Raw genomic sequence first — 57,671 nt, forward strand, 5'->3', positions numbered from 1 at the left:
GTGCGTCTTCACGTCCCACAGCCGCACCGTATGGTCCCGGTCGCTCGCATCGCCATCGGCGGTGGCCAGGGTCCGGCCGTCGGGGCTGAACGCCACCGCCGTGATGTCGCTGGTGTGGCCGGTGAGGGGGGCGCCTGTCTGACGACCGGTTCGCACGTCCCACAGCCGCACCTTCTTGTCGTCCCCGGCGGTGGCCAGGGTCCGGCCGTCGGGGCTGAAGGCCACCGCCTCGACGGTCCCGGCGCGGCCCGTGAGGGGCGCGCCGACCTGGCTGTGGGCGGCCACGTTCCACAGCCGCACTGTTCCCCTGTGGTCGGCGCTGGCGAGGGTCCGGCCGTCGGGGCTGAACGCCACCGCGTAGACCTTTCCCGTGTGGCCGGTGAGGGGGGCGCCGATCGGACGGTGGGTTCGCGCGTCCCACAGCCGCACCTTCTTGTCGTCCCCGGCGGTGGCCAGGGTCCGGCCGTCGGGGCTGAAGGCCACCGCTCTGGCAAAGCCGGTGTGGGCGCTGAGAGCACCCCGCGCCGGATTGATGAGCGCGGTGAGCATGCTGTGGCGGGCGTCGCCCGTGGGAGAGAAATGCCAGGCGGTCGCGGCGAGTGCCTGGGCCTGGGCGGAGTCGAAGTCGCCGAGGCTCTCGCTTCGTGCGGCGAGCTGGCGGGACACGGCCTGGCGGCCGCCGATCTCAGCGATGGCCTGCTGTTCGCGGGCGTTCATGGCGGCGATGACGGCGGCCCCGGCTCCCACCAGGGACGCGATCACGAGAGTGACCAAGGTGACGAAGGTCGTCCGGCGTCGCAGCGCCAGGCGCTGAGCCGCCTGATCGCCGGCGCGCAAGAATTCACGGGCCGTCTCTCCCATGACCGGACGGTCGGCTGGACTCTCCCCCCAGCGCACGCGCGCGGGGCCGATGGCGTCCAGACGGGTGCTGCTGTACAGGTAGCCGGGCTGCCGGTTGTGGCGCTTCCAGCGGGCGGCGTCTTCCGCCACCTGCTGCATCGTCAACAGGTCCGCGCGGTCGGCGTCGATCCAGGCGCGCAGCCGGGGCCAGGCGCGGATCAACGCCTCGTGGGTGATCTGGACGGTGTCCTGGTCCTGGGTGAGCAGACGGCTCTGGGTGAAGGCGTCCAGCACCGCGACGACCGCATCGGTGTTCGAACCCTCACCGAGGAGCTCTGAGCGGGCCACCGGACGCCGGGTGTCCTCGACGCCGTCGCCGATGGTGACCAACCGGAGGAAACAGGTCCGAGCCGTCTGTTGCACCGCCGAATCCAAGCCGGAGAAGATGCGGTCCGCCGTGGTCGCCACCGCGCGATGGATGCCGCCGGTGACGCGGTAGCCGTCGACGGTCAGCGTGTGGCCGTGCCGCTGCCGCCAGATGGATCGCAAGGCGTGGGCCAACAGCGGAAGACGCCCGGCCTCGTATCCCCCGCCGCCGGTCGCGGTCCCCAGGTCGCTCAACAGAAGCTCGACCAGACCCGGCTCGACCTGCAGGCCCACGTCCTCGGCCGGGAAGAGGATCGCCTGCCGTAGTTCCGTGTGCGACATCGGCCCGACGAACACCTGGCCGTCCTGCAGCGCGGACCGCAGTCGCGGATGACCGGCGCATGGTGTGTAGAAGTCCGAGCGCAGGCCGTAGACGACCAGCGCGGCCGGTCGTTCTCCGTTGGGCCCTGTGTCGGCCAGGCGGGAAACCAACTCGACGAAGCGGTGCCGCTCATCCTCGTCCGAACATTGGGTGAACAGCTCTTCGAACTGATCGACGATCACGACCACGCGGGAGTCGGCCATGTCCTGATCGCCGACCGCGGTGCGTAGTGCCTCGTTCACCATCACCGCGCATCGGTCCGGGCCGGCCGCCACCGCCTCGGCCGCCCGCTCCGGCCCGATGCCGGCGATCGCCGCCAGGCGTGCGGTGAAGACCGCCACAGGGTGAGCGGTCGGGGTGAACAGTAATTGCGGCCAATGCCGCGATCCCGGAAGAGCGCCGTCCTTCAACGCAGGCGCCAAGCCGGCCCTCAGCAGCGACGACTTACCCGCCCCCGAGGGAGCCACCACCATCAGGGGACCGCCTTGTCGCAGGCGGTCGTCCAGGCGAGCGGTCAGCTCCGCGAGCAGTTGGTCCCGGCCGAAGAACCAGCGGGTCTGCTCAGGACCGAACGCGGCCAATCCCGGATACGGGCATTGGTCCACCACCTGGCCCGCCTCGGTGCGCCGCCGTCGGCGAACACCGTCCTGATAGTAGAAATGCTGGTCACGGCCTGCTTGATAGATTCGGCCCCCACCAGAGACCTCGGCCTGAAGCCGAGTTCGCTCCCCATCAGGCGGTTGCTCGGCGTGTCGGTTCAACTCTCGTTGATGTGCTGATCACGGCCCGCCTGGAAGACCCGTCCGTGTCCGGACGCCGTGGCCGTCATCTTGAGATCGTGGATGTGGGTTTGCTCCGCCTTGGGGAGCAGAGGGGCGAGTTCCTCGTCCAGGATCCGTCGTAGTTCATCACCGAGCATCGGGTCGGCGGCGAGCAGCCGCCGCAGCCGCCGCTGCCAGTCGCCGACCAGCTCCTGCTCGGCCTGCCGGTCGCCGGCCTCCCGTGCGGTCAGCAGCTCGGTGCGCGCCTCCGCCAGCTCGGCCTCGATCGCCGGCACCCGCTCGGGATGCACCCGCCGCCACAAGGACACCACCGCCGACCGCGCCTGCTCCCATCCGTCGGTGGCCATCGCCGTCACCAACGCCGTCCCGGCGGCCAGCACCAAGGGATCCACACATGCCTCCCAGACTCCCCGTCACCGACACCGATCCGCGTACCGACAAAGCCCTGCGAACAACGTCTCACTCCCCAGGCGACACCTCAAGCACCAATATCCGGCACCGGGGACGGCGCGGTTCCCGGCCCTGCCCCGTTATCGGTGGTGAGCCGATCGACGGGGGCGGCCCGCGTGGACGGCCCGACTCGGACGGTCAGGCGGCGCGGCGGAGGAGGTGGTCGCCTGGTGGGGGCGGGGCCGGTTGCAGTGACTCGATGATCGGGAGCGCCCGCTCGGCGTACAGGGGGTCGACCGGCAGCACGTGCCGCGCCCACCAGCGGGCCGCCTCGTGGTCCGGTGACGGTTCGACGAAGCCCGCCGCGTAGTCATCGTACGGCGGGTCGTACAGGTAACCGGTCGGCACGCCGTGGCGCGCGAGCGCGGCGACGGCCCCGTCGCGGTCGGCCACGAGCAGCGGGACGCGGAACAGCGGCTGGTCGACGTGGTCGCGCACCGCCGCGGCCACCGTCGGCAGCTGGGCCAGCCGGGCGACGCCCGCCAGCCGCGCCGCGCGCTCTTTGGGCAGGCGCGCGATCCTGTGGCTCTGGTACCACCGGGCGACGGCGCCGCGGGAGCTGCGGTAGTCGTGCAGGTCGGCGCGGACCCACGGATCGAGCGCCGGCAGTCCCGGCCCCTGCGCCAGCGCCGCGTCCAGCTCCGCCCGCCGCAGCGCGATGCGGTAGCCCTCGCGGGGCTCATGGAACCCGAGCGTGCGGGCCAGCCGCATGGCGGGGCGCGCCATGTCCATCCGGAGGGCGAGGTGGCGCGCGGCGGAGGTGGCCACGCCCAGCAGGTCCTTGCGCAGGGCGCCCGGCTGGAGCAGCAGGTCGCGCTCGCGCTCCAGCGCTCGGCGGTCGGCCGGGCTGTCCACCGCGAGGACGCCCCCCGACCCGGCGCCGGCGTGCTTGGACAGGCTGAAGACCCCCGCGACGCCGAACGTGCCGAGCGGCCGGCCGTCCACCGACGTCTCCGCCGCGTGGGCGACGTCCTCGATGACCAGCACGCCGTTCATGCCGAGCACGTCGTCGGGCAGGCCGTACAGGTTGGTGGTGAGCACGGCGTCGACGGCGCCCAGCAGCACCCGGGCCAGCTCGATGTTGCCGTCGAAAATCGATATCGGCGCGATGACCGGGATGAGGCCGGCGGCGAGCACGAGGAACAGGATCTCGTCGGCCGAGATCGGGGACATCAGCAGCCGCTGTCCCGGCGTGCACCAGTGCCGCAGGGCCAGGTACAGGCCGAGCCGGTTGGACGGAAGGTACACGGTCTCGCGCCCCGTGCGGGCCGCGAGATGTCTTTCGGGACTCACTTGCTCCCTCTTTCCGCCGCCGGTTGCCGCCGCGGCCGGGACGGCCAGAGCAGCAAGGTAGCGCATGGGAACGCGGTGACCAGCGGTTTACACGAGGCTGTTACGCCGCCGGAGGAGCCAGTTATGAGGCGATAGTGGTGCGGATCCTGCCATAAGTCTTCAGCGCCAGGTCCGCGGTCTCCCGGAGCACCGAGTTGGCGAGGACCGTTCCACGGGCCTTCCGGACGGGCACGCGGACGAGCCAGTGCACTCCGGCCCCCGCGGTCGGCCGGGCGAGACGGCCCTCGGTGACCCACAGCTCGCCGGTCTTCAGCTTCTCCTTGTACTCCTTCTCGCCCCGGCCCATGTCGATGAGGCGGATGCCCGCCTCGGCGGCCCGTTCCGCCATCGCCAGATGGTGGATGAGGCCGGGGGAGTACTTGGAGTACGCCGGGTCGTAGGCGGGGAACCAGCCGGCGAGCGTCGTCTTGGTGCGCAGCCCGAAGTGCCCGGCGACCGGGCGGCCGTCGATGTAGATCATGTCGAGCTGCCCGCCGAAGTGCTCGGTGTCGATCTGGAGCAGGCTCTCCACCAGGCGCACGATCCACGGCCGCGCGAACCGGTCGGTGCGGCCGGTGCGGCGGTACTGGTCGGTCTTCCAGTCGAGCAGCGTGCGCAGCACGCCCGCGTCGGTGACGCCGTAGTCGTGGCGCAGCTCGCCGAAGTCGCGCTGGAGCTTGCGCGTCTTGTACGCGGTGGACTTGTAGGTCTTGCCGGACACCTGCTTGAGCGTCTCGACGTAGGCCGCGTACCCGTCGGTGAGGTCGATGACCGGAGAGGGGTGGCGGGTGTGCTTGACCGGCACCAGCGGCTGGCCGGCCAGCAGGTGGTCGAACTCGAACACCGCCAGCCCGCAGGCCTTCATCAGCTCGTGCGGGTCGAACTCGATGTCCTTGGCGTGGACCATGCCCTGCGCGTCGGTCAGCCCGGCGGCCACCGGCATGCCTATGCCGAACTGGTGGCGCTCGAAGGGGAAGAAGCCCACGATGTCGGCGCCGTCGCTCAGGACGGCCACGCGCGCCTGCTCGCGCACGCGGCCGGTCTCGACGGTGAACTCCGGCGAGAGGAACGGGCTGTCGAGCGCGGGGTCGCTCGTCTGCAGTGCCCGCCAGCGGGCCGTCTCGGAGGGGCCGAGTTCCCTTGGGTGGACGACGGTTATGCGCATGGGCTCCTACTGGGTCATCCCTGTGGCGTTGGGACGGCGCCTACGCCTTCTTCCCAGCTTGGTGCCTGCCGTGTAATAGGGCGATAAAGATCGTATCACGGTGTGATTTGATAGCGCTTCCGCTCAGCGCTCTGCCCATTCGCCTGGATCCTGTCGGCGCCGTTCTCGACGCCCTGGCGCGGGCGCGGCACCTCCAGCCGTACGCCGTCCTCGCCGACGATGCGGTGCACGTCGATCGCCCCAGGGTCCCCTTCCGAGACGCCCGGCACCTGCGAGGCGCCGAAGTGGCCGCCCTTGGCCCACACCCGCATGCTGCCCTGCGACGCCAGCGCCAGGGGATAGGGGAGCGGCGGGCCCGCCGGCCACGACCGGGGCACCCCCCAGGAGTCGAGCCACCCGAGGATCTCGTCCAGCCCGTCCATCTTGCTCTCGGTGAAGGGCTCCTCCACCGAGCCGAGCACGCGGATCTGCGCGCACACCCGGCCCTGCCGGTTGAGGTCCCCCGGAAGGCCGCACGCCGCGCGGGTCGGCGACAGGGACTGGATGATCTGCCCGGTGACGGGATTCCACACCAGGTGGGCGGGGCGGGAGATCTGGACGAGCCGCTGGGCCACCGACTTGGCCGACACCCGTTGGGGGTCGGTCCGCCAAATGAACCAGACCACCCGGGGCGCTCCTCCGGCCATCGGCCCGGAGTCCTCGAGAGCGGGAATTCGACTGGCGACGGGCAGCCATGCCTGGGCCACTGTGCCCCCTCAAATCCTCGGTCGCGCCTTTTATACCCCTTTCATTAAGCGGTTGACACCTTACGATCATTGATTCTTGGACAATGCCGCTGATCGCACTTTCGGCGTTATCAGGGTTATAGGCGAGTCTGATGGTAAGCGGGCGACCGGTGAGCGCGAAGCCGGCAGATGGCGCGCCGGAGCCCGGGCAGTGGGACCATTCAAGGGTTCTGCAAGCGTGAGCGGATACGGTGACGGAGTGTTGGAGAGCAGTGGCCGGCATGCACGGCGTCGTTACGTCCCTCGTGGCCCCATCGCCATCGGGGCCGGGATCCTCGCCCTGGCGATGGTGGTCGCGCTCCTGGCCTTGGCCGCCCAGCGGGGAGGCGGGCGCTCCGACGGTGTCGCGGCCACCATCATCGCCACGCCCGAGCCGCCGCCCACCCTTGAGGCGCCGCCCGTCGTCGACAGCTGGCCGCGCTGGGGCGTCACCCACACCCAGTACAGCGCCGACAACGAGAACGCGTCGGTGCGCGCCAAGGCGGACGACCTGTTCGCCCGCGTCCCCATGCTGCAGAACCAGCACATCATGGGCTGGGGCGCGGGCAACCCCGAGCCCGTCCCCGGCAAGTACGACTTCCGCGATCTGGACCGCCGCGTCAAGCTGATGGCCGCCACGAAGGCCCAGCCCGTGCTGACGCTGTGCTGCGCCCCCGACTGGATGAAGGGCGGATCCGAGGGCCGCACCAACTGGGGCAAGATCGAGGTCGCCCCGGTGCGCGACCACTTCGGCGACTACGCCGCGCTCGCCGCCACCGTCGCCAAGCGCTACCCCACCGTGACCCACTACATGGTGTGGAACGAGTTCAAGGGCTTCTGGGACGACGCGCACAACGACTGGGACGTCGAGGCGTACACCGACCTGTACAACCGGGTCTACGACGCGCTGAAGGCCGTCAACCCCAAGATCCAGGTGGGCGGTCCGTACATCCCCATCGACAGCCACGTCGCCAGCGCCAACGCCTCCGCCCTGCGCGGCCCCTGGGGCGCCGTCGACCGCAGGAACCTCGAAAGCGTCGACTACTGGCTCAAGCACAAGAAGGGCGCCGACTTCATCGTCGTCGACGGCTCCTCGGCCACCAACGACCGCGGGCTCGTCCCCGACGAGTTCACCGCGCTCAAGAAGTTCTCCGCCGTCACCGCATGGCTGCGGCAGCGCGGCGGCGACCTGCCCGTCTGGTGGGCCGAGTGGTACATCGCCCCCGACAGCATCGACTGGGACGAGCAGCACCGCTCGGCGGTGCAGGCCGTGGCCATGATGGAGTTCGCCAGGAGCGGCGCCGCCAGCGCCCTGTACTGGAACCCGCAGCGCAGGGCCGGCGACGACTGCCCCGGATGCCTGTGGACGCCCGGCGTGGGCGACGAGATGCCCATGGCCGGCCTGATCAGCGGCTTCACCCGCTGGTTCCCCGCGGGCGCCGAGCTGGCCGACCTCACCGTCTCCGATCCCCGCGTCCAGGTCCTCGCCGTCGACGGCCAGATGCTCATGGTGAACACCTCGGCGAACGCCCTGTCCGTCACCGTCGAGGGCAAGGCGTTCGAGCTCACCCCCTACGACGTCAAGTGGAGCGACCGCGGCCAGTGACGTCCCGCCCCCGTGGCCATCACCCCCGCCACCCCGCGGCAAGCGCATCAAGTGCATCGCTGACGCCACCGCCGCCCCGCCGTCCCGCCTGATCCTCCTTCGTGCAGCCGCCCAGACGGCACAATGGCCTGCATGACCTCAGATGACCTTGTCTACTCGCTGGGCGACCAAGAGAGCACCGTCCTTGAATTCAAGGAGTCGGCCAACGACAGGGACAAGATCGGGCACGCCGTTTGCGCTCTCGCCAACGACCTGTGCGGACGGGGCGGTGGCGACCTCGTCATCGGCGTGAACAAGCATGGGCAGCCGCTTCCCGACGTGAAGACGGCTGACTCGGATCTGCTGAAGGTGACTGAGCACCGAGACAGCGGGAAGATTCTGGACCGTCCCTCCCTGACGGTGGAGAAGGTTGTTTTCAAGGGCAAGACCGTGACCGGGTCCATGTCGAAGCGTCGGCGAGTCCACCGGTCCGGTACGACGGAGTCGTGTGGGTTCGTCCGGGTCCAACAACACGCAAAGCCAACCGGGATGACGAACGTGTGTTCGTGGCCTGCGCAATCTCGGGCCCGCGTTGCGGACATGGCGGCACATCTGGCAGGAGACGGTCCTGCCGCAGGTGCCGATCGCCATCCCGGTCCCAGCCGGAGCGATGAAGCCGCTCGGATATGTGATCATGCAGCCCACGATGCGCCTGGACCGGCCGGTCAAGGCGTATCAGCGGTGGCTCGACCGGATCCCGAAGGTTTTCGCCGAGTCGGTGCTCGCCGAGTCGTCCAGTGCTGAGGACCGGTCATACGAGATCGCGACGATGCGCAACTACCAGAGCCTCATGCCGTTGGCCCACGACGCCCGCAAACCGATGTTCGACCTCAAGGCCGCGGACGGGGCGCTGGGCAGCACCCAAAGTTACGTGCAGAAATGCCGAGTGGAGTTCCGTGACCTCGCCGAGAGCGTGTGGGACCGGCTGGCCGCCCTACAGCGGAACCGGGCTTCGGCCGGCCAGGACGAGCGCCTCTGACGGAAAGAGGTGAGGTTGAACGGCGCCGATCTGGTTGTGTTCTGAGTTGGACGGCGCCGGTCTGGTCGTGCTCTGAGGGGTGTCCGGTAGATCGGGGCAGTCCAGGTCAGCTCGCGGTGAGGGTGAGGAAGCGTTCGACGATGACGGCCAGGGCGGCGGCGGTCATCAGCAGGCCGAGGACCACCAGCTTGCGCCGGCCGCGCGAGGCGCGTTCTGTGCCCCGCAGCCTCGCCAACTCGGCCGCGAACAGCGTGGAGACCGCCAGCGCCAGCGCCACGAGCCCGAACGGCGTCCAGGGGGTCGAACGGTCGCCCACCATGGTCACCGGAGCCGGCGGCGGGATCTCCGAGCCCTTCGGGTAGGTGCGCAGCGTGTAGATGGCGGCGTCCTGGTTGGAGTAGACGCGCCTGAGCTTCGCCGAGGCGTCCAGCGCCGCGCGGAAGCGCTCGCCCCACCCGGCGGGGAAGCCGTGGTTCAGCTCCAGGTACGCCGCCTGGCCGCGGGTGGCGATCAGGAAGGTGTTCGGGGCCTTGCCGCGCAGCGCCGTCAGCACCCCGGCGAGGTCGGCCGGATCCTTGGTGACGAGGGCCTGGTCGTACTCGACCCGGTCGATGTCGCGCTCGCGCCACGGGATCGTGGGGGTGACCTCCTCGCCGAGGACCGGCACAAGGTAGAGCACCCGCGCGCTCGGCCGGTCGTGGGCGTACACGTAGTGCATGGCCGCGGCCTCGCCGGTCGTCACCCGCTCGAACTTCTCGTTGCCGTAGCGCGCCACCAGGAAGGCGCCGGCGAGCGCCAGGGCGGTCACCGCGGCGAGCACCGCGGAGACGCGCCGCGTCGTCCCCGGCGCGAACCGCATGGTGCGGCGGCGGATCGGCACGGTCTCGCCCTCGCGGGCGTCCGTCGTGTGCGCGGGCAGGTTCGGGAAGAACGCGTACGCGCCGAGGATGCACGCCGCGGGCAGCGCGAACATGTAGACGCGCAGGCCGATCTCGCCGCCGTAGCTCTGCAGGCCGAGCGCCAGCGTCGGGACGCACAGCAGCACCGCGGCGGCCCGGTCGCCGACGCCGCGGCGCAGCCTGCGCAGCAGGCCGATGGCCGCGCACAGCAGGATCACCCCGCAGATCGCCAGCCGCACCTTCAGCACGATGGCGTGCTCCGCGTCGGTGCCGACCAGGCGGTCGCCGGTGTTCTCCTGCAGGTTGGCGAAGATCTTGCCGATGCCGCCGAACAGCTCGTCGATGCGGCCGCTCCAGAACGGCGTCGCCTGGTAGTTGATCCAGGCGATGACGATCAGCCCGAAGAAGACCGGCAGCGCGAGCGACAGAGCGCTGCGGCGCAGCAGGATGAGCCCCGTCAGCGCCCCCATCATCATGAACGGCGTGATCTGGTGGGTCGCCGTGGTGGCGAAGAACAGCCCGACCAGCAGCGTGAGCAGCACCACCCGGTCGGTCACCGTCGTCGGCCTCGCGGGTAGCTCCCCGGGGGTGAGCCGGTCGAGCCGGGCCAGCGCGCGCCGCAGGAACCCCTTGGCGGGCAGCGGCGCCGTCCTCGGCTCCGCGCGGCCGAACCAGCGCATCAGGACGGCGATGAACACCAGGTACAGCGCGAAGGTGAAGCCCTGCGGCGAGAAATAGTCCTGCCCGATCCACTGGACCAGGATGAACAGCAGCGCCGCGAACCAGCGGGCCCGGGTGGTCGCCACGATCTGGCGCAGGATCAGCACGAACGGCAGCAGGTACAGCAGGTTGGACACCAGCGGCGTCCATTGCAGGACCGTCGCGGGGTCGTCGACGCCCGCGGCGCGCAGCACGAACCCGAACAGCGCGAAGAAACCCGGCCAGGCGAAACGGGCGTCCAGGCCCGGCAGCGTCTCGCCCGCGCGGCCGATGTACTCGGCGAAGCCCGCGTGCACCCAGGCCGTGGGGAAGCGCGGCTCGGTCTCGACCAGCGCCGCCGCGCCGTGCAGGGTGAAGGTCACCGCGGCGAGCTGGAACAGCAGCACGCCCTTGCGGTCGGTGTTCTGCGTCAGCGTCACGAAGAACGACACGATGATGAGCGCGATCGCGGCGAACGCCGTGATCGGCAGGACCGAGATCAGCCCGAGCCCGTTGAGGTCGTCGAGGTTGACGCCGCGCATCGCCCCGTGCGGCACCCGGAGCGCCAGCACGTACATGGCCAGGCCTTCGAGCGTCAGCAGCGGCGGCAGCCACGACGCCGCGCTCGCCGCCATGCGCGACATCCGCGACTTCTGCGACGCCGCCGGCCCGCCGTCGGCCCGACCGTCCGCCCGACTCTCTGCCGGACCGTCTGTCCGACCCTCTGCCAGACCGTCCGGCCGACCGTCCGCCGTGCCGTCCATCTCGCCGTCCGCCCCGGCCCTGGTGGCCGTGCTCCTGGCGGGCGCGGCCTCGGCGGGCGACGCGGGGGTGACGGCGCGTGCCTTGGCGAGCCTGCCGGGCATGGGTTGCGGGACGGAGGGCGTTGTTTCCAGGTCGGCCTCGGGGCCGCGGCCAGGTTCGGGTACGGCGGCCGCGTCCGGCTCCCCGGGGTCCGTCGCCGGAGCGGAAGGCGCCTTCGCTGGAGCGGAGGAAGCCTTCGCCGGCTTCTCAGGGGCTTTCGACGGGGCATCGGCCGCCTTGGGCGGGCTGCCGAACCGCAGCGGCTCGTCCGGCGCCCGGGGCGGCTGCACGGCTGGGGCGACGGCCTGCGGGTGCGACGCGGGCAGCGGCAACGAGATCACCTGAGTGATGTCCTCGTCGTCCGGATCGTCGTCCGCCAGGACCACCATGCCGTCCAGATCCCCGGTGTCTCCGGGGTCCGGGGCGTCCACGGTGTCCAGGACCGCAGGGTCCTCGGGGTCGGGGGCGTCCACGGTGTCCAGGACCGCAGGGTCCTCGGGGTCCGGGGCGTCCACGGTGTCCAGGTCTTGGGGAGCCCCGGCGCCTGCGGTTTCCACGGTGTCCGAGTGTTCGGGGTCTCCGGCGGTCTCGGTGTCCGTCGACTCTGCGGCGTGCACCGGTTCTGCGGTTTCCGTGGTGTCCTCGGGCTTCAGGGGGTCGGGAGCCGCCGTGGTGCGGGCGGAAGCGAGCGTGCTGGGGATCTTCAGCACCTGGGTCACATCGGCGTCGTCCGTGCCGTCCGTGGCGTCGGGTCCGGCCGAGGCCGTCTCCTCGCCGGGGGCGTCGGTGTCGGTGTCGGGGGCCGGGGGGGTGTCTTGGTCGTCGAGGACGGCGTCGTCCTTCGTGGGGGCGATCTTCGTCGCCGTCTCCTCTGTCACCTCATTGCCCGCCCGTTGCCTCACGTAGACCATGATGCGGCCTCGGACGCCTCCCGCGCGCTCGACGATTGCGGCGTTTCTGGGTGATTGAGTATTTTGCGCAGCCCGGGGAGGATCAGCAGAGCGACCAGGAACTCACTGAACAGCAGCCCGTATCCGACCGCGGTGATGCCCGCCACCGGCAGCAGGACGACCGATGACGACAGCACCAGGACCGCGAGGCCGATCTGGACGACGGCGAGCGTGCGGGCGTCGCTGCGGGCGCGCAGACCGCTCAGATAGATCTCGATCAGCACGCGCGGCAGCACCGCGACGGCCATCAGGCGCAGCAGCGGCGCCCCGTGCTCGGCGAATCCGGGACCGAACACCGACAGCATGAGCGGAGCGGCCACGATGGTCACGGCGGACGCCGGAATGATGATCATGTACGCGCGGCGCATCGCCTGACGGCAGTTGGCGGCGAGCTTCGAACGGTCGCTCGACCCCTCGACGGTGAGCGAGGTGGCCATGTTGATGGCCAGCAGCTCGATCATCGCCCCCAGGGTCTGCGGGATGGCGAAATAGCCGAACATCTCACCGCTCACCCGCGACGCCACGTACACCGGCAGGAAGTACACGATGGCGAGGATCGAGAACGCTCCGGGATAGTCCCCGGCCAGGAAGCGGCCGATCTCGCGCAGCCGCGGCGGGCGGGAGCCCGCGGGCGCCAGCTTGGCGTGGCGCGGCACCAGCACGCCGAAGATGAACAGGTTGATGGGGATGAGCGCGAGCGCGGTCGGGATCACCCAGGAGACGTAGATGCCGTCGTCGGGCAGGGCCCCGGCCACCGCCACCAGCAGGCCCATCTTGACCAGGCCGAAGCAGAAGCTGTTCACCGGCACCCAGACGGCCTTGCGCATGCCGGCGAGCGCCACGTCCTGCAACGTGAACACCGACCAGATGGCCACCGACGCCAGGAAGAACACACCGGGGCCGATGCCCGCCAGGGAGGCGTAGTTCTCCCCCCAGAACGGCAGCGTCAGCAGGAACGCCGCCGCCGCCACGACGGCCGTCAGTGTGGCGATGAGATAGCCGCGGCCGATCAGCCCGCCGGTGCGCCTGCCCGCCACGGGGATGAACCGGGCCAGCGCGCCGGTCAGCCCGAGCGCCGTGAGCCCGGCGAACAGCCGCATCGCGGTGATCAGGGCCTGGCTGCGCCCGAAGTCCTCGGCGGAGTACAGCCGGGCGGCGAGCAGCCAGTAGCCCATGCCGAGCACCGCGGTGACGCCGGTGTTCGCCATCAGGGCGTAGCCGTTGAGGAACAGCGGATTGCGCAGGTCGTGGAGTAGACGCCGCCACAGTACGGTCAATCTCCCGGCGGCCTCATCGGCGTCCGGCGCTTCCGGCCTGCCGCCGGTCACTGTCGTCTTCATGGTCGCGTCACCCCCCTCATCGACGCGCGGCCTGTTCTCCGCGGTTACTTCACTCACGCCCGACCACGTGCCGCAGGCCGTACCTGGTGCGGCGCACCACGGCGTAGCCCTTGGTCAGCGCGTGTTCCTTCAGATAGATGATCGGCACGCCGCGCCCCTCGACGGCCCGCCGGAAGCGGTTCATGGTCGTGGAGCGGCCCACGGTCAGCCGGGGCAGCGCCATGACGTCGTCGGCGTCGGAGGCCAGCTCGTTGGCCACCGCGCACGCCGCCCAGTAACCGGCCTTGCGCACCTCTTTGCGCACCCGCGCGCTTGAGTAGCCGTACGGATAGGCCATGGTGGCGACGGGCCGGCCGACCTTGTCCTCCAGCAGGGCCTTGTTGCGGCGCAGTTCCTGGCGCAACGCGGCCTCCGGTAACTGGTCGAGCTGCGGGTGGCTGTGGCTGTGCCCGGCGATCTCGATGCCGCACGACGCGGCCTCGCGGGCCTGGCTCCAGGTCAGCATCTTGTCCAGGGGCCGGCCGGCGGCGTCGTCGCCGGCGTCGCTCACCCACCCGCTGGTCAGGAACACCGTGGCGGGGAAGCCGAGCTCGTCGAGCACCGGCAGGGCCTCGCTGTGGAAGTCGGCGTAGCCGTCGTCGAAGGTGACGACCACCGGCCGCTCGGGCACCGGAGCGCCGCCCGTGCCGTACAAGGTGGCCACCAGGTCGCCCAGCGTGAGCGGTGTGAACCCTCGGTCCTTCAGATAGGTCATCTGGGACTCGAACACCGACGGGCGGACCGCGAGCGGGCGGGTTGCCCCGTTCGGACGGTCGGTCACCGAGTGGTACATCAGGATCGGCACGCGCATGGTGGTCACCGTTCGTGGTCGATGGTTCGTCCGGCCCGGATCGCGCGTACGCGCAGGCGTGCGGAGCCCACGGCGTACCCCCACGTGGTCCAGGCCAGGCCCGCGACGATGGCGCCCGCCCTGGCCAGGCCGGCCGGGTCGCCCCGCAGGGCGTCGGCCACACCGCGCAGGACGCCGAGCGGCAGCGTCTTCATGGCGTGGGCGCGCTCGCTCGACAGGCCGTCGCCGGCGCCCACGCTCTGGGCGACCAGCGCCTTGGACAGCCCTTCGGCGTAGCACCGGGACCGGAAGTAGCGGAATGTGGCCCGCGAGGCGGGCACGCGGTGGCCGATGACCGCCCGCGGCTCGAACATCATGATCGAGCCCGGCTTGCGCTGGGAGAGCCGGATGCAGAACTCGGTCTCCTCGCAGCCCAGCGGGCGGCTCTTGCGGCCCTGGACGCTGCGGCCGATGCCGGAGTGGAAGCCTCCGACCTCGGCCACGAGCTCTCTGCGGAAGGCGGCGTTGCCGCCCATCACGTTGCGGATCTGCTTGCGTTCGGCGGGCAGGCCGCGGTAGGTGCACCCGATGGTCCAGTCGAACTCCTCGGGGAACCAGCGCGGCCGGTCACCGTTGTCCCACAGCGGCTTGGTGAGCCCGCCGACCCCCACGACGTTCGCCGGCCCGGAGGCCTGCGCGGACTGCCCGGACTGCGCGGGCTGCGCGGACATGGCGTCTTCGAAGGCCGCGAGCCATTCGGCGTCCGCGACCGCGTCGTCGTCCAGGAACGCCACGACGTCACCGGTGGCGGTGGCCACCCCGGTGTTCTTGCCGCCGGACAGACCCCGCGCGTGGCTGTTCTCCACGACGATGGCGTCGGCGTACTCCCGCTTGAGCCGAAGGTGCAGCTCGGGGTTGTAGTCGACGACGAGGATCAGTTCGTGCGGCTGGCGTCGCTGGCTGCGCACCGACTGCACGGCGGCCCTGATGTCGTCCCACCGATCTTCGGTGTAGACGCAGATGACGACGGAGATGTCCATGTCGGTTATGCCGCGCCCTGGTCGGCGGCGGGCTGTGCTGCCGCCGCGGGCGGGACCTCGATGGGAGGACGCCGCCACTCGCGGATGATGGTCTTGAGCACGCGCCAGCCGTCCCGGACGACGCGCAGGTTGCTCTCGCCGTGGATGCGGTTGCGCTCGTGGCTCGGCACCTCGTGCACCCGCAGGCCCGCCTTGGCCGCCCGGATGTTGAGCAGGGTCTCGACCTCGAAGCCCTCGCAGTCGAGGTCCAGGACGTCCAGGTGGCGCGCCCAGAAGGCGTTGTAGCCGTAGCACAGGTCGGTGTACTGCGTGCCGTAGATGCGGTTGACCAGGCCGCGCAGGACGCTGTTGCCGAGCCGGCGGCTGAGCGTGAGGTCGTCGCTGCCGCCCCCGCTGGCGTACCGGGAGCCCTTGACGAAGTCGGCGCCGGTGACCAGCGCCCCGACGAAGTGGATGATCTCGCGGCCGTCGGTGGAGCCGTCGGCGTCGATCATGACGATGATGTCGCCGCTGGCCTCGGCGAAACCGGCGCTCAGGGCGTCGCCCTTGCCCTTGCCGCGCTGCTGGACGACGCGGAGGTTCGGCCGCAGGCGGCGGGCCACGGCCACGGTGTCGTCGGTCGAGTTGCCGTCCACGAGGATGACCTCGTGGATCCAGTGGGGCAGCGTGGCGAAAACGTGCGGAAGGTTCTCCGCCTCGTTCATGGCCGGTACGACCACGCTGACGGTCGGCGATATGGCGAGGTGCGGGGTGAGGGGGGTGAAACGGTCCACTGTCGGCAGTGGCCTCAGATTGTGGAGCTGAGGTTTCCCGTTGTGCTTGGTGATCTCGGGACTCATTTTGAGGGATGTCCTTCCGGGCGGTCTGACATCGGCGGCGACTGCCAATAGGACCGGCGCGACTGGACGGAGAGGGGTTTCTCCGTCCCGGTCAGATGCAGTAGAGGGTGTGCGGTGCTGTACGGGGGAGGCTTCAGCGAGGCTTCAGCGCGCCCCCGAGGGTTCCTTCTCGACGGACTCCGGCTGGAGGGATGTGCGCACCCGCCCGAAGCCCTTCAGCAGCCTGTCGGCCATCCGATAGAGCGAGGGGCGGTCGACCACGATGTTGCGGGCCTTGTTCACCGGCGTCCGGCCGATCCAGTGGACGGCGGCCGCCGCCGACGGACGGGAGACCCGGCCTTCGGAGACGTGGATGACGTCGTTCTTCAGCCAGCCCTTGTACTCACGGCCCCCCTTGCCCATGTCGACCTGGCCCAGGCCGTGGGAAGCGGCCTGCTCGGCCATGCGCAAGTGGTGCATGATGCCGGGGGAGTAGCGGGCGAACTCGGGGTCGTAGGCGGGGAACCAGCCGACCAGCGTGTTGTGGGTGCGCAGGCCGAAATGGCCGGCCACCGGGGTGTCCCCGGCGTACAGCATGGTGAGCACCCCGCCGAACGACGGAGTGTCGCCGGCGTGCATCTCGTCGAGCAGCTGGACGATCCACGGCTGGGCGAACCGGTCGACCCGGCCGGTCCGGCGGTACTGGTCGGACTTCCAGCCGGTCAGCGTGCGCATCGACTCGGGATCGGTGGCGCACCATTCGAGGCGGATGTCGCCGTGCTCGCGTGCGAGCTTGCGTTCCTTGTAGCGGACCGTCTTGTAGTTCTTCGGGGAGTTGACCCGCACGTGCTCGATGTAGGCCTCGTAGCCGCCGGTGAGATTCATCATCGGCACGGGGCGCACCGCGGACTCGTGGGGAGCCCAGGTGGGCTGCCCGGCGACCATGTGGTCGAAGTCGAAGACCGACAGCCCCGTCGCGCGCAGGATCTCGCGGGCGGAGATGTCGAGGTCGGGCACGGAGATCAGGCCATGGCAGGTGGTCAGCCAGCTTCCGAGGGGCTTGCCGATGCCGAAGGCGTGCCTTTCGAACGGCAGGAACCCGGCGACCTTGCCGCCGTCCTCGATGACGGCGACCCGGACGTAGGAGCGCAGCCGGCCGAGGGCCAGCGCGAACTCCACGGAGAGGAAAGGATTGTCCAGTGAGGGCGTGGCGCGCTGGAGCTCGCGCCAGCGGGTGATCTCGGCTTCCCCCAGCTCTCCAGACCGAACGACCGTGACTTTCACCTTGACCCGGCCCCCTGTTCGGTGCGCACGCTGCCGTTCCCCCGGTACAGAGACCGAAGCACCCACATGAATCCACCGAGCACCGCGACGGTGGCCACACCCGCGCGGGGGGACCACGCGTCGAACATGAGCATGGCCTCGGCTAGTAAGACGTTTACAACGAGACTCGCGGCGGCACCCACCGTTAGCGCCGCGAGAGGGTCACGATCACGCAACAGTCCAACGACCGAGGCGCCGGGAACCACGAGAAGGAAGAGGGGCACCAGGACCACGCGCGCCGGCGTGCGAATGTCGGCGAGGGCGATGACCGCCCCCGCGGCGCACGCCACCGCCAGCACCCATGTGAGCACTGTCCTGTTCCTACGCATTCTCTCCTGGCTCCGCTGGTCAAGGCCGACTAAAGGCCTGGTTGATCGCTCATCTCATAGGATCAACCACGCCACGCGCACGTCAATGCCGACGCCCCAACCCCGTCAAGGGTTTACAAGGCCGAGGGCAAGAACCATAGCGCGGCCGATCAGAAGACCGGCCGCGCCAATGACTGATGCCCCCGATGCCCAAGGGACGGCAGGGACTGGGGGGTATTCACAAGGTACTATCCGTTCGCCCCAAGTGTGGACTCGGTGCCGGAATTCAGGTGGCTTCGGCGGTGGCCTGCTCGGTCGGCGTGGCCGAGTCGGACGGCTCGGGCGAGGGGTGCTGGTCCGGCGGCGGATCGGAGGCGGGCGGCGGGTCCTGCGCCTCCCACGAGATCGCGCACGTCGTGCCGCCGGTCGCGGAACGCAGGGTCACGGCGCCCTGGCCGGCCTCCTCCGGGGTCGACACCTGCACCGAGATCCGCTGCTTGACGCCCGCGTTCAGCGTGCCGGACGCGGGGGAGACCGACAGCGCACCGGTCACGGTGGCCGTCCAGGACACACTCGCGTTGCGCGCGGAGATGAGGATCTCACCCGCGTCGTCCACGCCGAAGCCTCCCGGGCAGGAGACCACGAGCCGGGCGGCCGGAGCGGGCGGCCGGGTCGTCGGCGTGCGCGAAGGGGCAGCGGGCGCCGAGGTGGCGGCCGGGGCGGCGGCGGACGCGCGGGCCGTCGGGGTGGGCGTCGGGCGCGTCTTCGCGGCCGGCGTGAGGGAGGGCTCGGCGGGGGTCGTCTCGTCTGTGGGTTCGGGGCCGTAGCTGATCTGCAGCTCGCCCGGGGTGCGGCTCGGGAAGCGCAGCGTCTGGGGCTGCCCGCCGCGGTCGGCCGCGTCCTGCCCGGTCGCGACGACCATCGCGCCGGTCGCCACCAGCACGCAGGCGATGGTGGCGAAGACGGGCGTGGACCTGCGGGAGGCCTTGCGGACGGCCGGCGCACCGCGCCTGCGCGCCGTGCCGCGCCTGGTCCTCCCCGAGTCCACGCCCGTCCCGTCGTGCCCCCCGGCTGTGCCGTGCCGGGGGGTGTCCTGGTGGGCGGCGCCGATGCCGTAGTAAGGGGTCTCGGCCTGGTCGGCGGCGGGACGCCGTTCGTCGCGGGCTCCCCGGCGCTCGGCCCGAGCGCGGCGCTCGGCCGCCGCCGCGGGCGGGAAGCCGTTCTTGTCGAAGCCGTCGGCCACCGCCATGATCGCCGTTCGGGCCTCGTCGTGCCGCGGACGGGCGCACGACTCGGCGACCCGCCGCCGCAGCGACAGCGGCGGGAAGGCCACGGGCACGGAGTCCAGCAGCCGCTCGGCCGACACCCGGCGGCGCCGCCCCTCGGTGCACTCCTTGCAGCCGATGATGTGCCGGGTGATGCGCCGCCGGAGCTGCGGCGGCAGGGGACCCTCGATGGAGTCCAGCAGTGCCGAGAGGTCGGGGCAGTGGGCGCGGCCGCTCCTGGCGAGGATCACCGCGGCCGCGGCGTTCTCCAGGTGGTCACGGGCGCGCGTGAGCCGCGTACCGGCCTGCCTGGAGGTGAGCCCGAGCACGGCGCCGATCTCCGAGCCGGTCAGCCCGTGCCGGACTCCCAGGAGGAGCGCGTCGCGATCCTTGGCGCCGAGTTCGTCCAGGGACTCCCGGACGATCGCCGCCAGCTCGGGATCCTCCTCGTCCTCTGGCAGGTACGGCTCGGTGGGGGCGCCGTGCGCCGGCGTACGGCCGCGGCGGGTGCCGCACTGGTATCGCGTCAGTGCGTACAGCCAGGCGCGCAGGCGGGCCGGCTCCCGCAGCACGCCGATGCGCCCATGGGCGGTGACGATGGCGTCGTGCACGGAGTCGGCGGCGGCGTCGGTGTCGCGCAGCAGTGAATGGGCGTAGTCGTTCAGTCGATCGGCATAGGCGTCGTAGAGGCCGTCCGCCGCGCGGCCGTCCGCTTGGCGCAGAGCATCTACCAGCCGCTGGTCGTCGGCACGGCCGACGTTCGGCCATCCGGGCACGAATCTTCCTCCCCGCAGGACGGGTACCTGGCTTCCGGTCACGCACGATCGCGAGAATTTCCCCTGCCCGCGCCAGGCCCCACACGCGTAGGACGTCCGTTTCCTGTGAAGGGTTCACCCGGAAATGAACAATAATCAGGCGGTATGACCTGGGAAAACAGTGGTTGACGGGTCTGGTGGAACTGTTGTTGCGCAAGGGTGTGACGAGGCCGTAGATCCCTACGGCGGGCGACGGCTCCGGTGACGTTCGGTGACCTTCCCGCCTTTCCCGGCTTTCCGGCCCGTCCGTCCCGCCGTCGGCGCGGTGATGCTGCGTACTGCCCGATAAATGAGAAACGCCCGATCCCGGGCCCTCGCGGGGCCGGGATCGGGCGCGTGCGGCGCGTCTACTGCTGCTGCGTGCTGCCATTGCAGTTCGGGGCGCAGAGGCGGCGTGAGATGCCTTCCAGGAAGACCTTGCGGATCTCCAAAGCGTTGTTCGGGAAGAACGCCTGCCCCTGGGTGGCCTTGGCGATCGCCTGCATCTGGCGGCGGCCCGCCGCGTCGTCGGCGCCGAGGGCGACGATGATGACGCTGATCGGCTGGGTCTCGTCGAACTCCTGCCGGAGCTTCTTGAGCACCTCGGAGTTGCTGATGCCGCCCTCGGGGTCGTCGTTGCCGACGCCGTCGGTGAAGATCAGGATCGTGTTGATCTTGTCGGCCTCGTACTCCGCCTTCATCTTGTCGTAGGCGGCGGCCAGCGTGTCGTTGAGGCCGGTGTCCCCGGTCGGCTTGGCCTTGACCTGCGCGAGCGACCTGGAGATGACCTCCCTGCGGGTGACGCCGTTCAGCTTGCCCCCGATGGGCCCGACGGGGACGGCCTCGCGATAGTCGACGCCCTTGCCGTTGAGGTTGGTGGAGAAGACCCAGGTGCCGATCTCGGTCTTGTCCGGGAAGAGCTTGAGTCCTTCGATGGCCGTCTGGGCGATCAGGCGCATGCGGTCGCCCGGCGCGCCGACCGCCGGCAGCGCCATGGTGCCCGAGATGTCGATCAGCGCAAGCAGCCGCCCGCCCAGCTTGAGCCGGGACCACGCCTGCGACAGTTTGACCACGGTCGCGGCCTCGGGGATCTTGATGGCCCGCGGCGTCGCCGGGTTCAGCCCGTTGGCCTGGCTGATCGCGCCACCGGCCTTGCCGTCGGGCGTGCGGAAGCCGAACTCGCGGATGGTCTTCTTGGCGTCGGCGCCCGTCAGCGCGTCGGCGAACGTCTGCGCCGCCTGCCGCTTCCGCTGTTCCTTGGCGGTCACGACGACCGGGTAGTCGAGGCTGATCGTCCCCTCGGCCGGATAGAGCGCGACGACCTCGCCCGGCTTGCTCTTGGCGTTGTAGGACCAGATCTCGTGCTCGGAGGCGATGCCGATCGGGGCGCGGGAGGACTGCTTGGCCATGCTGGCGAACATGTTGCCCGGCGAGTTCACCGCGTTCTCCGACAGCTGCCTGAGCACGCCCACCAGTTGGTCCTCGCCCGCGCCCGTCGCCTGGAGCACGCCGGACCCGGCCAGCAGGGCGCTCAGCCCGGCGGCGTTGAGGGTGGGGTCGAGCGGCAGCACGCGGATCTTGCGGCCGAGGCCGTCGGGGGTCGCGGCGTTCGCCGCCGACATCAGCCCGCTCCAGCTCGGCTCGCCGAAGGCGCCGCGCAGCTTCTCGACCACGGGCTTGGGCGCGGCCAGCACGACGGGGGAGCGGGCGATGGAGCCGACCGGCGCGGGGACGTTCTCGCCCTTCGGGCTCGCGCGGAGCTTGGCGAGCCACAGGCTGGAGTCGGGGATCCACATGTCGCCGCTGAACTTGCCGGTGGTCGCGCCGGTCCCGGCGAGGGAGTTGGTGACGCCGGCCGGGTCGCTCTTGGCGACCGTGACCTCCACGCACGCGCCGCCGGCCGGCGCCGGCTTCTTGTTGTAACCGGCGGCGATCTTGCTGACGGCCGGCTCGATGTCGGGAGAGGCCACCACCTGGAGCGCGATCCTGCCGTCGCCGCACGCCTTGTCGCGGCTCATGATCACATAGGCGGCGACGCCCAGCAGCACGGCGAGCGCCACGGCGCCCGCGAGTGGGACCAGCACCTTCCCCCGGCTCGCGCGGCGGCGGCCTGACGGCTCGTGATAAGGGTTGTAGCCGCCCTCAAGCTCGTCTGTCCGGTGGCGTCCACCCACGATGTCCTCTTAGGGGTCGATCTTCTGGGAACGTGGCGCGCTTAGCAGCGACCATATAGGTAGATGTCGGGTAATGCTTACGGAACCATAGCGTCAAGCGTTATAGCAGCAAAACCGATCTTTTGCTGCGGTGATGGCCGACGACAGAGGACAATTCGCCCGTCAGCCCGCCGAGTTCGCGATACATCTTGACGTACGGCGAACGCGATGTATCGTGTCTCGATATAACGCGATATACCGTGCTTTGTCGCTGAGCGCCGTACGGGGCCGGGGACGGCCCGGGGCAGGGGGTGACACTCGTGTCAACGCTCGTGGAGACACGCGGCGCACCGGAGACGGCCGCCGCGCCGGCCGGGGCCGCACAGGCTCCCGCCGGGAAGACCGGCACCGCCGTGGCCCTCCCGGCGGAGTCCGGCACGCGGCCGCCGGAAGCCTCTCGCCTGGCCGACGTCGGCATGAGGCCGCCGGAGGCCGCTCACCTGGCCGGCGCCGGGCGGCGGCGGCCCGATCTGCTGCTGATCGAGGCCGACCACCCCGGCTGCCCGGACGAGGTGCGGCGCGCGCTCAGGGAATCGGACTGCGTGCGCGAGGTCGCCATCTCGGGGCGGGTGTGCCGGGCGCTCGCCGACCCGGGCACCGCGCCGGTGGTGGCCGCCGCGCTGCGCGCGCAGGGACTGCAGCTCGCCGTGGTGATCGTTCAGTGGCGGCAGGAGTGGCCGCGCCACGCCTTGCCGCCCTCGCGCACCGCCACCACGGCGAGCGCCACGGCGACGGCCGGATCGAGCCACCACCAGCCGAAGGACGTGGCGGTGAGCCCTGCCAGCACCCCGGCGGCCAGCAAGGCGCACAGCATGTTCTGGGTGCCCTCGCCCGTGGTCGCCGCCGAGCACAGGCGCGCCCCGAGCCGGCGCTTGGCCAGCCCGAGCAGTGGCATGCTCACCAGGCTGATCGTCGTGACGGCGATGCCGAGCGCCGTGGGCGCGGGCCGCTGACCCTCGTGCACGTCGTAGGCCACGTGGGCCACCAGGTAGGGCGCGAGGACCCAGAAGCTGACCGCCACGGCCCGCTGCGCGCGCAGCTCGGCGGTGGCGGAGTGGAGCCGGCGCCCGGTGAAGCGCCAGATCACGATGAGGCTGGCCAGCGCCTCCACCAGTGAGGCCCACCCCCAGCCGATCAGCGCCACCGAGTGGGCCGACAGGCCGGCCGCGAGGCCGAGGGAGCTCTCGGCGCCGAGCCAGGCCAGCGTGACCAGCGACAGGCTCCTGGCCAGGCGCGCGTCGCGCAGGAACTCGGGCGGAGCCGAGGGACGCACATCCGTACCCGAATCTGGCACCATGGCCTCCGATCATGTAGAAGCCGGCCTGACAGCGCTGTGTAGTCTACCGGTCACGCCTGGTACTGCCGCCGCTGTCGCGGTCGCCGTCGCCTTGGTCGCGGGCGTGGTTGTCATCGCCGTGGTCGCGGTTGCGCTCGCGGTCGTGGCTGCGGTGGCGGTCGTGGTTGTGGTCGCGGTCGCATGGCCGTGGACGTCGGCGAGCTGTGGACGAGGCGCGCCCGGGCGTCATGGAGGAGTCCGCCATGCCCTTCACCCCCAGCCACGTCGCCGCGGTGATCCCGTTGATCGGCTCGCCGACGGTGCGCAAGGTGCTCGACCCCTGGGCCCTCGGCGTGGGCACGATGGTCCCCGACCTGCCGATGTTCCTGCCCTACCTGGACGACTACGCCAGGTGGCACTCGTTGTCCGGCGTCGTCACCGACGACGTCGTCGCGGTGTTCGCACTGCTGGCGCTGCTGCAGTTCGTCCTGCGCGATCCGCTGACCGCGCTGCTGCCCGGCCCGCTGCGAGCGCGCGTCGCCGCCCTGCCCGGCCCCGCCTGGCGGCGGTTCCCCGCCATCGCCCTCGGCGCGGCGGCCGGCGCGGCCACCCACCTTCTCTGGGACTCCGTCACGCACGACTGGGGCGCCGTGTTCTGGGGCTGGGACTGGATCACCGCGCCCGTGTTCGGCTGGCTGAACGGCGGCCAGGTAGCGCAGTACGCCTCTTCGGCCGCAGGCCTCGCACTGACCATCTGGTGGCTCACCCGATCCTTACGCACTCCCCCCCAGAACCGAGCCAACCCAAACACCTCGGACGCTCTGGGCACTTCGCAAGGCGGCGCGAACGGTTCGGACGGCGTACTTGATTCGAACTTGCCGTCGGTGGGTGACCTTTCCGTGTCGGCTCGCGTGTGGCCGGGGCTGACCGAGCCGGCGCGGTGGGGGGTTCTTGTCGGGGCGGCGGCGGGCGCGGGCTGCGCGGGCGCCGTCTGGACCTTCGTCGACCCGCCCAACCCCGCGTTCGGCTGGGCCGGCGTGCTCACCAAGACCGGCGTCGGCCTGGTCGTCGGGCTGTGCGCCGTGCTGACCGTCTACGCCCTGCTGTGGCAGCTCGCACGGGTCATACGCTTGTCCCGTGCCTGAGCTCATCACGGTGGACGACCCCGCCGATTCCCGGCTGGCCGACTACGTGCGCCTGCGCGACGTCGAGCTGCGCAAGAGCCTGGAGGCCGAGCGCGGCCTGTTCATGGCCGAGGGCGAGAAGGTCATCCGGCGGGCCGTCGCGGCCGGATTCCCGATCAGGTCGGTGCTGACCACGTCCCGGTGGCTTCCCGGGCTGGCGGACGTGCTGGGGGACGCCCGCGTCTACCTGGTGTCCGACGAGGTCATGGGCGGCATTGCCGGCTTCGCCGTGCACCGCGGGGCACTCGCCTCCATGGCCCGCCTGGAGCTCCCCACCGTGAAGCACCTGCTCGCCGGCGAGCTCATCGCCCCGGGCGACACCCGCTTCACCGCCGGCCCCGCCCCGGCCGCCGTCCCCGCCCCTCACGATGCCGACGGCACCGGTGCGGCTCGTGACTCGGCCGCCGGTCAGAGCATTGGCGGCGGGCCGGTCGGCCGCGGCGCGCCGTCCGGGGGGCGGGGGCGGCCGCGCCGTGTGCTCGTGCTGGAAGACCTGGTCGACCACGGGAACGTCGGCGCGATCTTCCGGTGCGCCGCCGCGCTCGGCGTCGAGGCGGTCATCCTGTCGCCCCGCTGCGCCGACCCGCTGTACCGGCGCTCGGTGAAGGTCTCCATGGGCGCGGTGTTCGCCGTGCCGTACGCGCGCATGACGAACTGGCACGCCGGGCTGGCCGAGCTGCGCGAGGCGGGGTTCCGCACGCTGGCGCTCACCCCCGACCAGTCGGCCACGCCCATGGACGCGGCCGCCACGGGCGAGCGGGTGGCCCTGCTCCTCGGCTCCGAGGGCGACGGCCTGTCCTCCCGCTGGCTGCGCGAGGCCGACGAGCCGGTCTGCATCCCGATGAGCCCGGCGGCGATGTCCCTCGGCGTCGACTCCCTCAACGTGGTCGCCGCCGCCGCCATCGCCTGCCACGGGTTGACGCGGTCGACGAACATCGCCTCTGAACAGCGCTGACGACGTGACCTCGTCATCGGCGTCGCCCCTGAGCCCCGCCATCGCCGTCACCTTGTGATACGACCCAAGTCGTACGCCGTCCGGCGAACGCTCACTTCTGGGCTGATACGCGGCGGCCGGTCCGGCTCCTAGCGTCGATCCCATGATGGATACCACCACGCGGGCCGGCGAGCGCGAATTGTTCCGTCTCGGGTTCGTTCTCGTCGGCATCAGCTCCCTCGGACTGTCCGCGACGTTGCACTTCCCCGAGGTGCTGCTCGACCCGCGCTCGTTCGCGGCGGCACTGGTCACCGGCAACCCGGCCGGCATCATCCTGAGCCTGTCCGGCCTGCTGTCGTGCGGTGTCGTGCTCGCCGTCCTCTCGCGCCGGTTCGGCGCCGCTCTCGTGCGGTCGCTCGGTATCGCCGCGGGGGTGTGCTGGGGTGCGAGCGCGCTCCTCGGCCTGCTCCTGCTGCCGCTGTGGGCGAACGACGTGGCCGCCTGGGTGCCCGTCCTGTCCTGGATCGCCTTCGCAGGCGCCACCGTCGCCGCTCCGGTGCTGCTGGCGGCCTGGACGGTGGCCCTCGCCGGCCGGGGTGACCGCGTACCGGCCGTGCTAGGTGCGATCGGCCTGCTGCTGACCGCCGCGCGTTCGTCGCTGTGGGCGTTGAACGCGGCACTCCCGCCGGAGCGTGGTCTCTATCTCACGTCCGCGATCCTGACCGTCGCCGCGTTGATCGCGTTCCCGCTCTGGCCGGCGTGGCTTGCGCGCAGGGGCACCACCCGGAGGCTCGCCTATGTGCTGCTGGCGCCGATTCTCGTCGTCGGATACGCCGCCGCCACGATCGGCCTCGCACCGGCGCCCCGCGGCGACGGCGCTCCAGCGGTCCCCAGCACCGCGGGGTCGGTCTTCTATCTGGTGGCGATGACCTTCCCGACACTGTTCCCACTGCCGACGAACGAGGTGGAGCTGGCAGCCGATCGGAGGCGGACCCTGGCCACCCTGCCCGAGTTCCCGGCCGGCGTGACGATGGAGCGGGTCGACGCGGACGGCGTTCCGTCGGAACGGATCTGCGCGGGCGACGCGTCCACCGAACGGGCGAGCCTCTATCTTCCCGGCGGCGGGTTCGTCGAGATCGCCGGCAATGGGCCTCGTCGTATCGCCGCGGAGATCTCGAAAGGGACCGGCGCGTGCGTGCTGCTGGCGCACTACCGCCTCGCGCCGGAACATCCCTATCCGGCGGCCGTGCAGGACGGTGTACGTGCCTATCGGTGGCTACGGCGCCAGGGCATCGCGGCCTCGCACCTCGCGATCATGGGCGATTCCGCTGGGGGCAACCTTGCCTTGACGACCGCGCTCTCCTTACGCGGGAGCGGCGACGCGCTGCCGGCCGCGCTCGTGTCGATCTCTGGAGTGACCGACTTCACTCCGCAGGGGGCGACATTCCATACGCTCTTCGATCGTGACCCGGTTCTGACACTGGCGGCGCGCGAATTCACGTTCGACAGTTACACCAGCGACGGCACGATCGACCTGAAAGATCCGCTGCTGTCGCCGCTGTACGCCGACCTGGCCGGGCTTCCGCCCACGCTGTTGCTGGTCGGTACCCAGGAAGTGTTGCTCAGCGACATGACCAGGCTCGGCGATCGGATGCGCGCGGCGGGGGTACCCGGGCAGACGCAGGTCTGGCCCGGCATGCCGCACGCGTGGCCGCTCGTGGCGGAGGAGGTGCCGGAGAGCCGGATGGCGATCTCGCAGATCGCCGGGTTCCTCTCGCGTAACTGGGCGACCGTACGATGATTTCCATGCCGGATCGGTGGCGGCCCTGGTGCCACGTCGTGCTCTTCTGGGCTGTGATCGTGCTGGCGTTCGCCCCGACGCTGGTCGATGTGACAAGCCCGGCGCAGTTGGTCGGGCCGATGGTCGCCGCCTACCTCGTCGCCCGATATGGGCCAAGACGCCATCTGTGGTGGGCCTGGACGCCGGTGGTGCCGTTCATGGCCGGGTGGGTTTCGAACGGCGGATCTTGGTGGGACGCGGCAGTGATCGTCGTTCTGTTCGGCGGATGCCTCCTGCTGGGGCTGACGATCCAGACCCGGCGCGCTTATCTCGCGGCGTTGGAGGAACGCGCTCACCTGCTCGAGCGAGATCGTGAGCAGCAGGCCCTCCTCAGCGCCACGGCGGAACGCGCTCGCATCGCTCGTGAGGTGCACGACGTCGTCGCGCACAACCTCGCGGTGATGGTCGCGCTGGCAGACGGAGCGGTCGCGTCCGCCACCGATCCAGGGTGTTCGGCCGACCTGATGGCCAAGGTGGCCGTGACCGGCAGGGAGGCCTTGTCGGAGGTGCGCCGGCTGGTCGGCGTGCTGCGCGACGGCGAGGCTCCGGGCCACCAGATGGACACGCTGGTCGATCAGGTGCGCGGCGCCGGGTTGCCGGTGACGCTGATCCGCGATGGCCGGCCCCGCACGGTGATGGACCAGGTGGTGTATCGGATCGTTCAGGAAGCGCTCACTAACACGCTGAAGCATGCCGGACCGGGAGCCACGGCCACTGTGCGGCTGCGCTACGGCCGGACCGACGTGGACGTCGAGGTCGTCGACGACGGCGGCGGCCGGCTCGCCGAGCCGGAGTCCGCGGGGCACGGGCTGGCGGGAATGCGTGAACGAGCGGCCTCCTACGGTGGCGACGTGGTCGCCGGGCCGGTGCCCGGCGGCGGCTGGCAAGTCCGCGCGCGTCTGATGGTGCCGTCATGACGATCCGCGTGCTCCTGGTCGACGACCAGCCCTGGCTGCGGCTGGGGTTCCGGGCGGTACTGGAGCAGGAGCCGGACATCGAAGTGGTCGGGGAGGCCGGGGACGGGGTACAGGCCGTGGCCCAGACACGGGCGTTGCGACCGGACGTCGTGCTGATGGACGTGCGGATGCCGTTGCTGGACGGCATCGAGGCGACGCTGCGCATCGTCGCGTCAGGCTCTCCGGCGCGGGTCCTCGTGCTGACCACGTTCGACCTGGACGAGTACGTCTTCGCCGCGCTGCGCGCCGGCGCGAGCGGGTTCCTGCTCAAGGACGCTCTGCCGGCGGACCTGCTGAGCGGCATCCGCGTGGTCGCCTCCGGCGATGCCGCGGTCGCCCCACGTGTGACACGACGGCTGATCTCGACGTTCGCGTCCTACCTGCCGGTGCCTGCGACTCCGGCGCCGCTCGATGACCTGACCGCGCGGGAACGCGACGTGTTGACGGAACTGGCCCGTGCTCGCTCGAACGCCGAGATCGCCTCGCGGTTGCACATCTCCGAGGCGACCGTGAAGGTCCACGTTGGGCGCGTGCTCGGCAAGCTCGGCCTGCGCGACCGCGCGCAGGCGGTGGTGTTCGCGTACGAGAACGGGGTGATCCGTGCGGGAGCCGGCTAGGAGGGCCACTGCCGGGTGCGTGCCGTGGCCAGGAGGTATGCGGGCCAGCTGCCGTGGGCGCTGATGTCCTCGGCGGACTCGGCGGCGTACGCCTCGCACAGGAAGCCGAGGACGCGGCGGCCGTCGGCGAGCTGGACGGTGCCCAGTGTCAGCGGGGGACCGGTGTCGGCCAGCAGAGTGCCGAGCGCCTCCCTGCCGAGCTCGTAGAGCTCCACCTCGATGGGCACGCCGCCGTGGGGGTGGCGCACCAGGCCCGGGCGCGGCGGTTCGCCGCCGTCCAGGGCGTAGAGCCGGTACAGCGGCGCCGTCATGGCGGTGCCCAGGCCCGCGGCGCCCAGCGAGGCGAGTCGGCCGTGCAACGGCTGACCGAGGCGGTGCGCCCCGACGACGGCGACCACGGGCCGCGCGGAATGACCACCGGTGTCCGCCGTCGAGGCCGTGGTGCCGATGCCCGGCCGCCCGGCGACAGAAGGGGTGGTGATGGAAGAGGTGGTGTCGAGCGTGAGGTGTGACTGGAAGGCGGTGGCGAGGCCGGCGAGCAGGGCGTCGGAGCCGGCCGGGGCGAGCAGGGTGAGGCCGTGCGGGCGGCCCGCCGCCGTCATGCCGCCGGGCACCGCCACCGCCGCCAGGTCCAGCAGGTTGGCGAACGTCGTGTAGTGCCCGAGGACGGTGTTGCGGTCGATCGGGCTCTCCAGCATCTCGGCGATGGTGTAGGTCGTGGGCACGGTCGGCACCGCGAGCGCGTCCATCGACGCCCACGCCGGCCGGGTCTCGGCGCGCAGCGCCCGCAGGCGGTACAGGCCCTCGAAGGCGTCGACCGCGGTGAGGCCCTCGCCGCCGCCGAGCACCTCGCGGGTGACCGGGTGGAGTTCACCGGGATTGGCGGCGGCGAAGTCCCCCACCGCGGCGAGCCGTTCGGCGATCCACGGCCCCTGGTACAGCAGCCGTCCCGCCGCCAGGAACGGGCCGAGGTCCACGGGCACGATGCGGTGCCCGAGCCCGGCCAGCCGCTTCACCACCTCCGCGAACGCCGCCTCGGCGGCGGCGTCGCCGAAGAACTCGAGGTCTTCAGGCACCCCGATGCGCATGCGGCCCACGGCGGGCGGCGCCGGGGACGGCACGGGCAGCGGCCGCGACCACGGGTCGCCCGGCTCCTGCCCCGCCATGACCGACAGCACCGCGAGCCCGTCGGCGGCCGACCGGGCGAAGACGCTCGGGCAGTCCAGCGACGCGCACGCCGGCACCACGCCCAGCGTGCTGACCAGCCCCCGGCTCGGCTTGACGCCGGTGGTCCCGGTGAGGGCCGCCGGCACCCGTCCCGACCCGGCGGTGTCGGTGCCCACGGCGAACGACACCAGGCCCGCGCCGACCGCGACCGCCGAGCCGGAGCTCGACCCGCCGGAGATCAGGCCGGGCACCAGCGGCGACTCGCACGCGCCGTACGGGCTGCGGACGCCCGACAGCCCGGTGGCGAACTGGTCGAGGTTGGTCTTGCCGACCAGCAGGGCGCCCGCCGCGAGCAGCCGGTCCACCAGCGGCGCGCCGCGCTCGGGCACGTAGGCGTAGGCCCGGCAGGCCGCGGTGGTCGGCAGCCCGACCACGTCCACATTGTCCTTGACCGCGAAGGGGACCCCGTAGAGCGGCGGCCGGGCGGCGGGATCCGGCCAGCGGCGGGCCAGTCCGGCGGCGTCGGTGAGCAGGTCCGCCTGGGACCGCAGGGTGATCCAGACGTGGTCGTCGCCACGGGCGGCGACGCGTCCGAACACCTCCCGGACCACGGCGGCCGGGGAGAGCGACCCGTCGCGGTACCCGTGGGACAGGTCGCCAAGATCGAGAGAGATGGTCATCCGATGCCTCCGGCCGGGCCGCCCGGCGCACCGGGCACCGGGCGGGCGGGGCGTGCGCGGGTCATGAGGCCGCCGGCACTTCGGCGGCGGCGGGTTCGGCGGTCGATGGCGGGGCGCCGGCCGGGTCCTCGGCCGGGCGGATGAAGGCGAAGCCGAGCAGTACGAGCCCGGCGAACAGGTAGCCGAGGGCGATCTGGCCGCTCGCGTTCCACTCGACCCGCTCGCCGTGGATGAGGCCGACGAACGACAGCGCCGCGCCGATGCCCGCGTACGCGGCGGCCCACAGGAACGCGCGGTCGATGATGAACGCCGCGATCGAGCCGAGCACCAGCCCGGCGAGCACCGCTCCGCCGCCGAGCAGCGCCGTCCCCTCGTAGACCGTGCCGCTCTGCGCGATGGCCGCGTACCCGACCTTCTGTGCGCTGGTGCCCGCGGCGGCCAGCGCGTTGTCCATGTACCCCTGGGCCCACGCCGCGATGTTCGGGATGATCGCCAGCACGACGGCCACGGCGTGCGCCCTCGGCACGGCCTGGAACGCCTGGGCGCCGATGAGCAGCCCGATGTACAGCAGGATCGGCACGATCGCGGGCGTCGGGAACACCGCGCCGAGCAGCGAGAACATGCCGAGGAAGCAGAACGCCGCGATCACGACGCCGCTGGCCATCGAGTAGCCGCTGCGCCCGCCCGCCGACTTCCATCCCGGGTGGCCGATGTAGACGGCCGGCGGGAACGGCGAGCCGAGCATCGAGCCGACCACCGCGCCGGCGCCGTCGGCGAGCAGGACCGAACGCAGGTTGTAGGAGTCGCCCGCGGCGGCGGCGCTCTCGACGTTGCTCATGCCTTCGGTGAAGTTGTAGATGCCCAGCGGGATGGCGGTGGCCAGCAGCGGGGACACCTGGCTCAGCCCGTCCAGCAACCGGCCGAGGTTGAAGGACGGCAGGCTGACGGCGATGTCGCCGGCGGCGGCGCCGACGTCGCCCGGGTTCATGTACCCGCCGATCCAGGCGATGGCGGTGCCCACGAGCAGCGCCGCCAGGCCGACCGGCATGCCGCCCGGCAGCCGCAGGTCGGTGAAGAACCCGACCAGGATGATCACGAGCACGGGCAGTGCGATCCAGGCGGCCTCCCACATCTGCGCGGCCGGCCGCATGGAGATGAACGCGATCGAGATGCCCGCGAGCGTGCCGAGCATCGCCGCCCTCGGCGTGAACCGCCGGATGTAGGGGCCGACGAACGCGCCGATGACGACGATGAGGCCGATGATGAAGCACCACGCCAGCCCGGCCGCCCACGCGGTGAACGGGTTCTTGGTGGCCAGGTAGGTGGGCAGCATGATCACGAAGACGACGATGAACATGTGCGGCACGCTCGGCCCGTACGGCATCGCGCAGACGTCGGTGCGGCCCTCGCGGCGGGCGAGCCGCCGGGCCAGGTAGGTGTAGTAGACGTTGCCGATGAGGAGCTGGATGCCCATCGCCGGGAGGATGACCCCGAAGACCTGCGCGCCGGGCAGGTGCACGACGCCGAGGCACAGCCCGCTCAGCACGAGCACGTTGACCATGACGTTGAAGCCGAGGCCGAAGAAGGCGTTGGTGTCCCCGCCGACCCACCAGGGGAGTCGCGGCGGGGCGGAGGGGGCCGGGGTGGTCGTCGTCATCATGCGCTCCGCGCTTGTAGTGCCTTGAGGTAGTGGCCTGAGGGGGCGACCCACCCGAAGATGCCGCCCTGTGCCGCGATCATGTCGAGTCCGTGGCGCTGGAACCGCGGGAAGTAGGAGCCCACGCAGTCCGACAGCACCAGGCACTCGTACCCCCGGTCGTTGGCCTCCCTGACCGTGGTGTGCACGCACACCTCGGTCGTGACGCCGGTGACGACCAGGCTGCGCACGTCCAGGTCGCGCAGGATCTCGTCCAGCCCGGTGGCGTAGAAGGCGCCTTTGCCGGGTTTGTCGATGACGAGCTCCCCGTCGGCCGGGGCGAGCTCGTCGACGATGTCGTGGCCGTACTCGCCGCGGATCAGGATGCGCCCGTACGGGCCGGGGTCGCCGATGCGCATCGAGGGGGCGCCGCGGTTCAGCTTGGCCGGCGGGCAGTCGGACAGGTCGGGCAGGTGCCCCTCGCGGGTGTGGATCACCGTCACGCCGGCGGACCGGGTGGCGGCGAGCACTTCGCGCAGCGGGGGGATGACCTTCTGGAGCATGGCGGGGTCGTTGCCGAGGCTCTCTCCGAAGCCGCCGGGCTCGACGAAGTCGCGCTGCATGTCGATGACCAGTAGTGCGGTGTGTCCGGGGTCGAACCCGTAGGGGTAGGGCTCGGCCTCGACGAGAAGCGGATCGGACACGTCGGCCTCCGTTCCTCCGATTCCTCCTTTTGTCGATTGTCGACAGAATTGTGTCGGCGGCTGTTCGTCCGAGTTACGCTTCTGTAAGCCGGTGAGGTCGCGGCGCCGCTCGCCCCGCATCGGTTCGGCCGCCTCGACGACGGTTCAGCCGTTTCCTATGGCGATTCGGTCGCCCTGATGGCGGTTCACAGCCGCTCCGGCGGTGGTTCAGCCGATGTAGGCGCGGGCGCCGTGCGCGGCCAGCGCCTGTACGGCGGTGGCCGGGTCGCCTGAGGCGATCGCCTCGAAAAGCACGCGATGGCGCGTCACACCCTCCGACGGGGTGCGCTGCTCGGCCTCTCTGCGCAGGTTCGCGGCCATGTAGAGCTGCAGTTTGGCGACCACCGGCTCGTAGGCCAGCAGCAGCTGGCGATGCCCGGCGAGCGCCACGAGCGCGATGTGGAACCGGCGGTGCGCCTCGTTCTCGGCCAGCGCGTCCCCGGCCCGCACCGCCGCGTCCATCCCCTCCAGCGCGCCGGCCAGTCCTGACAGGTCGTGCGCCCCCGGGGAGGGCAGCGCCGTCCACACCGCGTAGCGTTCGAGCACGTCGCGCAGCCCGAACAGCTCGTCCACGTCCTTCCTGGACAGCTCGGCCACGCGCGCCCCGCGCCGGGGCAGGTGTTCGACCAGGCCTTGTTGCCCGAGCGAACGCAGCGCCTCGCGCAGCGGCGCCCTGCTGATGCCGAAGCGCTGGGTGAGCTGCTCCTCGATCAGCCGCTCGCCCGGGGCCAGCGCACCGCTGAGGATCTCGTGGCGCAGCCGCCGCATCGAGAGCTCGACGAGGCTCGGGGACTCCAGGACCCCGTCAGATTCCACCCGCACACCTCCCGAGCCCATTGTGCGTGAGGCTCACACGCCGTTGGCGCTCGCCCCGTCGAGCAGGCTCCGCGCGCTGCGGTAGCGGGCGGCGTCGCTCCTGTCGCCGAGCACCACCCCGACCAGCGTGTGACCGCCTCTCGACGAGGTGAACATGAGGCAGTAGCCGGCCGGCCGCGTGTACCCGGTCTTCAGGCCCTGCGCCTCCGTGGGCAGCAGCCGGTTGGTGTTGTGCCAGACGTGGGCGCGATGCACGGCGGACCTGCGCGTCGCGTGCCGCTCGGTGCGGGCGACCGTGGCGATGACCGGGTCGGTCATGGCGGCCTTGGCGAGGATGACCTGGTCATAGGCGGTGGACCGGTCACCGCCCGGCTTGGGCAGTCCGTCGGCGTTGGTGTAGAGGGTGTCGCGCATGCCGAGCGACCTGGCCGCGCGGTTCATCTTGGCCACGAAGCCCTTCACCCCCGGGCCGTAGCGGCGGGCGAGCGCGTTCGCGGCGTCGGCCCCGGACGGCAGCAGCAGCGCGTACAGCAGGTCGCGCACGGTGAGCCGCTCGCCGGCCCGCAGGCCCGCGTGGGTGGCGCCGTTCGCCGCCGCGTGCCGCACGTCGGCCTTGGAGACCGTGACCACGTCGTCCAGCGACGCCGAGCGGCGCACCACGTACGCGGTCATGATCTTGGTGAGGCTGGCCACGGGCACCCGGCGGGTCTGGCGCTTGGCGTACTCGACCGTTCCGGAGGTGACGTCCAGCACATAGGCCTCCTTGGCCGTGACCGCTGCCGTGACCGTTGCCGTGGCGGGCGTCGCGCCGCCCGCCGCGCTCGCCGGGGTCGTGGCCGTTCCGGACGACGTGCCGCCCGCCGTGGTCGTGGCCGGGCCGGTGCTCGCGGTGGGCGATGTGATCGCGGCCGCCGGTCGCGGGACGGGCCGGGCGAGGGCCGGATCGGCCAGGCCGGCCGTGCCCAGCGCCGCCACCAGGACAGAGAGAACCGCGATGCGCATCCCGTTATGGTCCCATGCCTGCCGATGTGGGCATGCGAATTGACGGGAGACGTCCTGGGCGGCGATCGTGATATTTTCCGTCCGAGCGATCCCGGCCCCCGCACCGGCCCCTTTCGCGACTGCAAGCGGACGGCAAGCAGGAGACAACCAGCCCCGCGTACACCTGAGGGTGAGCGAAAGGGGAGGGGCATGAGAGCGGGAAGCAGCATGGAGCCGGCACGTCGGCTGATGCCGGTCATGGCAAGCGGCGTGGCGAGCGTCTTCAAGCTGCTGGTCGGCACACTCGCCTTCTGCGGCGCCTATGTCGGCGTGGCGGCCACGAACGCGCCCGCCGCGCCGGGGCAGGACGCGAGCGCGGCCGTGGGCGAGCACGTCAGGACCGTCACCCTCTCCGCGCGGGCCATGCCGGTCGAGGTCGGCCGCGCGCCGAGGCCGGGCCTGGTGACGGTCGGCGTCGCCGACCCCGGCGACGCCTGCCCCCGCGTCTACCACGCGCAGAGCGTCATCGACCCCGGCTCCGCCGACGGCACCGTCCGGTACGGCTGGAGCCTGCGGCGCTGGAACCCGGGCACCCGCGCCTGGAAGACCTATGAGTCGGCCGAGGTGGCGGTCCCGCCGGGCGGGCAGCGCACCGTCGAGTGGCACTTGCGCGTCGACGGCGCCCCCGGCTGGTACCGCGTCGAGCTCTTCGTCGCAGGCGAACGCACCATCGCCGGGGAGAGGTTCGAGGTCACCTGCTGAGGGCAGGTCCCCAGGCCGTGTCGGCCGGGCCGGCGCGGGCCCGGCCGACACGTGGCGCTTCCCGGTCAGACCGCTTTCCGGCTTTCCGCTCAGACGCTTTCCCCGATCAGATGCTCTCCGGCTCCCCGCTCAGATGCTCTCCGGCTTCCTGATCAGGTGCTCTTCGGTTTTCCGGTCAGACGCTGTCCAGTCCCTGCCTCGCCGCCGCCACCCATCGGGGGACGCCGACGCGCTCGGCCACCGCGAGCGCCTTCTCGTAGTGCTTGTGCGCGTCGTCTGGCTGCCCGAGGTGCATGGCCAGGTCGCCGAGCGTCTGCGCCACCGGCCACAGCGCCACGACGCCGGTGCCGGCGCCCGCGATGCGGTCCGACAGCGGCCCGAGCGTGGAGTAGGCGTCCTGCATACGGTCGCGGTCGCCGAGCAGCATCCCGGCGAGCGCCCGCCAGGTCATGGCCAGCTCGTAGAGGAAGTCCGCCCGGACGGGCGGGCGGGCGGCCGCGACGGCCCGCGCGTCCTTGATGTGACCCGCGGAGGCGAGGGCGACGGCGTAGGCGTCCAGCGTCCACTTCGCCCCGCGCCGGTGCGCCTCCTCCAGCGCCTCCACCATGTCGGCGGCCCTGCCGTCCACCAGGTGCAGGCAGAACGTGGTGATCAGCGGCAGGTCCTGGCGGCCCTCCAGCATGCCGGCGCGCGCCGTGAGCCGGGCGGCGTTGCGGTACGCGCGCTCGGCCCCGCCGTAGTCGCCGGTGATCATCATGCGCATGCCGGCGTACCAGGCGCCCACCGCGGACGGGGCGGGCAGGTCGTACCGCCTGGCCAGCCGTTCGGCCGCGCTCATCTGCGCGTCGGCCTCGGCGAAGTCGCCGCGCGCCGCCGCGCACTCCATCAGCACCAGGTGGGCGAGCGCCTGCACCGCGATCTGCCCGGAGGCCGCGCCGACCTCCAGCAGCTCGCGGCCGATCGCCTCGCGCTCGTCGACCACCGTGATCACGTACGACTGGCGCAGCCGGCCGCTGAGCGCGACGGCGAGCAGCGTGGGATCGCCGCTCTGCCGGGCGAGCTCCTCGGCCTCCAGCGACGCCTCGTACCCACGGCCGGTGGCCGAGCCCTCCAGCTCCAGGGCCAGGGTGGCCAGCAGGCTCGCGCGCAGCGACTGCTCGCTCGGCGGCAGCTCGATCAGCGCCCGCTCGGTGAGGTCGACGATCTCCCAGGCCGTGCGGGTCAGGTCGCGGGCGATGCCCTTGTACGGCACGGCCAGCGACGCGGCGATGCGCGCGGTCAGCTCCAGGTCGCCCAGCGGGAGGGCGGCGTCCATCGCCTCGCGGCGGCGGGCCCGTGCGGCCGTCATGTCGCCGCACAGCGCGAGTGCCTTGATCAGCCGGAGGTGGAGCATCAGCCGCTCCTTGGGCGGCCCGCCGGTGGGATGGGCGCGGTCGAACGCCGCGATGGCCCGCTCCCACAGCGTCGCGGCCTCCCGGTGGGCGAAGCGCCGCTCGGCCTGCTCGGCGGCCAGGCCCGCGTAGTGGACGGCCTTCGCCGCCGTCTCGACCGTGCCGGCGGAGTCGTAGTGGTGGGCCAGAGCGGCCACGTCGGACGGCGACCGGCTCTCGATGACCGAGGCGACGGCCGCGTGCAGCCGCGACCTGCGCAGCCGGGAGGCGTCGGAGTACAGCGTGTCGCGGACCAGGTCGTGGTCGAACCGCAGCATGCCCGGACCGGGCTCGGTCACCAGACCGGCGAGCAGCCCCGCCTCGACGGCGTCGACGACGGCCTCCTCGTCGCCGGAGATGTCGACCAGCACGTCGATGTCCACGTCGCGGCCGATCACCGCGGCCTGCAGCAGGATCTGCTGGGCCGTCCCGGGGAGCCGGGCGATGCGGCGGCGCAGGACGTCGCGCACCCCTGAGGGCACCTCGGAGATCACCTCGGCGGCGGTGGCGCGCCCGCCGGTGGACTCGGAGTCGAGCAGCCGGACCGTCTCGCGGACGAAGAACGGGTTGCCGCCGGTGCGCTCGATGATCGTGCTGACGGCCTCCTCGTCGACCTCGCGGACGCACGTGGCGCGCACCAGCTCGGCCACGGCCTCCTGGTCGAGCCCTTCCAGGCCGACGCGCACCGGCCCGAGCCGGGCGAGCGCCGCCAGCACGTCGGACTGCTGGTCGTTCAGCTCGCTGTCGCGGCAGGTCACCACGAGCAGCACCCGGCCGGCGGCCAGCAGGCTGGGCAGCGCGCGCAGCAGCGCCAGCGTCTGGTCGTCCGCCCAGTGCAGGTCTTCAAGGGTGAGCAGCACCGGGGCCTCGCGGGCGATGCCCGCGATGTAGCCGCCGACCGCGCGGTGCAGGCGGAAGCCGCCCGAGGCCTGGTCGTCCTCGTCGGCGGGCGCCGCGTCGTCCAGCAGCGGCGCCAGCAGCTGGCCGTACTCGCCGGTGCCTCGCACCGCGACCAGGGTGCGCAGGACCTCCACCCACGCCCAGCCGGGCGGGGTGGCGCTGCTGTCGGGGCAGCCGCCGGAGGCGGTGATCCAGCCCTGCCGGGCGAGCTCCTGCGCGAGCTGCCGCACCAGCGTCGTCTTGCCCGCGCCGGGGTCGCCGCCGACCACGGCCGCGGTGAAGCGCCCGGACAGGGCGTGCGGCGCCGCGCCGGTGAGCCGCGCCAGCTCGGCGTCCCGGCCGACGAACGGCTCGGCGGGCAGCGGCGGCACGTCCGCGGCCGGGGACTCGGCGCGCGGCGGCCAGGTGCCGCCGGCCTCGGCCAGGCGATGCGGGCGCTGCGGGATCGTCAGCTCCAGCCCCGGGTCCTGCGAGAGGATGTCGGACTCCATCTTGCGCAGCGCGGGACCGGGGTCGATGCCGAGCTCGTCGGCCAGGATGCCGCGGGCGCGCCGCAGGGAGGCCAGGGCGTCGCCCTGCCTGCCGCAGCGGTACAGGCCGAGGGCGAGCAGCCGCCAGCCCTCCTCGCGCAGGGGGTGCTCGCCGGTGAGGGCCTCCAGGTCGGGCACGGTCTCGGCGTGCAGCCCGAGACGCAGCCCCGCGTCGGCGTGGCGCTCGCGCGCCACCAGTCGCAGCTCGGCGAGCCGGTTGACCTCGGCCTCGGCCCACTGCTGCTCGGCGAAGTCGGAGTACGGGGTGCCGCGCCAGAGGCCGAGGGCCGTCTCAAGCCCGGTGCGCGCCGGCTCGGGGTCGTCGTTCTCCAGGTACTTGCCGGCGGAGCGCACCACGGCCTCGAAGCGCAGCGCGTCGACCTGGTCGGGCGCCGTGCGCAGCGCGTACCCGGAGGCGACCGTGACCAGCAGGCGGTTCGGCCCGCCGCGCGGGCGGCCGGGCTCAAGGACGCGGCGCAGCCGCGAGATGTAGACCTGCAGGCCCGACTGCGCGCCTTTGGCGGTCTCGTCGGTCCACAGGTCGAAAAGCAATGTGTCGACCGGTACGACCTGGCCGCGCGCGACCAGTAATCGCGCGAGTACGGCGCGTTGCCGTAGCCCGCCGAGATCGACCTCGGCGTCGCCGTCGTCGTACGCCTCGACCGGCCCAAGAACGCGGAACCTCACCATGTCAGCCGCCACGCTATGCGGGCCCGTCGAGCACGCACAAGCTATTCGTCAAGGCCCGCCTTCCTTCTCTCGCCACCCCGTCACGGATGCCTCGGGCGGGCCACGGGTGTCACGAGGCTACAGGTACCTGGAAGGCACGATAACAAGGTGAACGCCGGTGATATCAGCCCGTGTCATGGTCGTGAGGCCGGCGGGTGTGCCGGGCGCCGGCGGTGCGCGCCGGCCGCGCGTCCGCGGAAGTCGGACGCGCGTCGGCGGGAGTCGGCCGCGCGTCCGAGGGAGTCAGGCGCGCGTCCGCTGGAGTCCGGCGCGCGTCGGGGGGCGCCTCAGGCGTGGGAGGCGGGTTCGGGGGACCGGTCGTTTCCGGCGGGACGCCGCCGCAGCAGGGACCAGGCCCCCAGCGCCAGGCCGCCCCAGGGGATCTCGACGGTGTAGGTCCAGAACCCGAACAGGATCGCCGTGGCGACCGCCGCGTCCGCCGGCTGGCCGAAGGCGATCAGGAGCGCCGCCACGCCGCCCTCCATGATGCCCGCGCCGCTCGGCGTGACCACCGCGCTGGTGAGCACCCGGCTCACCGCGAACACCGCGACGGTCTCGGCCGGGCCGGGGTAGCCGCCGGTGGCGACCGCGCAGCAGGCCATGATCAGGCACTGCAGCACCAGGAAGGCCAGCATGCCGAGCGAGAGGCCGGGCCAGCGCCGGTGCACGATGCCGGCCGTGTCGGCGCGCAGGCGGTGGACGGCGTCCGAGGCGTAGTGCTCGGCCGGGCGGACCGAACGGGGCAGGACGCGCAGCGCGCCGTCGGCGGCGCGGCCGAGCAGGCCGGCCGCCCGCTCCCAGTAGAGGGCCGCGGCCACCACGGCCACCAGCACGAGGATGGACACCGCGCCGCCCCAGGCCGCGCTGGTGACCCTCGGATCGGGGATGCGTCCGGCGACGAGCAGGGCGATGATGCCGACCGCGGGCAGGATGAACCGGAAGAGCGTGTTCCAGATGCCGGTGACCAGCGTGTACACCACGACGGGGCGGGTGGCGAAGCCCCAGCCCTTGGTCATGGCGAAGGTCAGCGCCACCCCGGCCGCGCCGCCGAACGGCAGCAGGTTGCTGACCGCGCTGCCCGCGCCGTTCAGCGTGAGCGCCTGCAGGTGGGTGAGGCCCGGCAGCCCGGCGGTCATCACGAAGGTGTAGGCGTACAGGCTGGCGAGCCACAGCGCGGTCATCAGCAGGATCGTCGGCCAGCTCAGCGCGGCGAACTGCGCCCCGATCTCGTGCCAGCTGACCTCGGCCCCGGTGAGCTTGTGGACGATCTGCGGCAGGAAGACCACGAGCAGGACCGCCAGGGCGAGCGAGGCGACCGAAAGGCCGGCCTGCACCCATCTGTTCCTCATCTGTGCTCCCCCATGTGCGCCCGCGGACCTCTCATCGCCGCCCTCCCCGGCCTCACCCCAGTCTGCCGGGGCGGCGCGGGGCGGTTCTCCTCCTCGAGGACGAAATAGCCCCCGACCGCCTGACTCCCTGCCCCCTGACCCTCTAACCCGCCCCCTCGTCGACTTCCTCGGCGACCTGCGCCGCGCCGGTCTCGGGGAGCTCGTCGAAGGGATGCGAGAGCCGGGCGCCCGCGGGCAGGTCGCGGCGGACGTACCACTCGGTGCCGAAGATCAGGCGGTACAGCGGGCCGGGGATCCTCAGCATCACCGCCAGCGTGCGGTCGCCGTCGCCGCCGGTGGCCTGGCTCGCGTGGGCGGCCATGCTGGCGCGTTTGACCTTGGCGTATTTGCGGACGTTGACCCGGTGGGTGATGACCTCGCCGGGGGAGTACGCCCGTTCGAAGGACCGTACGTCGAACTCCGGCGGGAAGCGGTAGAAGCGCTGGGCGAGCCGCAGGCCCCGCAGCAGCGGGTCGCGGTTGACCGTGGCCTCCAGCAGGATCGGGGTGCCGGCGATGCCCGCCGCCCGCTGGCCCACCCGGTAGACCTGCACGTGGTCGGGGTGGCCGTACCCGCCGGCCGGGTCGTAGATCGTCAGCAGGTCGGCGCTCTCCTCCTTGAGGACGGCCGCGAGCCGCTGGGCGGCCTCCTCGATGTCGGCGTCGATGAAGGCGTTCTCAGGCCGGTCGTCGCCGATGCCGCCGCCGTCGCCGAGGCCGGAGTCGCCGTAGCCGAGCAGCACCACGCGGGCGACCCCGAGCACGGCGGCCGAGGCGTACAGCTCGGTGGTGCGCGCCTCGGCGAGCTCGTCGCCGTGGGGCAGGTCGGCCAGGCCGCGCTCGCCGGCGGTCGCCACGACGAGGACCACCCGATGGCCCTCGGACGCCAGCATCGCCATGGTCCCGGCGGTCAGCAGCGCCTCGTCGTCAGGATGGGCGTGGAAGAACACCGCGGTACGTGCCACGCCGCCATGATTCCACGGCGCCGCGGTGAAGGTCCCGGCCGCCTCCCAAGCGGTGCCTCCAGAAGGCCTCCGCAACCCTTCAAGAACGCCCCGGCCCCTCTCGCGCGGGCTTGGCGTCCGCGTTTGATGCCGGTGTCGGCCTCTGCCAGTCTGGCTGGGTGCGGATCCTTCACGTGAGTGACTGTTACCTGCCCCGGCTCGGCGGCATCGAGGTGCAGGTGGCCGATCTGGTCCGGTCGCAGTCCGAGGCCGGGCACGACGTCGAGGTGGCCACGGCGACCCCCGGAGATCGGCTCGCGGGCGTCCACCGCGTCGTGGCGCCGATGCCGTTCGACCTGCCCGTCCACCCCCGCGGCGGCCGGCATCTGCTGCGGCTGATGGCCGCCCGCCGCCCCGACGTCGTCCACGTCCACACCGGGGCGGCGTCGCCGTTCGCGTGGATGGGGGTGCGCGCGGCCGTCCGCGCGGGGCTGCCCGTCGTCGTCACCGTGCACAGCATGTGGGATCCGGTGACGCGCACGATGTACCGCGGGCTGGACGGGCTGTTCGGCTGGACGGGGTGGAACATCGTCGGCACGACGGTCAGCCACGCCGCCGCCCGGCCGATCCGCGCCGTCACCGCCGGGCGCGTCCCGGTCGACGTGGTCTCCAACGGCCTGGACGTCTCCACCTGGCGTCCCGCGGGCGATGCGCCGCCAAGGGAGGGCGGCGAGGTCCACGTCGTGGCGGTGGGCCGGCTGGCGCCGCGCAAGCAGCCCGTCCGGCTGCTCAAGCTCCTGCTGGAGGCCAGGCGGCGGGTGCCCGGCGAGATCCCGATGCGGGCCACCCTGGTGGGCGACGGGCCGGCGCGCGGCTCGATGGAGCGGTTCCTGCGCTCGCACGGCATGCAGCGGTGGGTGTCACTGCCTGGCCGTTACTCGCGCGAGCAGATCCGCGAGCTGCTGGCCTCGGCCGACGTCTTCGTGGCGCCGGCGCCGAGGGAGTCGTTCGGCATCGCGGCCCTGGAGGCGCGGGCGGCGGGCGTGCCGGTGGTCGCCCGGACGCAGAGCGGTGTGGCCGACTTCGTGCGGCCCGGCAAGGAGGGCCTGCTCGGCCGTACCTTCGACGAGCTGGTGCGCGCGGTGGCGCGGCTGGTGCGCGACGCGGAGCTGCGCGAGCAGATCGCCCGGCACAACAGGGAGACCGAACTCACCCGATGCACATGGCCGGCGGTCCTTGAGGGCTTCGAGCATTGCTACGAGCTTGCGAAGGCCGCCGCGGGAATGCGCGGGCCGAAAGGGCCCGGCGGGTAAAGGGCTAGAAGGGAAGGACTCGGCCCGAAGGGCTGCGGAGATCCAGGGGGTTCGGGCGGCGCGGGGGCTTGGGCCGCGTGGTGATGAGAATCCGCTTCATGTCCTTCTCCTTCGGTACGGGCTCACACTTCCCTCGTCACTCGTCGGCGGACAGGTCCTTTGCCTCACTGGTGGATCCGCGGTCGGGGCGAGGTGCGTGGGACCCGACCTCACCTCCTGTTTACCCTCACTAGGGCTGCCGCAGACGTATTTGAGCCCAGTTTCTCCGATCATGATGTGCCGCGTAACCCCTACCTCTCCCCAGCTGGGCCGATGCCGCCCATTCGCCGCGCCCGCCATGGCGCCGCGTTCATCTGACATATTCAAAGCCTAAGAACGCGATGTTTCCAGCGATTATCGATTGTGTTGCGCCGGACGCCCCGCCAATGGCGCGGGGAGCCGCGGGCGAGGCCTGCGCCAATGGTCGTCTCAGTGGACGGCGTTCCATACGGTGAGGGCGGTGCGCCATGCGAGCAGGGTCATCTCGACGCCCAGTCGCAGCCATTCGCGGCGTTCGCGTTTTCCCCATCGGTTGTGCCGTCTTTTCCGCCTGTCGGGCATCGGGGCCCCCTTTCCGTGCCGGGTTCTACGGGTGGCGGGGCTCCGGGTCCACCGTCCTTCGCCCCGCCCGCGTCCGGGCGTCCGCGCGGGTGTCGACGGATTCGTGGCCGGGGCCGGGGGGCTGACCTTCCGGCCGTTCCGGGATGCGACCGTGCCGGGCGCGTCAATAGATGTTCCGCGTGCGCTCGCGGTGCCGATCGGCGCGAAGAGCTCACCCTGTGCGGGCGTTTCCCCAGGCCGGGCGCGCACACTGGTTATTGACATGATCGTACCCGCCGGTAACGACCTTGTAACCGCGAAGACCGGGAATGATCCGCGGGGTCCTCCGCCCGCGGGGTCAGCCGCGGCGGAGGATGAAGTCCTCCTCTTCGTCGCCCGTGCCGACGCTGCCGACCGACCACAGGCGGGAGGTGCCCGGGACGCGGGCGATGCCGGTCCGGCGGACGTCGTCGGACTCCTCGTACTGCTGGCCGTCCCGGCGCTCGCGCAGCAACGGGCCGTAGGAGCGGGTCCACCCCGCCCCGTCGAAGCGCAGGAACAGGACCTGGCCCGAATGGTCGGCGTCGATGCCGCTGATCCAGACGTCGCCGGGCCCGAAGGCCGTGACGCCGTCGAGCGTGCCCGTCGGGACCGGGACCGCCACCTGCCGCCAGGCGGCCCCGTCCCAGTGCAGGACGAGCGGGGTCTGCGGCCCGCCGCCGGGGGGCGACACGCCGCCCACCGCCCACACGTCGGTCGCGGCGACCATCCACACCCTGCGCAGCACCCCGCCGGGGATTCGCGGTGTGCGGGCCCGCTGCCAGGACTGGACGGCCGTGCCCGACACGGCGCTGCCGTGCCAGATCATCGGATCGCCGGGGGTGCCCCCGGCCGGGGCGTCGTTGCCGACCGCCCACACGTGGCCCGGTTTGGCGGTCACCGCCAGGAAGTACCCGTCGGCGCGCAGGGCGTTGCGGAACCCCCGTCCGGTCCACTCGGTGATCACGCCTTGCGCGGCGTTGCGGCCGGCCAGCCAGGCGTGACCGCCGTTGGCCGCGACGTCGGACAGCACGTACTCCTCGGCGATGCCGTAGGGATGCCACCGGGTCCACCGCGCGCCGTCCCAGCGCGCGGCGTAGGGGCTCTCGCCGTTGCCGACGACCCACACGTCGCGGGGCCCGGCGGCGCTGACGCCGACCAGGCGCGAGGCGTCGGCGGGGCTCACCGGCGTCTCGGTCCACCGGGCGCCGTCCCAGTGCTGCAGCGCGGGAGTGCCCTCGCGGTCCTCGGCGCTCTCCTTGTACCCGACGGCCCAGGCGTCGCGCGGGCCGCTCGCGGCGACGTCCAGCAGCGCCGAACTGCCGCCGAGGCCGGCGCCGGGGAAGGTCTTCCAGTCGGGGGAGGCGGCGGTTCTGCCGGTGGCGGCCGGGCTGGGGCCGGCGGTCGCGGCAGCGCCGGCGCTCGGAGCGCCCGTGGCGGCGGAGGTGGCCGCCCTCGCGGGCGGCGTCCTCTCCTGGCCGCCGCAGGCGGGCGCGAGTGCCAGGGCCAGGCAGGCCACCGCGGCCGGCCATCGGAGCGTTGTCCCCATGGGACGCATGCTCGCAGGAAGCGCCGTGGCCACGCCACCGTTCCGCCGCGCGCCACGCCGGGCGGCGGAGGCGGGTGGCGGAGGCGGGCGGACGCCGCACTACGGGGTGGCGGGGGCGGCGTCCAGGCGGCGGGCCACGTCGCCGTACACCCCGAGGAGCAGGTCCCAGAACCGGGGGACGTCCAGCCCGGTGCCGACCAGGGCGTTGGGGACGCGGTCGCCGAGGTCGAAGTGCGTCACGGTCATCCCCGAGGTGTACCGGCCGGCCGTCTCCACCTGCACCAGCGCGGGCTCCACGTCGACCAGCGTGGGGTCGATCAGGTACGCGATCGCGCACGCGTCGTGGATGGCGGGGCCCTCCTGGGCGGTGACCATGCCGTAGAACTCCACGCACGGCACCAGCAGGTCGGCGCCGAGCCGTCCCATGGCCCGCATGCGGTCGACGACCGCGCCGACCGCGAGGGCCTGGCGGCTCACGTCCAGGCCGATCATCGTGACCGTCCAGCCCGCGTCGAAGACGACGGCGGCGGCCTCGGGGTCGGCGGCGATGTTGAACTCGGCGGCGGGGGAGAAGTTGCCGCGGGTGTAGGAGCCGCCGAGGATGGCGAACTCGCGCGCCCAGTCGACGATGCGCGGCTCCCTGAGCAGGGCGAGGGCCACGTTGGTCAGCGGGCCGATGGCCACCAGCGTCACCTCGCCGGGCGCGGCCCTGAGGGTGTCGATGATGAAGTCGACCGCGTGCCCCTCGTCCGCGGGAAGCGTCGCCTCGGGCAGGACGGCTCCGCCGAGCCCGTGCTCCCCGTGGACGGAGGCCGCGTTCACCGGGGTGCGCAACAGGGCGCCGGCGCTGCCGGCGATGACCGGGACGCCGGGGAAGCCGAGGAACTCGCGCAGCCGCAGGGCGTTGCCGGTCGTGTGGCGCAGGCCGACGTTGCCACCGACGGTGGTGATCCCCAGGATCTCCAGCGCGGGGCTGCCGTGCGCGAGGGTGATCGCCAGGGCGTCGTCGATGCCCGGGTCGCAGTCGATGATGACCTTCTTGGGAGACACATCTGTAGCTTGGAGGACGGGCGACAACTCCGGCAAACCACATCGCTGCTGGTCGATGCCCGGTCACCGTCACCCTCAGCGTCACCGGGTCCGCGTGCCGCCGCCCGCCCGCTTCCGAGCCCGATCCGGGTACGGCTCGCGCGGGGCGTGGTCGCGCGAGCCGTACGGTCCCTGTTCAGCGCCGGATGACGTGCAGGACGCTGGCGATCCGTTCGGCCGCGGTGACGATGTCGGAGGCGTGGCCGATGCGGCCCGCCCACGAGAGCCAGAACCACCACTCGCCGTCGGCCGCGTTGGCGGCCAGGACGTCCTCAGTGACGGCCGGGGCCATCGGGTTGATCACGCGCAGGCGTGGATACAGCCCCGTGCGGGCCGTGAGGCGCACCTGGAAAGCGTGCGCTTCGAGCTGTGCGGCGAGTCGCTCCAGGTGGTCGATCGCCTCAGCAGACTGCGTGCTCGGTTCTGCCGTCTTCATCTTTGGTCTCCAGCGGGGACATGGGTGACCGGATGGGGACCAGACTGACCCCGGCCGCCCCTAGCGGCAATCAGAGCAAATCCACTGATAAGTGGAATACCGTCGAGTGGACGGGGGGTTTACGTGGAAACCACGCGGATGTCCAGGCATCAGTCCTATAACGCTGTGGGCTAATAGGTGCCGGCTGGTTAACATCGGGGAAACATCCGTAAGGCCGAACACTCCAGTGGCGGAGGGCGATAGATGGCCCGTGGAGAACACTCCCCGGCGTGTGCGCGACGCTGGCGTGAGCAAGCCGTTTCACGGCAATGGAGCCCCTGGCAGACCACTCAGGCGATCAACAGCTGCTGCGGCGTCAGCCTGCTCAAGGCGCACAGGCTCGCGCGCGGGTGGTCGGCACGGCAGGCCATCGAAGAGCTCGAGCGGGTGTGCGAGACCCACTCCCTCGGGCTGCCGCGCGCCAGCATCGACCTGCTGAACGCCTGGGAGAACAACCGCGCCCGCCCCCGGCCGCAGACCATCGACCAGATCGCCCGGCTCTACTCCGCCAACGCCGTGCGCCTCGGGCTGGCCGCCGACTACTGCGACGACGACGAGGGCGCGAACGTCGTGGTCGTCGCCCCCGGCCACGCGACCCCGGCTCCCGCCGGGCCCGCCGTCACGACCGTCACCGCCGTGCCCGCCGACGACACCGCCCCGGCGCGGCCCCGTCCCGCCGCCACCGACCTGGACGACGAGGCCGAGCGCCGCGCGCTGTTCCACCACGCGCTGCTCAGCTCCGGCCTGCCGCTCAACGGCCGCCTGCTCGCCGAGGTCGAGCGCACCAGGCAGGACGTCGACCGCACGCTCGCCTCCGCCACCGTGAGCGAAGACCAGCTCGACCGGCTGGACGAGCAGGTCCTGCGCTACCGCCGCGAGTACATCAAGAGCGCGCCGCTGCCGATGCTCTACCGCCTGATGCTCGAGATCGCCGACGTCCGCAGGCTCGTCTCCGCCCGGCAGCCCGCCGCCAGCCAGCGCCGCCTGCTGAACGCCACCACGATGCTCGCGCTGCTGTCGGCCGACGCGCTGATGAAGCTCGGCGACACCCGCCAGGCCCACGCCTGGTACGGCACCGCGCGCGCCGCCTCCGACGACATGGGCGAGGTCAGGCTGCGCGCCCTCGTGCGCGCGCAGGAGGCCATGCTGCCCTACTACTACGGCGACCTCACCGAGACCGTGCGGCTGGCCCGCGAGGCGCGGATGCTGGCCGGGAGCGCTCCAAGCTCGCCGGCCGCCCTCGGCGCGGCGGCCGAGGCGCGGGCGCTGGCCCGCATGGGCGAGCACCAGGCCGCCCGCGTCGCGCTCGCCGAGGCCGAGCGCATCTTCTCGCGCATGCCCCGCGAGGGCGCCGACCACCTGGCCTTCCGCTTCTCCGAGCGGCGGCTGCAGTTCTACCGCATGGGCACGCTGATCGAGCTCGGCGAGGCCGAGCAGGTCCAAGAGTGGATCTCCCGCCCCTCCAGCCCCTACACCATCGACCCCGCGCTCGTGCTGCTCGACCAGGCCGCCCACGTGGCCCGCGAGGGCGACTACGACCAGGCGTGCCGGCTGGCCGAACAGGCCCTCACCCAGGTGCCGCCCGAGCACCGCACCTCCATCGTGGTCACCCGTGCTCGCGCCCTGCTGTCTGTCATCCCGCGCGCCCAGCGGCGCACCCCCGCCGCGCGGCATCTCCACGACCTGCTCGCGGAGGCGAGCCCGCAGCTCGCGCTGGAGCGCACATGAACCTGCTGGCGGACGAGGCCGCGGCGATCCTGGGGGAGGTGTGCGACAGCGTCGGCCTCGATGCCAGGGACGCGCAGCTGCTGCGGGTGCGCAGCAACGCGGTGTTCAAGCTCCGGGACGAGATCGTGGTGCGCATCGCCACCGCGCCGGACGCCATGACCCGGCTGCCCGTCGTGCTCGCCGTCGCCCGGTGGCTCGCCGACCAGGGCTTCCCCACGGTGCGGCCGGCCGACGAGCTGTGCGACCAGCCCCTGGTCTACGACGGGCGGGTGGTGACCTTCTGGCACTACGTCCCGGCGAGCGGGCGGCCGACGACCACCCAGCTCGGCGACATCCTGCGCAGCCTCCACCTGCTGCCGGTGCCGCCGTTTCCGCTCAAGCGGCTGGCCGACCCGCTGGCGGAGGTTCGCGAGTCCCTCGAACGCCGCAAGGACGTGCTGACCCCCGGCCAGCGCGCCTGGCTGCGCGACCGGGTGGCCGAGCTCACCTCGCGCTGGGCCGATTTGGACACGCAGGGGCCTCCCGTCCTGCTGCACGGCGACGCCTGGATCGACAACCTGCTGCGCTGCCAGGACGGCCACGCCGTGCTCTGCGACTGGGACGGGGTCGCCGTCGGCCCCCGCGAGTGGGATCTCGTGCACACCTACCACGGGCAGCGCCGCTTCGGCCTGACGGCCGCCGAGGTCGACGACTTCGCCGGGGCCTACGGCTTCGACCTTCGCGCCTGGCACGGCTACCCGACGCTCATGGAGGTCCGCGACATGTACGCGGTCGGCATCCACATCCGCAACGCCGCCCGCGACCCGTTCTCCCGCAAGGAGCTGCCGCGCCGGCTCGACTCGCTGACCCGCGGCGACGGGCAGGCCCGCTGGTACCTCGCCGAACCGGCCTGAGACCTCCGCGAGTTCTTCCGCACAGACACGCGTGATGCCTTTGTGATCCAAGGCGCGGGCGTGTACTGTCGAGACCGTTGCAGTCGTAGTTTCCTCGAACGTCTTTTTCGTAAAAGCGCCCGCGGGAAGTTTGCTGACGGCGGTCGTTCTTGCTTCTCCAGCGGTCACGCGGATGCAGGCATGGTCCGCTACGCAGCCCCGAGCCGTCGACTTGGCGGCCCGGTGAAGCCCTAAACAGGGAGAAGCAGAGTTGTCTGAAGGCACCGTCAAGTGGTTCAACGCCGAAAAGGGCTTTGGCTTCATCGCCCCGGACGACGGGAGTGCCGACGTGTTCGTGCACTATTCGGCGATCACCTCCGGGGGCTACCGCAGCCTGGATGAGAACCAGCGAGTCACCTACGTGACCGTCCAGGGGGCCAAGGGTCCTCAGGCGGAGCAGGTCACCGTCATCTGACGCGCGCTCTCCTCCGGGCCCGTACCGCATCGCCGGTGCGGGCCCTCAGCTTTCCCGGGTGAGGCCACCCCGGCCTCGCCGCCCGATATTTTGCCCTTTCTTGGGGTAGAGGCGGCCGGGTGAGACTGACCAATACCTCAGACCTGTGGTGGAAGAACGCCGTCGTCTACTGCCTCGACGTGGAGACCTTCGCCGACGGCAACGGCGACGGCGTCGGCGACTTCCGGGGCGCCACCGAGCACATCGATCACCTCGAACGGCTGGGCGTGACGTGCATCTGGCTGATGCCGTTCTTCCCGACCCCCGACCGCGACGACGGATACGACATAACCGACTTCTACCGTGTCGATCCGCGGCTGGGCACGCTGGGGGAGTTCGTCGAGTTCATGCGCGTGGCCCGCGACCGCGGCATCCGGGTGATCGCCGACCTGGTGGTGAACCACACCTCCGACGAGCATCCGTGGTTCAAGGAGGCCAGGTCCAGCCGCGACTCCCGCCTGCGCGACTGGTACATCTGGTCGGACACCCCGGAGCCCGACGACCCCGAGGGCGTGGTCTTCCCCGACGCCGAGGACTCCCTGTGGGAGTACGACGAGGGCAGCGGTCAGTACTACTACCACCGGTTCTACCGGTTCCAGCCCGACCTCAACGTCACCAACCCCGAGGTGCGCGACGAGATCGCCCGCATCCTCGGATTCTGGATGGAGCTCGGCCTCTCCGGATTCCGCGTCGACGCCGTGCCGTTCCTCGTCGAGGACGTCTCCAACAAGGAGGAGGCCGGCGAACAGGGCGGCGGACAGGCCGGAGAGGAGGGCGGCGAGACGGGCAAGGCGGTGGACCACAAGGCCAAGGACGCCGGTCTGCCCGACGTGCACGAGTTCCTCCGCGACATGCGGGCCTTCATGAACCGCAGGGACGGCAGCGCCGCGCTCCTCGGCGAGGTCAACCTGCCCTACCCCGAGCTGCGCAAGTACTTCGGCAACGACCTCGGCAACGAGGTCACCATGTGCTTCGACTTCATCGGCATGCAGCGCATGTACCTCTCGCTCGCGCGGGGCGACGCGCGGCCCCTCGCCGACGCCCTGCGGGAGCGTCCCGCCCCGCCCAAGGACTGCCAGTGGGCCACGTTCGTCCGCAACCACGACGAGCTGACGCTGGACAAGCTGACCGAGGCAGAGCGGAAGGAGGTCTTCGAGGCCTTCGGCCCGGACAAGGACATGCAGCTGTTCGGCCGAGGGTTGCGCCGCCGGCTCCCGGCCATGGTGGGCGGCGACATGCGCAAGATCAAGATGGTGTACAGCCTGCTGTTCTCCCTGCCGGGCACCCCCGTGCTGTTCTACGGCGAGGAGATCGGCATGGCCGAGAACCTCAAGGTCAAGGGCCGTGAGGCGGTGCGGACGCCGATGCAGTGGACGCCGCACGCGAACGGCGGGTTCTCCACCGCCGACCCTTCGGCCTTCCGCAACCCGATGGTGGAGGGCGAGTTCGGACCCGAGCACGTCAACGTGAGCGCCCAGCGGCGCGACCCCGACTCGCTGCTCATGTGGATCAGCAGGCTCATCGAGCAGTACCGCGGCTGCCCCGAGCTGGCCTGGGGAGACTACGACATTCTGGACGCCGGGGCGCCCGGCGTGCTGGCGCACCGCGCCGACATCGACGGCGAGACCGTCGTCGCCCTGCACAACTTCGCCGACGAGCAGGTCTCGTGCGAGCTCACGCTCGAAGGTCTCGACGAGGGCAAGGTGCTGACCGACCTGCTCATCGACGGCACCATCGAGATCGGCCCCGGCGGCAGGGTGTCGCTGGAGCTCGACCCGTACGGCACCCGCTGGATGCGCGCCTCCGAGCCCGAACTCGCCCCCGCCGACGCCGGGGACATCGCCGACTCCGAGGCCCACCGGCGGGCCTGACACGGCCCGGGACCGGGGGAGGGGTCAGGTGCGTCGCCGCTGGTCGGCGCGTGCCTACCCTGAAGCCCGGCCCCGGTCCCGCGGCCCTCCCCGTCCTGGTCGGGTAGGGGTCGGCTCCGGGACGCTCCAGGGCTCGCTCCGGCCGATCTCCGATGCCCGCGAGTGCGGCCGGACGCGACAGTCGAGGACATGACGAGTCCTTTGACGGCCGGCGGGTTCGCGGCCCTCGCCGCGGGCGGCGGCGCCATGACGGTTCTGCACGTGTCCTCGGACCTGAACCCATTGACGGACATGATCAGCGAGTACGCCTTCCACCCGCACGGGTGGCTGCTCGCGGCCTCGCTGACGTCGTTCGCCCTCGGGGCGGCGATGCTGGCCGTGGAGATGTCCCGGCGCGGAGCCGGGCGTTCCACGGTGGCGCTCGTGGGCGTGTGGGCCACGTGCATGGTGATGATCGCCGCGTTCCCCACCGACAAGCCGGGGATGTCGTTGTCGATGTCGGGGGGCATCCACCGCTATGCCGCGTTCGCCGCCTTCATGTGCATGCCCGTGGCAGGGCTGGCCGCCGCGGCGCGCGGCGGCCGGCACGCGGCGGCGCTGCGCAACCTGAGCCTGGCCGCCACGGGCTTCCTCGTCCTGGTGCTGGTGCCGTACGGGGTGCGGATGCTCGGCCTGGACCCCGGGGCCGTGCCGGCGGGGCTCACCCAGCGCCTCGTCGTGGTCACCGAGGTGGCCGTGCTGGTGCTGATCGGGCTGTCGGCCGCCGTGGGACGAGAGGGCGCGCGGCGCCGGCGGGCCGGGTCGTCGCCTCGGGCCGCCGCGCCCGCGTCCCTCAGGTCAGGGCCGGGCTCAGATGAGCCCGAGGTCGCGCACGGCGTCGCGCTCTTCGCCTAGCTCGCGCACCGAGGCGTCGATGCGCTCGCGGGAGAAGGGGTTGACGGGCAGGCCCTGGACGATCTCCCAGCGGCCGCCGCGGGAGACCGCGGGGAAGGACGAGATGAGGCCCTCGGGGACGCCGTAGGACCCGTCGGACGGCAGCGCCGCGGAGGTCCAGTCGCCCTCGGGGGTGCCGTTCACCCAGTCGTGCACGTGGTCGATCGCGGCGTTGGCCGCCGAGGCCGCCGAGGACGCGCCCCGCGCCTCGATGATGGCGGCGCCGCGCTTGGCGACCGTGGGGATGAAGGTGTCGCGCAGCCAGCCCTCGTCCACCTGCTCGGCGGCGATCTTGCCGTTGACCTCGGCGTTGTACAGGTCGGGGTACTGGGTGGCGGAGTGGTTGCCCCAGATGGTCATCTTGGAGACGGCCGTCACCGGCACCTGGAGCTTGGTGGCGAGCTGCGAGAGCGCGCGGTTGTGGTCGAGGCGGGTCATCGCGGTGAACCGCTCGGCGGGGACGTCCGGTGCGTGCGACTGGGCGATCAGCGCGTTGGTGTTGGCCGGGTTGCCGACGACCAGGACGCGGACGTCGTCGGCGGCGTGGTCGTTGATGGCCTTGCCCTGCGGGCCGAAGATGCCGCCGTTGGCCTGGAGCAGGTCGCCCCGCTCCATGCCGGCGGTGCGCGGGCGGGCGCCGACCAGCAGCGCGATGTTGACGCCGTCGAACGCCTTGTTGACATCGTCGGTGATGTCGATGCCCTGCAGCAGCGGGAACGCGCAGTCGTCGAGCTCCATGGCGGTGCCCTCGGCCGCCTTGACGGCCTGCGGGATCTCCAGCAGGCTCAGCCGCACCGGCACATCAGGGCCGAGCAGCTGGCCGGAGGCGATGCGGAACAGCAGCGCGTAGCCGATCTGACCGGCGGCGCCGGTGACGGTGACCTTCACTGGACCCTGCGTCATGACGTTCCCCTAGGTGGGCTGTTATGTTTACCGAACAGCCGAAGATTATCCGTTCGACCACGCGGCCCCGGCACGCAGGTCCTCCCCGGTCGGCGGTCCCGCCGGCGTCCCATTGCCGGCCAGGAGGTCGTTGACGCCTGAACACGCTGTCCGGACGGCTGGTACTGGAAGATCCCGGCGTTCTTCGACGTTGCTCCGAACGTGCGGATCGGAGAGGCCTCCCGCGTCAGTGGTGTGAGTGCGAGGTCGTTGCGGCATTACGAGGATGAGGGCTTGATCGTCCCCGGCCGTTTCAGCAATGGCTTCCGCGACTACTGCCAGTCGACGATCGACCGGGTGCATGTCATTCGCTCGTTGCTGGAGTCCGGGCTGCCCGTGCGGTTGATCCGGGAAGTTCTGCCACATCTGACCGATGAGCCAGATGTCGGGGCGGGCGTGGTCTCCGCGCAGTTCCTGAAGGAGGTGGAGAGCCATCGCGATCGGCTCGCGGCACGTATCGCCGTTCTCAGCGATCAGCGGGCATCCCTCGACGCATACCTTCGCGAGGCCCGCCGCGCCGGCCTCTGACCGCTTGACCTTGACATAAGCGGCAGGTTCCTACGCTCGCCGGATGGAGATCGACCACCAGCCGACCATGCGAGCATTGGTCCAGTCATCGCACCGGGGACCGAAGGACCTGACCCTCACGACCGATCAGCACCGTCCTGTCCCAGGACCCGGCGAGTACCTGATTCGCGTCGGTGCCGCCGGGGTCAACTTCGCGGACGTCATGCAGGCACATGGAACGTACGCAGGCGGGCCGCAGGCGCCCTACGTAGCAGGTTTCGAAGCCGCCGGTGAGATCGTCGGCGTCGGGCCGGGCACTGACGGCCCACTCCAACTCGGCACTCATGTCGTCGGAGCCGGCTCGGGCGCTTTCGCGGAGTACATGACGATGCCGGCCTCGGGTGTCCTTCCCGTGCCGTCCGGCTGGAGTGACGCCGAAGCTCTCGGCTTGGTGCTGAACTGGGCCACCGCGCTGGCCGCGCTGAAGTCATTGGGTGAGGTCAGGTCCGGTGATGTGGTGGTCGTCCATGCCGCGGCCGGCGGAGTGGGGCAGGCCGCGGTCCGTCTCGCCCGCCATCACGGTGCCCGCGTGATCGCCACCGCCTCGCGGGCCAAGCACGACACCGTCAGAGCGCTCGGCGCCGACGAGGTCCTGGACAGCAGGAGCCCCGATCTGGCCGCGGAGATCATCCGCCTGACCGGCGGGGTTGATCTGGTCCTGGAATCTGTGGGCCGGGCCACATTCGAGACCAGCCTGGCGGTCGCCAAACCTTTCACCGGCCGCGTCGTCGTGTTCGGCGCCTCCTCCGGCGACGCCGCCGTGACCACGCACGACCTGGTCTTCACCCACCACGCCCAGATCAGGGGCCTGCACATCGGAGCGCTCGCGGCGCAGGCCCCGGTCCTCTATCGATCGCTGCTGACCGAGATCGGGGCGCTCATCGACCTCGGCGTCTACCCGCCCGGCGATCCCCAGGTCCATCCCCTGGCCGAAGGCCCGGAGGTGTTGCGGCGACTCGAAGCCGGCCAGACCCAGGGAAAGCACGCCCTCGACCCCACCCGCGACTCGCACTGACCATGACGGTGCGCGGCGGCACCAGGTGACCCGGTGACCGCCGCGCGGCGGTCACCGGGGGCCGTCAGCGGGTGACGGTCACTTCAGGCCCTTGTCGAGGCCTGCCTTGCGGAGGGCTTCGGCGAGGGCGCCGCCCGCGGGGGCGCCGCGGTCCTGACCGCCGCGGCCGCCGCCGCGCTGGCCGGAGCCGCCGCGGCCTCCGCCGCCGCCGCCCCTGCGGTCGCGGCCGCCCGCGCCGCCCTGGGCGTCCTGACCGCCGCGTCCCTGTGCCTGGCCGCCTCTGCCCTGGCCGCCGCGTCCCTGGTCCTGGGCGTTCTTGGCCGCGGCCTCGTCGTCCAGGCGCAGGGTGAGCGAGATGCGCTTGCGCGGGATGTCCACGTCCAGGACCTTCACCCGCACGATGTCGCCCGGCTTCACCACCTCGCGCGGGTCCTTGACGAACGTCCTGGACATCGCCGACACGTGGACCAGGCCGTCCTGGTGCACGCCGACGTCGACGAAGGCGCCGAAGGCGGCGACGTTGGTGACGACGCCCTCCAGCAGCATGCCCGGCTCAAGGTCGGAGATCTTGTCCACGCCCTCCTTGAACGTCGCCGCGCGGAAGGCGGGACGGGGGTCGCGACCGGGCTTCTCCAGTTCCCTGAGGATGTCGGTGACCGTCGGCAGGCCGAAGGTGTCGTCGGCGAAGTCGGCCGGGCGGAGCTTGCGCAGCACCGCCGTGTTGCCGATCAGCGTCTTGAGGTCGCCGCTGGTGGTGTCAAGGATGCGCCGCACGACGGGGTAGGCCTCGGGGTGCACGCTGGAGGCGTCCAGGGGGTCGTCGCCGCCGGGGATGCGCAGGAAGCCGGCGCACTGCTCGAAGGCCTTGGGCCCGAGCCGGGGCACCTCCTTCAGGGACCGGCGCGAGCGGAACGGGCCGTTGGCGTCACGGTGCTGCACGATGTTCTCGGCCAGGCCGGACCCGATGCCGGACACGCGGGTGAGCAGCGGCGCCGAGGCGGTGTTGACGTCCACGCCCACGGCGTTCACGCAGTCTTCCACCACCGCGTCGAGCGAACGCGACAGCTTGGTCTCCGACAGGTCGTGCTGGTACTGGCCCACGCCGATGGACCTGGGGTCGATCTTGACGAGCTCGGCCAGCGGGTCCTGGAGCCGGCGCGCGATGGAGACCGCGCCGCGCAGCGACACGTCCAGCCCGGGAAGCTCCTGCGAGGCGTAGGCGGAGGCGGAGTAGACCGAGGCCCCGGCCTCCGACACGACGATCTTGGTGAGCTTCAGGTCGGGGTGGAGCTTGATCAGGTCGCCGGCCAGCTTGTCGGTCTCGCGGGAGGCGGTGCCGTTGCCGATGGCGATCAGCTCGACGCCGTGCGCGCGGGCGAGCCGTTCGAGAACGGCGATCGACTCGTCCCAGCGGCGGCGCGGCTCGTGCGGGTAGATGGTCTCCGTGGCGAGGACCTTGCCGGTGGCGTCCACGACGGCGACCTTCACGCCGGTGCGCAGGCCGGGGTCCAGGCCCATGGTCGGGCGGGTGCCGGCGGGCGCGGCGAGCAGCAGGTCGCGCAGGTTGGTGGCGAAGACGCGGACGGCCTCCTCCTCGGCCGCCTGCCACAGCCGCATGCGCAGGTCGATGCCGAGGTGCACCAGGACGCGGGTGCGCCAGGCCCACCGCACGGTGTCCATCAGCCACCGGTCGGCCGGCCTGCCGCGGTCGGCGACGCCGAAATGGCGGGCGATGCGCGTCTCGTAGCCGCTCGGGCCGTCCTCGGCCGGCGCCTCCTCGGGCTCCAGCGTGAGGCTGAGCACCTCCTCCTTCTCGCCGCGGAACATGGCGAGCACGCGGTGGGACGGCAGCTTGGTGAACGGCTCGGCGAAGTCGAAGTAGTCGGAGAACTTGGCGCCGGCCTCCTGCTTGTCCTCGCGGACCCGGGACACCAGCCGGCCCTGCGACCACATCTGCTCGCGGAGCGCGCCGATCAGGTCGGCGTCCTCGGCGAAGCGCTCGATGAGGATGGCCCGCGCGCCCTCCAGCGCGGCGGCGGCGTCCGCGACGCCCTTCTCTGCGTCCACGAAGACCGCGGCGGCGGCCAGCGGGTCACGTGTGGGGTCGCCGAGCAGCCCGTCGGCCAGCGGCTCCAGCCCGGCCTCGCGGGCGATCATCGCCTTGGTGCGGCGCTTGGGCTTGTACGGCAGGTAGATGTCCTCCAGCCGCGCCTTGGAGTCGGCCGCCATGATCTGCGCCTCAAGGGCGTCGTCGAGCTTGCCCTGGGAGCGGATGGACTCGAGGATCGCCGTGCGCCGCTCCTCCAGCTCGCGCAGGTAACGCAACCGCTCTTCCAGAGCGCGCAGCTGCGCGTCGTCGAGCATCTCGGTCGCCTCTTTGCGGTAGCGGGCGATGAACGGCACGGTGGCGCCGCCGTCGAGCAGCTCGACCGCCGCCTTCACCTGCCGCTCGCGCACGCCGAGCTCTTCGGCGATCTTCTGATGGATGGAGATCGTCACGATCCTGGTCCGCCTTCGCTTCTGAGGTCCGGGGAAGATTGTGCATGCTCCGCCCCCCGATTGTCGCGCCATGACGCCCCGGCCCGGTGGCGAGCCCACCAGGCCGCCGCGCCCGCGGATGCGCGAGGGCCGGTGCGCGCGCATCGCGGCCGGCCGGGCGCTCGGACGTTACCGCACGCCCCCGGAC

The 57,671-nt window shown here is 71.8% G+C and carries 44 protein-coding genes and 1 pseudogene (1 of these 45 only partly in view); 17 read left to right on the forward strand and 28 right to left on the reverse strand.

From position 1 onward, the window contains the following. The 5 genes from ACZ6QO_RS20030 to ACZ6QO_RS20050 form a co-directional block, all read right to left on the reverse strand. On the reverse strand, nucleotides 1–2,349 hold the 5' portion of the coding sequence (locus ACZ6QO_RS20030; RefSeq protein WP_465852644.1) for an NACHT and WD repeat domain-containing protein. 1,455 nt of this gene lie to the left of the window's left edge; 2,349 of the gene's 3,804 nt are visible here — the first part of the coding sequence; its start codon is at nucleotides 2,347–2,349; the stop codon falls past the left edge of the window. Continuing rightward, complete coding sequence (locus tag ACZ6QO_RS20035; RefSeq protein WP_465852645.1) at nucleotides 2,346–2,762, reverse strand: hypothetical protein; 417 nt, start codon at nucleotides 2,760–2,762, stop codon at nucleotides 2,346–2,348. Before ACZ6QO_RS20035 ends, ACZ6QO_RS20030 begins: the two co-directional genes overlap by 4 nt. A gap of 196 nt (nucleotides 2,763–2,958) precedes the next feature. Continuing rightward, on the reverse strand, nucleotides 2,959–4,113 hold the full coding sequence (locus ACZ6QO_RS20040) for a DegT/DnrJ/EryC1/StrS family aminotransferase (RefSeq protein ID WP_465852647.1): 1,155 nt from the start codon (nucleotides 4,111–4,113) through the stop codon (nucleotides 2,959–2,961). 121 nt (nucleotides 4,114–4,234) lie between these two features. Next, complete coding sequence (locus ACZ6QO_RS20045; RefSeq protein WP_465852649.1) at nucleotides 4,235–5,317, reverse strand: GNAT family N-acetyltransferase; 1,083 nt, start codon at nucleotides 5,315–5,317, stop codon at nucleotides 4,235–4,237. 95 nt (nucleotides 5,318–5,412) lie between these two features. After that, nucleotides 5,413–5,982: a hypothetical protein gene (locus ACZ6QO_RS20050; RefSeq protein WP_465852651.1), complete on the reverse strand. Its 570-nt coding sequence runs from the start codon at nucleotides 5,980–5,982 to the stop codon at nucleotides 5,413–5,415. Between the two features lie 319 nt (nucleotides 5,983–6,301). Between ACZ6QO_RS20050 and ACZ6QO_RS20055 the strand changes: the two genes are divergently transcribed. From ACZ6QO_RS20055 to ACZ6QO_RS20065, 3 genes and pseudogenes are all read left to right on the forward strand, one after another. Then, nucleotides 6,302–7,687 (forward strand): GH39 family glycosyl hydrolase, encoded by a 1,386-nt coding sequence (locus ACZ6QO_RS20055; protein WP_465852652.1) that lies wholly within the window; start codon nucleotides 6,302–6,304, stop codon nucleotides 7,685–7,687. 132 nt (nucleotides 7,688–7,819) lie between these two features. Continuing rightward, nucleotides 7,820–8,107 (forward strand): annotated as a pseudogene (locus tag ACZ6QO_RS20060) (AlbA family DNA-binding domain-containing protein); the annotation flags it as partial. 151 nt (nucleotides 8,108–8,258) lie between these two features. Further along, a complete protein-coding gene (locus tag ACZ6QO_RS20065; protein ID WP_465852908.1) occupies nucleotides 8,259–8,705 on the forward strand; it encodes a hypothetical protein in 447 nt (148 codons plus the stop codon). Between the two features lie 106 nt (nucleotides 8,706–8,811). On the opposite strand, the gene ACZ6QO_RS20070 is transcribed toward ACZ6QO_RS20065, so the two are convergent. The 9 genes from ACZ6QO_RS20070 to ACZ6QO_RS20110 all read right to left on the reverse strand — a co-directional run bounded on the left by ACZ6QO_RS20070 (nucleotide 8,812) and on the right by ACZ6QO_RS20110 (nucleotide 23,284). After that, complete coding sequence (locus tag ACZ6QO_RS20070; protein WP_465852654.1) at nucleotides 8,812–12,009, reverse strand: hypothetical protein; 3,198 nt, start codon at nucleotides 12,007–12,009, stop codon at nucleotides 8,812–8,814. Continuing rightward, the gene (locus tag ACZ6QO_RS20075; protein ID WP_465852656.1) at nucleotides 12,006–13,397 is read right to left on the reverse strand and encodes a lipopolysaccharide biosynthesis protein; all 1,392 of its coding nucleotides are present in this window, start codon (nucleotides 13,395–13,397) and stop codon (nucleotides 12,006–12,008) included. The genes ACZ6QO_RS20070 and ACZ6QO_RS20075 overlap by 4 nt, the downstream gene beginning before the upstream one ends. Nucleotides 13,398–13,446: 49 nt before the next feature. Continuing rightward, nucleotides 13,447–14,247 carry a polysaccharide deacetylase family protein gene (locus ACZ6QO_RS20080; RefSeq protein ID WP_465852658.1) on the reverse strand — a complete coding sequence of 267 codons (801 nt, stop codon included), beginning with the start codon at nucleotides 14,245–14,247 and terminating at the stop codon, nucleotides 13,447–13,449. A gap of 5 nt (nucleotides 14,248–14,252) precedes the next feature. Next, nucleotides 14,253–15,266, reverse strand: a complete 1,014-nt coding sequence (locus ACZ6QO_RS20085; RefSeq protein ID WP_465852660.1) for a glycosyltransferase family 2 protein — start codon at nucleotides 15,264–15,266, stop codon at nucleotides 14,253–14,255. A 5-nt stretch (nucleotides 15,267–15,271) separates the two neighbouring features. Then, a complete protein-coding gene (locus ACZ6QO_RS20090) occupies nucleotides 15,272–16,105 on the reverse strand; it encodes a glycosyltransferase family 2 protein (protein WP_465852661.1) in 834 nt (277 codons plus the stop codon). A gap of 144 nt (nucleotides 16,106–16,249) precedes the next feature. Continuing rightward, on the reverse strand, nucleotides 16,250–17,368 hold the full coding sequence (locus ACZ6QO_RS20095; RefSeq protein WP_465852662.1) for a GNAT family N-acetyltransferase: 1,119 nt from the start codon (nucleotides 17,366–17,368) through the stop codon (nucleotides 16,250–16,252). Nucleotides 17,369–18,001: 633 nt separating this feature from the next. Beyond that, on the reverse strand, nucleotides 18,002–19,756 hold the full coding sequence (locus ACZ6QO_RS20100) for a sigma factor-like helix-turn-helix DNA-binding protein (protein ID WP_465852664.1): 1,755 nt from the start codon (nucleotides 19,754–19,756) through the stop codon (nucleotides 18,002–18,004). A gap of 386 nt (nucleotides 19,757–20,142) precedes the next feature. Continuing rightward, on the reverse strand, nucleotides 20,143–21,948 hold the full coding sequence (locus ACZ6QO_RS20105; protein ID WP_465852665.1) for a substrate-binding and VWA domain-containing protein: 1,806 nt from the start codon (nucleotides 21,946–21,948) through the stop codon (nucleotides 20,143–20,145). A 697-nt stretch (nucleotides 21,949–22,645) separates the two neighbouring features. Further along, nucleotides 22,646–23,284, reverse strand: a complete 639-nt coding sequence (locus ACZ6QO_RS20110) for a cation diffusion facilitator family transporter (RefSeq protein ID WP_465852666.1) — start codon at nucleotides 23,282–23,284, stop codon at nucleotides 22,646–22,648. A gap of 242 nt (nucleotides 23,285–23,526) precedes the next feature. Between ACZ6QO_RS20110 and ACZ6QO_RS20115 the strand changes: the two genes are divergently transcribed. The 5 genes from ACZ6QO_RS20115 (at nucleotide 23,527) to ACZ6QO_RS20135 (ending at nucleotide 28,794) form a co-directional block, all read left to right on the forward strand. Continuing rightward, nucleotides 23,527–24,408 carry a DUF4184 family protein gene (locus ACZ6QO_RS20115; protein WP_465852668.1) on the forward strand — a complete coding sequence of 294 codons (882 nt, stop codon included), beginning with the start codon at nucleotides 23,527–23,529 and terminating at the stop codon, nucleotides 24,406–24,408. After that, nucleotides 24,401–25,402, forward strand: a complete 1,002-nt coding sequence (locus ACZ6QO_RS20120; protein ID WP_465852669.1) for a TrmH family RNA methyltransferase — start codon at nucleotides 24,401–24,403, stop codon at nucleotides 25,400–25,402. The genes ACZ6QO_RS20115 and ACZ6QO_RS20120 overlap by 8 nt, the downstream gene beginning before the upstream one ends. Before the next feature lie 142 nt (nucleotides 25,403–25,544). Continuing rightward, nucleotides 25,545–27,182, forward strand: a complete 1,638-nt coding sequence (locus tag ACZ6QO_RS20125) for an alpha/beta hydrolase (RefSeq protein WP_465852671.1) — start codon at nucleotides 25,545–25,547, stop codon at nucleotides 27,180–27,182. Nucleotides 27,183–27,187: 5 nt separating this feature from the next. Next, nucleotides 27,188–28,138 carry a sensor histidine kinase gene (locus tag ACZ6QO_RS20130; protein WP_465852672.1) on the forward strand — a complete coding sequence of 317 codons (951 nt, stop codon included), beginning with the start codon at nucleotides 27,188–27,190 and terminating at the stop codon, nucleotides 28,136–28,138. After that, nucleotides 28,135–28,794, forward strand: coding sequence for a response regulator (locus tag ACZ6QO_RS20135; protein WP_465852674.1), 660 nt, complete (start codon nucleotides 28,135–28,137; stop codon nucleotides 28,792–28,794). Before ACZ6QO_RS20130 ends, ACZ6QO_RS20135 begins: the two co-directional genes overlap by 4 nt. Here the strand turns inward: ACZ6QO_RS20135 and atzF are convergent. From atzF to ACZ6QO_RS20160, 5 genes are all read right to left on the reverse strand, one after another. After that, the gene (atzF, locus tag ACZ6QO_RS20140) at nucleotides 28,791–30,641 is read right to left on the reverse strand and encodes an allophanate hydrolase (protein WP_465852676.1); all 1,851 of its coding nucleotides are present in this window, start codon (nucleotides 30,639–30,641) and stop codon (nucleotides 28,791–28,793) included. The genes ACZ6QO_RS20135 and atzF overlap by 4 nt on opposite strands. Nucleotides 30,642–30,702: 61 nt before the next feature. Continuing rightward, the gene (locus ACZ6QO_RS20145) at nucleotides 30,703–32,301 is read right to left on the reverse strand and encodes a SulP family inorganic anion transporter (RefSeq protein WP_465852678.1); all 1,599 of its coding nucleotides are present in this window, start codon (nucleotides 32,299–32,301) and stop codon (nucleotides 30,703–30,705) included. After that, a complete protein-coding gene (locus tag ACZ6QO_RS20150) occupies nucleotides 32,298–32,981 on the reverse strand; it encodes a cysteine hydrolase family protein (protein WP_465852680.1) in 684 nt (227 codons plus the stop codon). Before ACZ6QO_RS20150 ends, ACZ6QO_RS20145 begins: the two co-directional genes overlap by 4 nt. 207 nt (nucleotides 32,982–33,188) lie before the next feature. After that, nucleotides 33,189–33,836, reverse strand: coding sequence for a GntR family transcriptional regulator (locus ACZ6QO_RS20155; protein WP_465852682.1), 648 nt, complete (start codon nucleotides 33,834–33,836; stop codon nucleotides 33,189–33,191). A gap of 33 nt (nucleotides 33,837–33,869) precedes the next feature. Next, nucleotides 33,870–34,838 carry a D-alanyl-D-alanine carboxypeptidase family protein gene (locus ACZ6QO_RS20160; RefSeq protein ID WP_465852684.1) on the reverse strand — a complete coding sequence of 323 codons (969 nt, stop codon included), beginning with the start codon at nucleotides 34,836–34,838 and terminating at the stop codon, nucleotides 33,870–33,872. A 207-nt stretch (nucleotides 34,839–35,045) separates the two neighbouring features. Between ACZ6QO_RS20160 and ACZ6QO_RS20165 the strand changes: the two genes are divergently transcribed. After that, entirely contained in the window at nucleotides 35,046–35,579 is a 534-nt protein-coding gene (locus ACZ6QO_RS20165) for a hypothetical protein (protein ID WP_465852686.1), read from the forward strand. A 175-nt stretch (nucleotides 35,580–35,754) separates the two neighbouring features. Here ACZ6QO_RS20165 and ACZ6QO_RS20170 read toward each other — a convergent pair whose 3' ends face one another. The 3 genes from ACZ6QO_RS20170 to ACZ6QO_RS20180 all read right to left on the reverse strand — a co-directional run bounded on the left by ACZ6QO_RS20170 (nucleotide 35,755) and on the right by ACZ6QO_RS20180 (nucleotide 41,520). Continuing rightward, nucleotides 35,755–39,129 carry a BTAD domain-containing putative transcriptional regulator gene (locus ACZ6QO_RS20170; protein WP_465852687.1) on the reverse strand — a complete coding sequence of 1,125 codons (3,375 nt, stop codon included), beginning with the start codon at nucleotides 39,127–39,129 and terminating at the stop codon, nucleotides 35,755–35,757. Between the two features lie 326 nt (nucleotides 39,130–39,455). After that, on the reverse strand, nucleotides 39,456–40,517 hold the full coding sequence (locus ACZ6QO_RS20175; RefSeq protein WP_465852688.1) for a lysylphosphatidylglycerol synthase domain-containing protein: 1,062 nt from the start codon (nucleotides 40,515–40,517) through the stop codon (nucleotides 39,456–39,458). Nucleotides 40,518–40,659: 142 nt separating this feature from the next. After that, complete coding sequence (locus tag ACZ6QO_RS20180; protein ID WP_465852690.1) at nucleotides 40,660–41,520, reverse strand: PIG-L deacetylase family protein; 861 nt, start codon at nucleotides 41,518–41,520, stop codon at nucleotides 40,660–40,662. A gap of 173 nt (nucleotides 41,521–41,693) precedes the next feature. Between ACZ6QO_RS20180 and ACZ6QO_RS20185 the strand changes: the two genes are divergently transcribed. Continuing rightward, the gene (locus ACZ6QO_RS20185; protein WP_465852691.1) at nucleotides 41,694–42,812 is read left to right on the forward strand and encodes a glycosyltransferase family 4 protein; all 1,119 of its coding nucleotides are present in this window, start codon (nucleotides 41,694–41,696) and stop codon (nucleotides 42,810–42,812) included. Between the two features lie 468 nt (nucleotides 42,813–43,280). Here ACZ6QO_RS20185 and ACZ6QO_RS20190 read toward each other — a convergent pair whose 3' ends face one another. The 4 genes from ACZ6QO_RS20190 to ACZ6QO_RS20205 form a co-directional block, all read right to left on the reverse strand. Continuing rightward, nucleotides 43,281–43,412, reverse strand: a complete 132-nt coding sequence (locus tag ACZ6QO_RS20190) for a hypothetical protein (protein ID WP_465852692.1) — start codon at nucleotides 43,410–43,412, stop codon at nucleotides 43,281–43,283. 337 nt (nucleotides 43,413–43,749) lie between these two features. Beyond that, a complete protein-coding gene (locus tag ACZ6QO_RS20195; protein WP_465852693.1) occupies nucleotides 43,750–44,979 on the reverse strand; it encodes a hypothetical protein in 1,230 nt (409 codons plus the stop codon). Between the two features lie 99 nt (nucleotides 44,980–45,078). Continuing rightward, the gene (locus ACZ6QO_RS20200) at nucleotides 45,079–46,029 is read right to left on the reverse strand and encodes a nucleoside hydrolase (protein ID WP_465852695.1); all 951 of its coding nucleotides are present in this window, start codon (nucleotides 46,027–46,029) and stop codon (nucleotides 45,079–45,081) included. A 175-nt stretch (nucleotides 46,030–46,204) separates the two neighbouring features. Then, nucleotides 46,205–46,504, reverse strand: a complete 300-nt coding sequence (locus ACZ6QO_RS20205; RefSeq protein ID WP_465852697.1) for a hypothetical protein — start codon at nucleotides 46,502–46,504, stop codon at nucleotides 46,205–46,207. A 243-nt stretch (nucleotides 46,505–46,747) separates the two neighbouring features. Here ACZ6QO_RS20205 and ACZ6QO_RS20210 point away from each other — a divergent pair, with 243 nt between their 5' ends. The 5 genes from ACZ6QO_RS20210 to ACZ6QO_RS20230 all read left to right on the forward strand — a co-directional run bounded on the left by ACZ6QO_RS20210 (nucleotide 46,748) and on the right by ACZ6QO_RS20230 (nucleotide 52,422). Then, complete coding sequence (locus ACZ6QO_RS20210) at nucleotides 46,748–48,271, forward strand: helix-turn-helix domain-containing protein (protein ID WP_465852699.1); 1,524 nt, start codon at nucleotides 46,748–46,750, stop codon at nucleotides 48,269–48,271. Next, nucleotides 48,268–49,164 (forward strand): phosphotransferase enzyme family protein, encoded by an 897-nt coding sequence (locus ACZ6QO_RS20215; protein ID WP_465852701.1) that lies wholly within the window; start codon nucleotides 48,268–48,270, stop codon nucleotides 49,162–49,164. Before ACZ6QO_RS20210 ends, ACZ6QO_RS20215 begins: the two co-directional genes overlap by 4 nt. A 250-nt stretch (nucleotides 49,165–49,414) precedes the next feature. Then, nucleotides 49,415–49,618: a cold-shock protein gene (locus ACZ6QO_RS20220; RefSeq protein ID WP_248959313.1), complete on the forward strand. Its 204-nt coding sequence runs from the start codon at nucleotides 49,415–49,417 to the stop codon at nucleotides 49,616–49,618. Nucleotides 49,619–49,737: 119 nt separating this feature from the next. Then, nucleotides 49,738–51,528, forward strand: coding sequence for an alpha-amylase family protein (locus ACZ6QO_RS20225; RefSeq protein ID WP_465852702.1), 1,791 nt, complete (start codon nucleotides 49,738–49,740; stop codon nucleotides 51,526–51,528). A 189-nt stretch (nucleotides 51,529–51,717) separates the two neighbouring features. Continuing rightward, the gene (locus tag ACZ6QO_RS20230; RefSeq protein WP_465852704.1) at nucleotides 51,718–52,422 is read left to right on the forward strand and encodes a DUF998 domain-containing protein; all 705 of its coding nucleotides are present in this window, start codon (nucleotides 51,718–51,720) and stop codon (nucleotides 52,420–52,422) included. Here ACZ6QO_RS20230 and ACZ6QO_RS20235 read toward each other — a convergent pair. After that, on the reverse strand, nucleotides 52,378–53,364 hold the full coding sequence (locus ACZ6QO_RS20235; RefSeq protein WP_465852706.1) for a malate dehydrogenase: 987 nt from the start codon (nucleotides 53,362–53,364) through the stop codon (nucleotides 52,378–52,380). The genes ACZ6QO_RS20230 and ACZ6QO_RS20235 overlap by 45 nt on opposite strands. Nucleotides 53,365–53,565: 201 nt before the next feature. Between ACZ6QO_RS20235 and ACZ6QO_RS20240 the strand changes: the two genes are divergently transcribed. Next, nucleotides 53,566–53,931, forward strand: coding sequence for a MerR family transcriptional regulator (locus tag ACZ6QO_RS20240; RefSeq protein WP_465852708.1), 366 nt, complete (start codon nucleotides 53,566–53,568; stop codon nucleotides 53,929–53,931). A gap of 43 nt (nucleotides 53,932–53,974) precedes the next feature. Continuing rightward, nucleotides 53,975–54,985 (forward strand): zinc-binding dehydrogenase, encoded by a 1,011-nt coding sequence (locus tag ACZ6QO_RS20245; protein WP_465852709.1) that lies wholly within the window; start codon nucleotides 53,975–53,977, stop codon nucleotides 54,983–54,985. A 78-nt stretch (nucleotides 54,986–55,063) separates the two neighbouring features. Here ACZ6QO_RS20245 and ACZ6QO_RS20250 read toward each other — a convergent pair whose 3' ends face one another. Next, complete coding sequence (locus tag ACZ6QO_RS20250) at nucleotides 55,064–57,484, reverse strand: Tex family protein (protein WP_465852711.1); 2,421 nt, start codon at nucleotides 57,482–57,484, stop codon at nucleotides 55,064–55,066. Between the last annotated feature and the right edge of the window lie 187 nt (nucleotides 57,485–57,671).

It is taken from the genome of Sphaerisporangium sp. NPDC049457, assembly GCF_055586705.1.

Coding starts and splice junctions, on each gene's coding strand:
- ACZ6QO_RS20045 (WP_465852649.1), bottom strand. CDS start 5,317: ATGCGCATAACCGTCGTCCACCCAAGGGAACTCGGCCCCTCCGAGACG.
- ACZ6QO_RS20075 (WP_465852656.1), bottom strand. CDS start 13,397: ATGAAGACGACAGTGACCGGCGGCAGGCCGGAAGCGCCGGACGCCGAT.
- ACZ6QO_RS20080 (WP_465852658.1), bottom strand. CDS start 14,247: ATGCGCGTGCCGATCCTGATGTACCACTCGGTGACCGACCGTCCGAAC.
- ACZ6QO_RS20085 (WP_465852660.1), bottom strand. CDS start 15,266: ATGGACATCTCCGTCGTCATCTGCGTCTACACCGAAGATCGGTGGGAC.
- ACZ6QO_RS20090 (WP_465852661.1), bottom strand. CDS start 16,105: ATGAGTCCCGAGATCACCAAGCACAACGGGAAACCTCAGCTCCACAAT.
- ACZ6QO_RS20110 (WP_465852666.1), bottom strand. CDS start 23,284: ATGGTGCCAGATTCGGGTACGGATGTGCGTCCCTCGGCTCCGCCCGAG.
- ACZ6QO_RS20115 (WP_465852668.1), top strand. CDS start 23,527: ATGCCCTTCACCCCCAGCCACGTCGCCGCGGTGATCCCGTTGATCGGC.
- ACZ6QO_RS20125 (WP_465852671.1), top strand. CDS start 25,545: ATGATGGATACCACCACGCGGGCCGGCGAGCGCGAATTGTTCCGTCTC.
- ACZ6QO_RS20130 (WP_465852672.1), top strand. CDS start 27,188: ATGCCGGATCGGTGGCGGCCCTGGTGCCACGTCGTGCTCTTCTGGGCT.
- ACZ6QO_RS20135 (WP_465852674.1), top strand. CDS start 28,135: ATGACGATCCGCGTGCTCCTGGTCGACGACCAGCCCTGGCTGCGGCTG.
- atzF (WP_465852676.1), bottom strand. CDS start 30,641: ATGACCATCTCTCTCGATCTTGGCGACCTGTCCCACGGGTACCGCGAC.
- ACZ6QO_RS20145 (WP_465852678.1), bottom strand. CDS start 32,301: ATGATGACGACGACCACCCCGGCCCCCTCCGCCCCGCCGCGACTCCCC.
- ACZ6QO_RS20160 (WP_465852684.1), bottom strand. CDS start 34,838: ATGCGCATCGCGGTTCTCTCTGTCCTGGTGGCGGCGCTGGGCACGGCC.
- ACZ6QO_RS20165 (WP_465852686.1), top strand. CDS start 35,046: ATGGAGCCGGCACGTCGGCTGATGCCGGTCATGGCAAGCGGCGTGGCG.
- ACZ6QO_RS20170 (WP_465852687.1), bottom strand. CDS start 39,129: ATGGTGAGGTTCCGCGTTCTTGGGCCGGTCGAGGCGTACGACGACGGC.
- ACZ6QO_RS20175 (WP_465852688.1), bottom strand. CDS start 40,517: ATGAGGAACAGATGGGTGCAGGCCGGCCTTTCGGTCGCCTCGCTCGCC.
- ACZ6QO_RS20190 (WP_465852692.1), bottom strand. CDS start 43,412: ATGCCCGACAGGCGGAAAAGACGGCACAACCGATGGGGAAAACGCGAA.
- ACZ6QO_RS20195 (WP_465852693.1), bottom strand. CDS start 44,979: ATGGGGACAACGCTCCGATGGCCGGCCGCGGTGGCCTGCCTGGCCCTG.
- ACZ6QO_RS20205 (WP_465852697.1), bottom strand. CDS start 46,504: ATGAAGACGGCAGAACCGAGCACGCAGTCTGCTGAGGCGATCGACCAC.
- ACZ6QO_RS20210 (WP_465852699.1), top strand. CDS start 46,748: ATGGCCCGTGGAGAACACTCCCCGGCGTGTGCGCGACGCTGGCGTGAG.
- ACZ6QO_RS20215 (WP_465852701.1), top strand. CDS start 48,268: ATGAACCTGCTGGCGGACGAGGCCGCGGCGATCCTGGGGGAGGTGTGC.
- ACZ6QO_RS20230 (WP_465852704.1), top strand. CDS start 51,718: ATGACGAGTCCTTTGACGGCCGGCGGGTTCGCGGCCCTCGCCGCGGGC.
- ACZ6QO_RS20235 (WP_465852706.1), bottom strand. CDS start 53,364: ATGACGCAGGGTCCAGTGAAGGTCACCGTCACCGGCGCCGCCGGTCAG.
- ACZ6QO_RS20245 (WP_465852709.1), top strand. CDS start 53,975: ATGGAGATCGACCACCAGCCGACCATGCGAGCATTGGTCCAGTCATCG.